Raw genomic sequence first — 55,209 nt, 5'->3', positions numbered from 1 at the left:
TCGGTGACCCGGCGGTCCGGGTGCGTTCTGCCGTCCGGGAGAAGGCGGCCCGCGTCCGGGCGCGCATGCCGCTCCCCCGCCTCCGTCCTCGCCCGCGTCCGGCGCCCTGCCCCGGCGCCGCCCCCGTCCGTGCGGCGTCGCACGGCATCCCGTCCGGCCGGGGTCCGCCGCTCACCCGCCGGGGGTGAGGCGGCCACCGGGGCGGTCGCGCACTGTGGTCGGGCGTGGCGATGTCGTACGACGACGGGAGATCGACCATGAACGGCTCGACGCTCGATCTGGCAGCGGACTACCCCCTGCTGAACGTCTTCTGGACCACGATGTGGTTCTTCCTGTGGATCCTGTGGTTCATGCTGCTCTTCCGCATCATCGGGGACATCTTCCGCGACGACGGCCTGAACGGCTGGGGCAAGTCCGGCTGGTGCGTGTTCGTCGTGATCCTGCCCTTCCTGGGCGTCTTCGTGTACCTCATCGCCCGGGGCCGCGGCATGGGCGAGCGCGAGGCGAAGCGCATCCAGAAGAACCAGGAGGACGTGCAGTCCTACATCCGCGAGACCGCCGGCACCACCGGCAAGGCCGACGAGCTGGCCAAACTCGCCGAACTCAAGAGCAGCGGCCACCTCTCCTCCGAGGAGTTCGAGCAGGCCAAGGCCAAGGTGCTCGCCGCCTGACCAGCGCGGCCCGGGACAGCGCCACGGGCGTCCGTCCCGCCCAAGGCCGGGTGCCCGGCCTTGGGCGGGACGGCGGAAGCCGTCGGCGGCGGGCTGCCGGGGACGCGCCGTGGGGGTGGATTCGCCCGAGGGCGGGGCGGGATGTCGGTGGTCCGTGCCACCCTGGACGGGTGGGACAGTCCAGACTCGACGACCTGGTGCGGCTACGGCAGGCCCGCGACCGGATGAACCGCGACTTCGCCGAGCCGCTGGACATCGCGACGCTCGCGGGTACGGCGCTGATGTCGCCCGGCCACTTCCAGCGGAGCTTCCGGGCCGCCTTCGGCGAAACGCCGTACACCTACCTGATGACCCGCCGGATCGAGCGGGCCAAGGCGCTGCTGCGGCGCGGCGACCTGACGGTGACCGAGGTCTGCCTGGCGGTGGGGTGCACCTCGCTCGGATCGTTCAGCTCCCGCTTCACGGAACTGGTCGGCGAGACGCCGAGCGCCTACCGGGCCCGGCCGCACGACCACGGCGACCCCATCCCCTCCTGTGTCGCGCGCCGTATGACCCGCCCGGCCCGCCACCGCGCGCCCGAGGCGGAACCGGGCACCCGGCTCTGACCGGGAGCACGGGCCCGGATGCGCCGCGTGCCCCCGACAACGGCGCGGCACCTCATTCTGCCGCGGCAGACACCGTTCGCCTGTCAGCGAGCCGCGTCACGGGGTCCCTGCCGAAGCGAAGCCATGAAGTCGGGAGCGTGCGCGCTCGGCAGGCCCGCCGGACGTCCTCGTACGGGACGTGCTCGGCCTTTCGGCCGGTGCGGCGAGAGGGCGTGCCGGGCGTCGCGACGCGGCGAACGGTGCCTGCCGCGGCATAGGTTGGACGCCATGGACCTGAAACTCTCCCAGTGCTTCATCTCCGTCGACGACCACGACAAGGCGCTCGCCTTCTACCGGGACGTGCTGGGCCTGGAGGTCCGGGGCGACGTCGGGTTCGAGGGGATGCGCTGGGTCACGGTCGGCTCGCCGCTCCAGCCCGACGTGGAGATCGTTCTGGAGCCCCCGGCCGCGGACCCCGACACCTCCCCCGCGGACAAGCAGGCCATGGCGGAACTGCTGGCCAAGGGGGTGCTGCGCGGGGTGATCTTCTCGACGACCGACTGCGACGCCCTCTTCGAACGGGTCCGCGCGTCCGGCGCCGAGGTCCTCCAGGAACCCGCCGACCAGCCGTACGGGCTGCGGGACTGCGCCTTCCGCGATCCCGCGGGCAATCTGCTGCGGTTCGCCGAGAACCGCCGCGCCGGCTGACCTCGGCGACGGACCCCCGCGCGGACCAGCGGCGGGACCCGCAGAGAGACCCGGGGCGCCGGTGCTCCTTTACGCGTGCACGGGGGCGGGCGCGTCCCGACGAGCGGGCGGGGGGACACTACGTGCGTGTGTCCGCGGCGGTCCGCGGACCGAGCCGCCCGCGTGTCCTTCGAGGAGCCCCCGTGCCGTCCGCGCGCCCCCGTGTCCTGTACGTCAGCGACCTCGCCTATCCGGCGCGGGGGCGGCGGTACGGCGACGAGGACGTCGCCCTCACCGCGCGACTGCGGGAGGACTTCGACATCGCCGTCTGCCATCCGCGGGACGCGGCGGCGCTGATGGCCGGTTTCGACGCGGTGGTCGTGCGCAACAGCGGGCCCGTCCTGCACCACCAGGCGGCGTACCAGGCGTTCCGGGAGCGCGCGCTCGCCGACGGCGTGCCGGTCTACAACGAGCTGTCCGGCAAGGGCGACATGGCCGGCAAGGGGTACCTGCTGGAGCTGACGGCCGCCGGGTATCCGGTCATCCCCACCGTGGACCGCGCCGCCGACCTGGACCGGCTGCCCGTGGCGGAGAGCTACGCGGTGAAGCCCCGGCAGGGGGCGGACTCCATCGGCCTGGAGTTCGTGGAGCGCTCCCGGCTCGCCGGGCTGCCGTTCGGCGGCATCCTCGTCCAGCCGCGCGTCGACTTCCGGTACGAGGTGTCCTTCTACTTCGTCGACGACACCCTCCAGTACGCCCTGTACGCGCCGGACCCGGAGCGGCGCTGGGCACTGGAGCCCTACGAACCCACCCCGGCGGACCGGGAGTTCGCGCAGCGGTTCATCGACTGGAACGGCATCGCGCACGGCATCCAGCGCGTCGACGCCTGCCGGGCCCCCGACGGGGGCCTGCTCCTCGTGGAGCTGGAGGACCTCAACCCGTATCTCTCGCTGGACGTCCTGACCCCCGAGGCGCGGGACGCCTTCGTCGCGCGGATGAGGGCGTCGCTGCGCGCGCTGATCGAGCGCGGGACGCCCGACCGGGGCGCGGACGCGGCACCGCGGGCGGAGCGGCCACGCTGACCGCGCGGCCGGCCGCCGGGGGCGGGGTGGGAGGCGTCAGCCGGCCGAGGCCGTTCCCGGCGCCCAGGGCTCCACGTCCACGACCGCGTCGACCGGGATCGGCCCGTACACGTGGGGGAACTCCTCGCCACCGGGCTCCATCGCCTCGAAGCGGACCGGCGCGGTGAGCCGGTCGGGGTCGACGACGAGGACCACCAGGTCGTGCGGGCCGGTGGCGGAGCCGTACAGCATCCTCGCCACCGGGGGGAGTTGGTGGCGCAGCGAGCAGTGGATGAAGCCCTCCTCCCGGAGGGTCCGGCCGCGGGTGGACATCGTGTAGGAACCGGAGTCCCGGGCGGCGTCCCACAGGGATCGTTCGGTCAGGTGCAGCAGCGGTTCGGGCATGGAAGGAACGCTACGGCCTCAGACGGGCCGCGCGCGCCTCCAGATAGCGCCGTTCCGGCAGGCTGAGCGTCCGGGCGGCGGCGGACGCGTAGGCGGCACGAGCCCCGGCGCCGTCACCGGCCCGCTCCAGCAGATGGCCGCGCACGGCGTCGAGCCGGTGCCCCGCCGCCGCGGCGTCCTGAAGCCGGTCGAGTTCGGCGAGCGCCGCGCGCGGGCCGTGCACCATGGCGACCGCCACCGCGCGGTTGAGGTGTTCCACCGGGCCGGGGAACTGGCGGACGAGGACGTCGTACAGGCCGAGGATCTCGGTCCAGTCCGTCTGCCGTGCGGTGGGCGCCTCGTCGTGGACCGCGGCGATCGCGGCGCGCAGCTGGTACGGACCCGCCCGTCGGCGTGCCAGCGCCCGCGTCACCAGCGTCACGCCCTCCTCGATCGCGGCCCTGTCCCAGCGGTCGCGGTCCTGCTCGTCGAGGGGGACGAGTTCTCCGTGCGGGCCGGTGCGCGCGGCGCGCCGGGCGTCCGTCAGCAGCATCAGTGCGAGCAGCCCGGCCACTTCGGCGTCCTCGGGGAGCAGGTGGTGGACGGTGCGCGTCAACCGGATCGCCTCGCCCGCGAGTTCGGCCCGCCGCAGGGACGTGCCGGAGGTGGCCGTGTAGCCCTCGTTGAAGATCAGGTAGAGGGTGTGCAGGACGGCGGGGAGGCGCTCCTCCCAGCGCTCGGGGCGGGCGAGTCCGACGCCGCGCACCCTGGCCTTGGCGCGGCTGATGCGCTGCGCCATCGTCGTCTCCGGCACCAGCCAGGCCCGCGCGATCTCCGCCGTGGTGAGACCGCCGACGGCGCGCAGGGTGAGGGCGATCTGCGCGGACGTGCTCAGCGTCGGGTGGCAGCAGAGGAAGAGCAGGGTGAGTGTGTCGTCCTCCGACGGGGCCCGGCCGAGACCGGGCGGCGGCGCCGTGAAGGCGTCCCGGGGGGTCAGGGCCGCCGCCTTCTCCTCCCGCAGCCGGCGCGCCCCTTCCGCCCGCAGGGTGTCCACGAGCCGCCGCGAGGCCACCTTGATCAGCCAGCCCCGGGGATTGGCCGGCACTCCCGCGGCGGGCCAGCGGCCGGCCGCCGCGAGCAGCGCCTCCTGGACCGCGTCCTCCGCCAGGTCGAAGTGGCCGTAGCGGCGGACGAGCGCGCCGAGGACCTGCGGCGCGTTCCGGCGCAGCAGGTCCTCGACCTCTCCGGCGCCGCCCATCCCTCAGATGTCCCCGGCGCCGTCCGCGATCGGCCGGATGACCACGGGGTACTCGGGCACGCCTTCCGGGGAGGGGCAGGCCGTGACGCCGCCCGCGATCTCGGACGTTCCGGCGGCCCGCCGGGCGGGCCCGGTGCCCACCGGCCGCATTTTCCCGGCGACCCGGCGGGCCGCGTCGGCCGTCACCGGCCGCGCCCTCCCGGGGCCGCGGTTTCGCGGCGGTGGTCCCGTGACGGTGGTCCGGGCGTCCGGCCGGCAGCGGCCCGTGTCGCCACCGGCGACGGCGGCGGAACCCATGCGCTCAGCGTAGGACGGCACCCGCGCGGACGCCCGCCGTCGCTCGGCGGCGCGCCTCACGCGATCCCTCCGTCCGACGGCGGTTCCCGGCGGACGGAGGGCCGGACGGCCCGTCCCTCCGGGACCCGCGGGCCCGCATCCCGTCCGGCGCCGGTGCCCCGCTCGGCGGGAAACCGGGCGGCGCGGTGGCCGGCCGGCGGTCGGGGGCGCCTCACCCGTTGCCGCGGCGCGTGGTGCGGGGCTCACGCCACATGGGCCACATGCGGGGGCCGTCGGGGAGGTCCAGCGGACCGCCGGTGAGGGCGAAGCCGAGCCGCTCGTACAGCGCGCGGCTGCGGGCGTTGCTCGCCTCCAGGTACGCGGCGAGGCCCTCGCGGTCGCAGCGGTCGAGCACGCTCGTGACGAGCGCGCTGCCCAGCCCCCCGCCCTGGCGCTCCGGCGCCACCGCGATCATCCAGAGATAGGCGTGCGCCCGGCCGGAGGGGTGGACGTCGGCCGTCAGCCGGCCGATCAGCTCGACGCGCTCGTTGTCCGGGTCCACGGCCGCACGCAAACGCGCCGGGCCGTCGCCGTCCCCCGCCTCCGTCTCCGTGTCCGTGTCCGGGCCGCCGTCGTCCCCGTCCCGCCGGCCGGCGGGCTCGCCGCCCCCGGTCGCGCGGGCCCCGGCTACGTCGTCCGTCCCCCCGTCGGTCGTGTCCTCGACGTCGCCGTTCGGGTCCGCGCCGCCCGCGGCGGGAACGTGCAGCCACAGGGCGCACGCCGACGCGTCCTCCGTCACGTCCACCCATCCCTCGGCGAACGAGATGTCGGCGAACGCGGCCATCAGCCGGTGGTGGGTGGCCCGGCGGTGCGCCGGATCGGGAAAGACCCAGCCGCTCACCGGGTCGTCCTGGAAGGCGGCGTCCAGCAACCGGACCACCACCTCGCGGTCCCCGGCTCCCGCCGTCCGTATCGCCACTCCCATGCCCCGCCCGCCCCTCGCCCCAACAACGCCCGACCGTAAGGGTGTTGAGACTAGTACGCGCCCGCCGCGGACAGGTGCGGGCCCCGCACGCCGCGGACACGGTGCGGGCCCCGCACGCCGTGGGGATGTGCGGGACCCGCTGCCCGGAGTCCGGCACCGCAGGGCCGTCAGGTTCCGTACGGCGTCCGGCGCTCCGGAGTCGTCGACCGGTCCGGGCCGGTCAGCTGCTGCGCCGGGTGACGAACTCGGCAAGGGCGAGGAGGCCGCCGGCCGCCTCCGGGTCGGGGACGGCCCGGGACAGCTCGTGCATCGCGCGGGCCATCCGGTCCGCGGCCTCGGCCTGCGCCCAGTCCCGGCCGCCGGCCCGTTCCACGGCGAGCACCGTGCGTTCCAGGTCCCCCTCCCGATAGGGCGATCCGTACAGCCGGGCCAGATCGCCGGCCGCCGGGCTGTCCGAGGTCAGCGCGGCGACCACGGGCAGCGACTTCTTGCGGGCCACGAGATCCGCGCCGGCCGGCTTGCCGGTGCGGCCGGGGTCCCCCCAGATCCCGATGACGTCGTCGATCAGCTGGAACGCCAGCCCGGCCTCCCGGCCGAAGGCGTCGAGCGCGTCGACATCCCGCGCGTCGGCCCCGGCGTACAGCCCGCCGAGGGCGCAGGCGCAGCCGATCAGCGCCCCCGTCTTCGCCTCCGCCATGGCGAGGCACTCGTCGAGCGTGACCTCACCCGGGCCGAGCTTCTCCATGGCGGTGTCCGTGTGCTGTCCGGCGCACAGTTCGACGACGCAGCCGGCGAGCCGTGCGGCCGCCGCCGCGGACGCGGGATGTGGGTCCTCGGCGAGGAGTTGCTGGGCCAGCGCCTGGAGCGCGTCCCCCGCGAGGATCGCGTCGGCTTCGCCGAACACCGTCCAGGCCGTGGGGCGGTGTCTTCGGGTGGTGTCCCGGTCCATCACGTCGTCGTGGAGCAGCGTGAAGTTGTGGACCAGTTCCACCGCCGCGGCCGCCCGGACGGCGTCCGTCCGCCGGCCGCCGAGCGCCCGGACCGCGGTCAGGACGAGGGCGGGCCGGATGGCCTTGCCCGCGTCGCCCGCGGCCGGGGTGCCGTCCGCCTGCTCCCAGCCGAAGTGGTGGCGGGCGACCCTGCGCATCGACCCCGGCAGCGAGTCGACGGCCCGGCGCAGCTCGGGGTCGACGAGCGCCCGGGTGCGCTCCAGGACGTCCGCGGCCTCCGGGTTCTCGGACCCGGCCGGCACCGGCCGGCGCTCCGCGTGTCCGTCCATGGACCTCCCGCCGGCGGTTCGTGGTGTGTCCGGGTCCCCGGCCGGGGGCCGGCTGCCGGGGATCGCGGCCTGGTCCCGCTCGGTCCGCGTCGTCATGCGGTCTCCCCCGCGGTCGTCCCGGAGAGCGGCGGGGCCGCGGCACCGTGCGGGCCGCGGGCCGCGCGCTCACCGGGTGCGCCCGCCCGGAAGGACGGGCGCACGGCGGTGCGCGTGGCGCCGGTCGTCACCGCCAGCGGCCGATCTCGACGTTCTCCAGGATGCCGAGGGCGTCCGGCACGAGGACGGCGGCCGAGTAGTACGCGGTCACCAGGTAGGAGATGACGGCCTGTTCGTTGATGCCCATGAAGCGCACCGACAGGCTCGGCTCGATCTCGTCCGGGATGCCCGCCTGCTGGAGACCCACCACGCCCTGCTCCGCCTCGCCCGTGCGCAGGGCGATGATCGAGGTCGTGCGGGCGTCGCTGACCGGGATCTTGTTGCACGGGAAGATCGGGATGCCGCGCCAGGTCGGGATGCGGTTGCCCGCCACCTCGACGCTCTCGGGGACGAGCCCCCGCTTGTTGAACTCGCGGCCGATCGCGGAGATGGCCCGCGGATGGGCGAGGAGCATCTTGGTGCCGCGGCGGCGGCTGAGCAGTTCGTCCAGGTCGTCCGGGCTGGGCACGCCGTCGTGCGGCTGGAGCCGCTGGTCGTACTCGCAGTTGTTGAGCAGGCCGAACTCACGGTTGTTGACCAGCTCGTGCTCCTGGCGCTCCTTCAACGCCTCCACGGTGAGCCGCAACTGCTGCTCCGTCTGGTTCATCGGCTGGTTGTAGAGGTCGGCCACGCGCGTGTGCAGGCGCAGGACGGTCTGCGCGATGCTCAGCTCGTACTCGCGGGGGCTTGCCTCGTAGTCCACGAAGGTGCCGGGGATGTCGGGCTCGCCGGTGTGGCCGGCCGCGAGGTCGATCTCCTTCTCGCCGTACTTGTTCGTGCGCTGGGCGGGGATCGCGCGCAGGGCCCCGAGGTGGTCACGCAGCGCCTCGGACCGCTCGGCGACCTGTTCCAGGTCCTGGCGCGGCAGGGTCAGGACCGTGACCGAGGTGACCGCGCGGGCCGTGTACTCCCAGATGGCCTCCGGGTCGATGAGGGACTGCTCCCCGAAGTAGGCGCCGTCGGCGAGGACGCCGAGCACCGCGTCGTCGCCGTAGGGGCCGGTGCCGATCTTCTCGACCCTGCCGTGCGCCAGCAGGAACACCTCGTCGGCCTGGCTGCCGAACGAGGTCAGCACGTCCCCGGGGGCGAACTCGCGCTGCTGGCAGCGGGACGCCAGCTCGGCCAGCACCTCGTGGTCCTCGAACGACCGCAGGACGGACAGCTCTCCCAGCTCGGCGGGGATGACCTGGACGCGGTCCCCGGTCTTCACGAACGTCACACGGCCGTCGCCCACGGAATAGCTGAGCCGCCGGTTCACGCGGTACGTGCCACCCTGCACGTTCACCCACGGAAGCATGCGCAGCAGCCACCGCGAGCTGATCTCCTGCATCTGCGGCGCGGACTTGGTGGTGGTGGCCAGGTTCCGCGCGGCTGATGTGCCGAGACTCTGCTGCGGGCGGTTCTGCTCCGCGCGGACCTCTTCGCCTACCGACATGAAAATTGCCCTCCCGGTCGTGCACTGATCTTCGGGAGCAACCCTTCCATCACGGAGCGTGCTGGTGCTATTACACGAAGGAGGGGGAATGGATCACTCGCGAGTTGGGCAGGGAGGGTGATTCCGCCGGGGGGCCACCGCGTGTCGGCCGGGGAACTCGTGTGCGCGACCGTCCGTTTGATCACTGAACGGACGACGACGGGAGACGGCAGTGGCAGGCTTTCTGGACCGCGCGAAGGAACAGGCGCAGCGTGGCCTCACGCAGGGCAAGCAGAAGCTGGACGACGTGCAGGCGCAGCGGGCGGGCGGCGACCTCCTGAAGCGGCTGGGTGCCGCGTACTACGCGGAGCGCCGGGGCACCGGCTCCCCCGAGGCGACCCAGGTGGCGCTCCAGGCCCTGGAGAGTCACATCGCGGCTCACGGGGACGGCTTCCTGCACGCCTGACCGGATCGCACGCCGCTGACCGGATCGGCTCGCTCGCCGTGCGAACGAGTGGGTCCGGCAGCCGCGCCGGCGATAGAAGCTGCCGTACGAGACGGCCGCGGCGGGCGGCCGGCGTGCAGCGCGAAGGAGGCGGCCATGGCATCGCCCATGTCCGCGGGCAGTTTCCTGGACCGGATCAGGGACGAGGGCGTCCACGTCGTCGAGGTGGGCGACTGGAGGCACCACAACCGCAACCACAAGGGTGCGTGGGGGCCGGTGCACGGCGTGATGATCCATCACACGGTGACCTCGGGCGCCGCACGGACGGTGGGGTTGTGCCGCGAGGGCCGCGAGGACCTGCCCGGTCCGCTCTGCCACGGCGTGATCACCAAGGACGGCGTGCTGCATCTGGTCGGGTACGGCCGGGCCAACCACGCGGGCCTCGGTGACGACGACGTGCTGCGCGCGGTGATCGCCGAGAAGGCCCTGCCGCACGACAACGAGGCGAACACCGACGGCAACCGCCACTTCTACGGCTTCGAGTGCGAGAACCTCGGCGACGGCAAGGACCCCTGGCCCGAGGTGCAGCTGGCGGCCGTCGCCAAGGTCGCCGCGGCGATCTGCCGGCACCACGGCTGGACCGAGCGCTCGGTGATCGGCCACCTGGAGTGGCAGCCCGGCAAGATCGATCCGCGGGGGGTCACGATGGGCTCGCTGCGGCGCCGGGTCCGGGACCTGCTGAAGTAACCACCCCCGCGGCGGGCCGCCCGCGCACAGGTGTCCGACAATGGGCGGGTGACCAGCCCCGACTCCCCGGACACCGCCCCCGCGGCGGCACCCCGCACGGGGATGCCCCGTGCCGGCGCGGCGGGCGCCCACGGCGGACGAGCCGACGGGGGGCGGGGGGCCGGCGACGGCGCGCCGCGGACGACGCCCGGAGCAGCGCCCTCGGGGCGCTCCGGAGAGGCACCCCGCGGGCCGGAGCCGTTCGGGACCGCTCCCCGGCTCCCCTCACCGCTGCGGGAGGCGGCGGACGAGCGGTTCGCCCGTCACGGCCTGCGGCTGCTGCTGAAGCGGGACGATCTCATCCACCCGGAGATCGTCGGCAACAAGTGGCGCAAGCTGACGCCGAACCTCGCGGCGGCGGCCGGACGGAGGGTGGTCACCTTCGGCGGCGCCTACTCCAACCACCTGCGCGCCACGGCGGCGGCCGGACGCCTCCTCGGCCTTCCCACCCTCGGCGTGGTCCGCGGCGACGAGCTGGCCGACCGTCCCCGCAACCCCTCGCTGGCCCGCTGCGCCGCCGACGGGATGCGCCTGCACTTCGTCGAGCGGTCGGCCTACCGCCGCAAGGCGGAGCCCGCGGCCCTCGCCGCGATCCTGCGCGCCGCGGGAGCCGAGGACGCCTACGTGGTGCCGGAGGGCGGCAGCAACGTCCTCGCCGTGCGCGGCTGCCGCGCGCTCGGCGAGGAACTGCGCGGCCACGGCGTCGGCGTGGCCGCGGTGGCCTGCGGCACCGGCGGAACCCTCGCGGGACTGGCCGCCGGCCTCGCCCCGGAGCAGCGCGCTCTCGGCTTCCCGGTCGTCGGGGGCGACTTCCTCGGCGCCGAGACGGAGGCGCTCCAGCGGGCGGCGTTCGGCGGCCGGCGCGGCGCCTGGTCCCTGGACGACCGCTTCACCTTCGGCGGCTACGGCCGCACCACCCCCGAACTCGACGCCTTCGCCGAGGACTTCGAGGTGCGGCACGGTCTGCCCGTCGAGCGCCTCTACGTCGCCAAGATGCTGTACGGGCTGGTCGCCCTCGCGGAGCAGGGGGCCTTCCCGCGCGGTACGACGGTCGCGGCCGTGATCACCGGGGCGCCGTTCCCCGCCGGGGCGCCCGCTCAGGCCGCCTCGCGATAGGCGGCGGCCTCCTCCAGGTCCAGCCGGCGCAGCAGCGTGCGGAGCATCTCGTCGTCGATGTAGCGCAGGTCGCGGAGTTTGACGAACACCTCGCGCTCGGCGCCGATCATCTCCCGGGAGAGCCGCCGGTAGGTGTCGTCGACCGTCTCCCCGGTGACCGGATTGACCGCGCCCAGCCGCTCCCAGACGGCGTTGCGGCGACGCTCCAGGACGGCGCGCAGCCGTTCGGCGAGGGGCGGCGGGAGGGCGTTGCGCTCGTCGGTGAGGAGATCGTCGAGCCGCTGTTCGGCGGCCTGCGACGCCTGCGCCTGCGCGTTGGCCTCGGCGAGCGTCTCCGCCTGCGCGTCCCGGCCGGGGAGCTTCAGCAGCCGGATCAGCGGGGGCAGCGTGAGCCCCTGGACGACGAGGGTGCCGATGACGGTGGTGAAGGTGAGGAAGAGGATCAGGTTGCGGCCCGGGAACTTCTCGCCGCCGTCCAGGGTGAGCGGGACGGAGAAGGCGATGGCGAGGGACACCACGCCGCGCATGCCGGCCCAGCCGATGACGAAGGGCGCCTTCCAGGTCGGGTTCTCCTCCCGCTCCCGGATGCGCGAGGAGAGGACGCGGGGCAGGAAGGTGGCCGGGAACACCCAGACGAACCGGGTCGCGACGACGACGAGGAAGAGGGCGATCGCGTACCAGGCCGCGCTCGTCCCCTCGTAGGTGCCGAGCCCCTTGAGCACGACGGGCAGTTGCAGGCCGATGAGGGCGAAGACCGCGGACTCCAGGACGAACGCGACCATCTTCCAGACGGCCTCCTCCTGGAGGCGGGTCGCGAAGTCGACCTCCCAGGCGCGGTGGCCGAGGTAGAGGGCGACGACGACCACGGCGAGCACGCCGGACGCCTCCACCCACTCGGCGATCCCGTAGGCGACGAAGGGGATGAGCAGGGAGAGGGTGTTCTGCAGGAGCGCCTCCGCGATGTGGGTGCGCAGCCAGTGCAGGGGGATCATCAGCGCGAGCCCGACGAGCACGCCGCCGACCGCGGCGATCAGGAACTCGCGGACGCCGCCCGCCCAGGTCGCGCCCTCGCCGACGGCCGCGGCGAGCGCCACCTTGTAGGCGGTGATCGCGGTCGCGTCGTTCACCAGGGACTCGCCCTGGAGGATCGTGGTGATCCGGGAGGGCAGCCCCACCCGGCGCGCCACCGCCGTCGCGGCCACGGCGTCCGGCGGCGCGACGACCGCGCCCAGCACCAGCGCGGCGGTCAGTGGAAGTCCCGGCACGAGCAGGTAGGCCGCCCAGCCGACCACGAGCGTCGCGAACAGGACGTAGCCCACCGACAGCAGGGCCACGGGCCGCAACTGGGCCTTCAGGTCGAGGTAGGAGCTGTCGGTGGCCGCCGTGTAGAGCAGGGGCGGCAGCAGCAGGGGAAGCACGATGTCGGGGTCGAGTTCGTAGGCCGGGACGCCGGGGACGTACGAGACGGCGAGGCCCGCCGCGACGAGCAGCAGGGGTGCCGGGACGGGCGTCCGGCGGGCCGCCCCGGCGACCGCCGCGCTCCCGGCAACCAGCAACAGCAGTGGCAATACGTGCATCGTCTTCCGCCCGCCCTCGTTTTCGCACGGCATCCCGCACACCCGACGTAACCTGGCAATCATGAAACAGTGCACGCACACCGACGCGCTGCCGGAGCGGGAACCCGAGCCCCAGAGCGAGACGTGCCTGGAGTGCGTGGCCGCGGGCACGCACCCGGTACAGCTTCGCCTGTGCCTGGAGTGCGGCCATCTCGCCTGCTGCGACTCCTCGCCGCTGCGGCACGCGACGGAGCACCACAAGGACACCGGCCATCCGATCATGCGCACGTTCGAGGCGGGGGAGAGCTGGCGCTGGTGCTTCGTCGACCACGTGCTCGTCTGAGCCGCGCCGCGGGCGGACCGGCGGTGGCCGGAAGTCGGGACGGTTCGACCGTCTGACGCCTGGGTACGTCAACCCGGCGCGCGCTCTTCCGATTTGGGCCCCGCAGACCCCTAGCCACTGTGTGTACGCATGGGCTTACTATGAGTGACAGCAAGGGGCGGGGTCCCCAGGACACGACAGACGGGAGCGCGGTAGCGTCACCGCTGAACGACGTAGCGCGTTACCCCGGGGGGCGACCCTCGGCCCCGAGAGAGCTCGCACGAGCTTGTACCACCATGGAGGTGAGGGTGTCCCAGATCGCAGGCGAGCCCGCGACGAAGGACTTCGTGGAAGTCCGGCTGCCGGCCGCGGGTGCCTACCTGTCGGTACTGCGCACGGCCACGGCCGGGCTGGCGGCCCGGTTGGACTTCACCCTCGACGAGATCGAGGATCTGCGCATCGCGGTGGACGAGGCCTGCGCGATCCTGCTGCAGCAGGCCGTCCCCGGCTCCGTCCTCAGCTGTGTCTTCCGGCTCATCGACGACTCACTGGAGGTCACGGTCTCCGCCCCGACCACGGATGGTCACGCTCCGTCACGGGACACGTTCGCGTGGACCGTGCTGTCGGCGCTGGCCGGCAAGGTCGACTCCACCGTCGCCGAGGACAAGACCGTGTCGATCAGCCTCTACAAACAGCGCGGCGCGGGACCCGGGCCGGCGTGAAGGACGGGGACGGTCCGGTGCGGGACGAGGGGCGCGGCACACGGAAGCCCTCCGCGGAGCGCGCCGACGGCCCCGACGGGTCGCGGCACACGGCGGACGGCGTCGACGGCATCCCCGAGCAGGCCCGGCAGCATCCGGAGGCGGGCGGCGCCCCGGCCGGCGCGGCGCGGGCCGGGGTCTCCCCCGTCCGGGGAGCCTCTCCCGGGCCGCGTGCGGCCGGGGCCGCCGGCGCCGAGGTCATGGGGGAAGAGCCTCGGGCTCGGGGAATGGTGACGGGCGGGACTATGAGCGAGCACGAGCGGGACGCGGAGCAGGGCACGCAGCACGGGCCGAGCGCGCAGCACATCCAGCACGACCCGCAGGACCGCAGCGGGGCCCGGGTGATGTTCGTCGCGCTGCGCAAGATGCAGGACGGCAGTGCCGAGTACGCGGAGCTGCGCAATCAGCTGGTCCGCATGCACCTGCCGCTCGTCGAGCACCTCGCCCGCCGGTTCCGCAACCGGGGCGAGCCGCTGGACGACCTGACCCAGGTCGCCACGATCGGGCTGATCAAGTCGGTGGACCGGTTCGATCCGGAGCGGGGCGTCGAGTTCTCGACGTACGCGACCCCGACGGTGGTCGGCGAGATCAAGCGGCACTTCCGCGACAAGGGCTGGGCGGTGCGGGTGCCGCGCCGCCTCCAGGAGCTGCGGCTGGCGCTGACCACGGCCACCGCGGAACTGTCGCAGCTGCACGGCCGCTCCCCCACGGTGCACGAGCTGGCGGAGAAGCTCGCCATCTCGGAGGAGGAGGTCCTGGAGGGCCTGGAGTCCGCGAACGCGTACTCCACGCTGTCCCTGGACGTCCCCGACACGGACGACGAGTCGCCGGCCGTCGCGGACACCCTGGGCGCGGAGGACGAGGCGCTGGAGGGCGTCGAGTACCGCGAGTCGCTGAAGCCGCTGCTGGAGGACCTTCCGCCGCGGGAGAAGCGCATCCTGCTGCTGCGGTTCTTCGGCAACATGACGCAGTCGCAGATCGCGCAGGAGGTCGGGATCTCGCAGATGCACGTCTCCCGGCTGCTGGCCCGCACCCTGGCCCAGCTGCGGGAGAAGCTGCTCGTCGAGGAGTGAGGCCGGTTACTTCCCGTCCGGCGTGTCGCCGCCGGGCCCTCGGATGCCGAGGGCCCGCGTCGTCGCAGGGTTGACGAGCAGCACCAGGGCGGCCACCGCCACCACCGCGAGGGCGATGCCGGCCGGGATGGCGAGGCTGTCGGCCCGCAGCAGGTTGTAGGCGACGGGCAACGCCATCACCTGGGTGATGACGGCCGGCCCCCGGCTCCAGGCGCGGCGCATCAGCAGGCCGCGCGCGGCCAGCAGGGGCAGCAGCGCCAGCACGATCAGCGTGACGCCGCCGGTGACGGCCTGCTGCCGGTCGTCGGGGTCGCCCGTGAGGCCGAGGACGAGGATGTAGACGCCGCCCGCGACGAGGGCGAGCCCTTCGAGCGCGGCGAGCGCCGCGGCGGCGGTCAGCCGCCCGGGGCGCGGTTCGGCGAGGGGCGCGTCGGGGGTGGGGGTCTGCTCTCGGCTCACCCCTGAAGAGTAGCCGTCGGCGCCGCGGCGCCGAGGGCCCCGGGGCGTGCGTCGGGGAGCGGTGCCGCGCGGCGCGGACCGTCCGCTGTGGCCCGGCTCACGCCCGCATCTCTTACCGGACCCCTACCTCGGCCTGGGCCGGGTACCACCCAGTAGGTACGCTGCATCGCATGCGTGCACTTCTCGTGGTCAATCCGGCGGCAACCACCACGAGTGCGCGGACGCGCGACGTCCTGATCCACGCGCTGGCGAGCGAGATGAAGCTGGAGGCCGTCACCACCGAGTACCGCGGGCACGCCCGGGACCTCGGCCGGCAGGCCGCGGACGGCGACGACATAGACCTGGTCGTGGCCCTCGGCGGGGACGGCACGGTCAACGAGGTCGTGAACGGTCTGCTGCACCGGGGGCCCGACCCGGAATCGCTGCCCCGCCTCGCGGTGGTGCCCGGCGGCTCCACCAACGTCTTCGCCCGCGCCCTCGGGCTGCCCAACGACGCCGTGGAGGCGACCGGCGCCCTGCTGGACGCGCTGCGCGAGGAGCGGGAGCGGACGGTCGGTCTCGGCCTCGCCGCGGGGACGCCGGGCACCGAGGACGAGGGCGTGCCCTCCCGCTGGTTCACCTTCTGCGCGGGACTGGGCTTCGACGCGGGGGTGGTGGGCCGGGTCGAGCAGCAGCGCGAGCGCGGCCGGCGGTCGACGCACGCGCTGTATCTGCGCCAGGTGATGCGGCAGTTCCTGGACGAACCGCATCGGCGGCACGGGACGATCACGCTGGAGCGCCCGGGCGCGGACCCGGTGACCGATCTGGTGCTGTCCATCATCTGCAACACCGCGCCGTGGACGTTTCTCGGCAATCGTCCGGTGTACGCCTCGCCTAAGGCCTCGTTCGATACGGGGCTCGACGTACTGGGCCTCAGCCGGATGTCGACGGCCTCCGTTGCCCGGTATGCCGCTCAGTTGCTCACTTCGTCCCCCGACCGGGGACCTCGCGGCAAGCACGCCCTGTCCCTGCACGATCTGACGGACTTCACCTTGCATTCGAAGGCGCCGCTGCCCCTCCAGATGGACGGCGACCACCTCGGACTCCGTACCAGCGTGACGTTCACAGGCGTACGCCGTGCACTGCGTGTGATTGTGTGAGCGGAAGGGCCCAAAGTCCTTTCACTCGAACGTTTAGGCCAGGGTCCACCCCATGGAAGTACGGCTGTGACCTAGTCGACACCGAGGAATCAAAAAAAACTTTCCAGAAGGGGTTGTATCCGCCGCCGAGGTTTGCGAGTCTCTTCTTGGCGCTCGGGACGGCCCGCACCATCGGCCCCACAGAGCACCGGAACCCCTCCTCACATCAAGGACCACACCAGTCCGTCTGGTTGTCGGCCCTTCACTTGTTGAGGGTTTCGTGAAAGCGTTCACATTCACAAGCACCAGCATGTAAGACCAAGGAGAGGTAGCAGCCATGGACTGGCGTCACAACGCCGTTTGCCGCGAGGAAGACCCCGAGCTCTTCTTCCCCATCGGCAACACCGGTCCTGCGCTGCTGCAGATCGAGGAAGCCAAGGCCGTCTGCCGCCGCTGCCCCGTTATGGAGCAGTGCCTGCAGTGGGCGCTCGAGTCCGGCCAGGACTCCGGCGTCTGGGGTGGCCTCAGCGAGGACGAGCGCCGCGCGATGAAGCGCCGTGCCGCCCGCAACCGGGCCCGTCAGGCCACCGCCTGACGCTCCACCCCGCACGAGCCTGGGCTTGGCGGCGCGTACAGCGTGTACGCATCTCCCGCCCCCGAGCCGCAGCGCGCAGTACCCCGATGCGCTTGATTGCAACGAGCTTTCAGCCCCGGACCACCTGGTGGTCCGGGGCTCATTGCTGTTCTCCCGGGGGCGCACGTCACGCTGTGTGACCGACCGAGCGGTCGCCGACGGCCGCCGGCCCGGGGCGAGTTGTGCGGATCGTGTGGGGAAGGCGCTACTTGGTCAGGCGCACCGGGATGTCCAGGATCACCTGGGTCCCGCGTTCGGGGGCGGGCACCATGTCGAACGTGCCGCCCAACTCGCCCTCCACCAGCGTCCGTACGATCTGCAGGCCGAGGTTGCCGGAGCGGTGCGGGTCGAAGCCCGCGGGCAGTCCGACCCCGTCGTCCTGGACCGTGACCAGCAGGCGGGCCTCCTTGGCGGTTCCGCCCCGCACCGCCGAGACCTCGACGGTGCCCCGCTCCCCCTCGCGGAAGCCGTGCTCCAGCGCGTTCTGGAGGACCTCGGTGAGCACCATGGACAGCGGGGTGGCCACCTCGGCGTCCAGGATGCCGAAGCGCCCGGTGCGCCGCCCGGTGACCTTGCCCGGGGAGATCTCCGCGACCATCGCGAGCACCCGGTCCGCGATCTCGTCGAACTCCACCCGCTCGTCCAGGTTCTGGGAGAGCGTCTCGTGCACGATCGCGATGGAGCCCACCCGGCGCACGGCCTCCTCCAGTGCCTCCCGGCCGCGCTCGGAGTCGATCCGCCGGGCCTGGAGCCGCAGCAGGGCGGCGACCGTCTGGAGGTTGTTCTTCACCCGGTGGTGGATCTCCCGGATGGTGGCGTCCTTGGTGATCAACTCACGCTCGCGGCGCCGCAGTTCGGTGACGTCCCGGAGCAGGACCAGGGAGCCGACGCGGGTCCCCTTGGGCTTGAGCGGGATCGCCCGCAGCTGGATCACCCCCTCGGCGCTCTCGATCTCGAACTCGCGGGGCGCCCAGCCGCTGGCCACCTTGGCCAGCGCCTCGTCCACCGGCCCCCGCGAGGGGGCGAGTTCGGCGGTCGTGGAGCCGAGGTTGTGGCCGACCAGATCGGCGGCGAGGCCCAGCCGGTGGTAGGCGGACAGCGCGTTCGGGGAGGCGTACTGGACGACGCCGTCGGCGTCGAGGCGGATCAGTCCGTCGCCGACCCGCGGCGAGGCGTCCATGTCGACCTGCTGGTCCGGGAAGGGGAAGGTGCCCGCCGCGATCATCTGGGCGAGGTCGGAGGCGCTCTGGAGGTAGGTCAGCTCCAGCCTGCTCGGGGTGCGCACGGTGAGCAGGTTGGTGTTGCGGGCGATGACCCCGAGGACCCGGCCCTCGCGCCGCACGGGGATGGACTCCACACGGACCGGGACCTCCTCGCGCCACTCGGGGTCGCCCTCCCGCACGATCCGGCCCTCGTCGAGGGCCGCGTCCAGCAGCGGCCGGCGCCCGCGGGGCACCAGGTGGCCGACCATGTCGTCCTGGTACGAGGTCGGGCCGGTGTTGGGCCGCATCTGGGCGACGGAGACGTAGCGGGTGCCGTCGCGCGTGGGGACCCACAGCACGAGGTCGGCGAAGGAGAGGTCGGAGAGCAGCTGCCACTCCGAGACCAGCAGATGCAGCCACTCGAGATCGGAGTCGTCGAGGGCCGTGTGCTGGCGTACGAGGTCGTTCATGGAGGGCACGGTGCGAGCGTACCCGGCGGGTCCGGCGGGACCCCGGTCGGCCGCTCGCACGGGGCCGCGGTGATGCCCGTACAGCCCCGTGAGACACCCGCGGGCCGCGGCGCCTGGGAGGGACCCTCAACCCTCCCGGCACCGCAGCCCGGAGCAACAACGGCCACGGGGTGTGCGGTCCCGATCGGCCGAAGGGAGGAGCCGGAGCAGTCAGGGCAGAGAGCCCCGGTTCCTCGGTCCGCCTTCCTGTGCGGGGAAGACGGAGGCTTGTTCAGTTTCTCAAAGCATTGTGGACTAGACCAGAGCCCCGCGTCCACGTGTTCGCCGTCCCCGTGTCCGCGGAGGTTCGCCGTCGTCCGAGTGTCAAACGCCCGCAGGCCCCCACCAGAGTAGCCCGGTTCGGTTCGTGAACGGGCGGGATCGGCGGATGCGGGGAGACGTGCCGGGGCCCCGGAACCCGTGCGTCGCCGACGCGAACCGGATGGGCGCGGAAGGGGACGCGTGAAGGGCACTCTGCTAGATTGGTCTATACCACACGTGTCCTCTTTCGTTTTTCGGTTCCAGTCGCGTCCCCTCTCCAGATCGGCAGGCCCAGCGTGGAAGTTGTCATCGTCCCGGACGCCAAGGCGGGCGGCGAGCTGATCGCCGAGGCCATGGCGGAGCTGCTCAGGCGCAAGCCCGGCGCCCTGCTCGGCGTGGCCACCGGCTCGACGCCGCTGCCCGTCTACGAAGCGCTGGCGGCGAAGGTGCGCTCCGGTGCCGTGGACGCCTCCGGCGCGCGGATCGCCCAGCTCGACGAGTACGTGGGGCTCCCCTCCGAGCACCCCGAGTCCTACCGTTCGGTGCTGCGCCGCGAGGTGCTGGAACCGCTGGGGCTGGGGATGGACGCCTTCACCGGGCCGGACGGCACCGCGGCGGACGTCCAGGCGGCCTGCGTGGCCTACGACGCGGCGCTGGCCGCCGCCGGCGGGGTCGACCTCCAGCTGCTGGGCATCGGCACCGACGGGCACATCGGGTTCAACGAGCCGTGCTCCTCGCTCGCCTCGCGCACCCGCATCAAGACGCTGACCGAGCAGACCCGGGTGGACAACGCGCGCTTCTTCGAGGACGACATCGAGCAGGTCCCGCACCACGTCATCACGCAGGGCATCGGCACGATCCTGGAGGCCCGGCACCTCGTGCTGCTGGCCACGGGCGAGGGCAAGGCGGACGCGGTGGCCGCGACGGTCGAGGGGCCGGTCGCGGCGATCTGCCCCGCCTCCGCGCTCCAGCTGCACCCGCACGCGACGGTCGTGGTCGACGAGGCCGCCGCCTCGAAGCTGAAGCTCGGGGACTACTTCCGGGCCACCTTCGCGGCGAAGCCGGACTGGCAGGGCATCTGAGGACCGCTCGTGGTGCCGGCGCCCCGCCTCCCGTCGGGAGGCAGGGCGCCGGCACCACCAGACCACGGGCCCGTGCGGCACCCGGCCGGCGGGGCTACTCCCCCGCGATGACCTCGGCCGCAGCCTGGCCGCAGACCCGCGCGGCGCCGTGGGTAGCGATGTGCAGCGCCCCGCGGGGTGCCGACTGCGGTACGCCCATCTCGACGACAACGGTGTCGGGACGCGCGGCGAGCAGCGTGTCGAGGGCCGCTCCCATCCAGGGGTGGCGGTGTTCGTCCCGGACCACGGCGACGAGGGGGCGCTTTCCGGCGGCGGCGAGGGCCTCGGCGCCCGCGTCCTCACCGGTGAAGCTCCCGGTCTCGGTGCCGGGGAGCAGCCGGGCGAGCTCGGCGGCCACGCCCCAGGGCGTCTCGTCGCCGACCGCGATGTTCGCGACCGGGGCGAGGGCGGCGACGTAGGGCGCCTCGGTGAACGGGGTGAACCTCCCGGAGCGGGTCACGCCGAGCGCGCGCCGTGCGGCCACCAGGCCGACGTCCACCGGCCGCTCCGGGTCGGCCGGGCGCTCCGGGTCGGCCGGGGCGGCCGGGGCGGATGAGCCGCTCGGGGCGGCCGAGGCGGTGAGAGGGGCGGCCGGCACGTTCGACCCGTTCGAACCGTTTGAGCCAATCGTGGGAGGCCGGGAGGCCGCGGCGGCGGCCGTCCACTCGGCGAGGGCCCGGACCCGGTTCGCCGCGTCCGCGAGGCGCTCCTCGGCGAGCTCACCGTTGCGGACGGCCAGGACCAGCGCGTCGCGCAGGCGGCGCACGGTGTCGTCGTCGGCGAGTCCGCCGCCGACGCAGATGGCGTCCGCGCCGGCGGCGATGGCCAGCACGCTGCCCCGCTCGATGCCGTACGTCGCGGCGATGGCCTGCATCTCCATGCCGTCGGTGACGATGAGGCCCTCGTAGCCGAGTTCCTCGCGCAGCAGACCGGTGAGGATGCGGCGGGAGAGGGTGGCGGGGCGGTCCGCGTCGAGGGCGGGGACGAGGATGTGGGCGCTCATCACGGCCCGGCTGCCCGCGGCGATCGCGGCGCGGAACGGGGCGAGTTCGCGCGACTGGAGGACCGAGAGGTCCGCGTCGATGCGGGGCAGGGCGTGGTGGGAGTCGACCGCGGTGTCGCCGTGGCCGGGGAAGTGCTTGGTGCAGGCGGCGACGCCGGCGGCCTGGAGACCGGTGACGTAGGCGGCCGTGTGCCGGGCGACCAGGTCGGTGTCGGCGCCGAAGGAGCGCACGCCGATGACCGGGTTGGAGGGGTTGGAGTTCACGTCGGCGGACGGCGCCCAGTTGAGGTTCACCCCGCACGCGGCCAGCCGGCGGCCGAGTTCGAGGGCGACGGCCTCGGTGAGCGCGACGTCGTCGACGGCGCCCAGTGCGTGGTTGCCGGGGAACGAGGAGCCGGTGCGCACCTCCAGGCGGGTGACGTCGCCGCCCTCCTCGTCGATGGCGACGAGGACGTCGTCGCGTTCGGCGCGCAGTCGGGCGGTCAGGGCGGCCAGTTGCTCGGGGGAGGCGATGTTGCGGCCGAACAGGCCGACGGAGGCGAGCCCCTCACCGAGGCGGCGGAGCAGCCAGTCCGGGGCCGTGGTGCCGGTGAAGCCGGGCTGGAGGACGGTGAGGGCGTCGCGCGTCAGGCCGTCCTTGGCGTGGGACGCGGTGGTACCACTGGCGAATGTCGTCATCGGGTGGCGTTATCCCTTCACGGCGCCCGCGGTCAGACCCGCGGCCATCTTGCGCTGGACGAGGAGGAACAGGACGACGATCGGCACGGCCATCATGGTGGCTCCGGCCATCATCGGGGCGTACTCGGTGCCGTGCTTGGTCGTGAAATTACCGAGCCAGACGGTGGCGGTCTGGTTCTTCTGGCTCATCAGCATCAGGGCGTAGAGGTATTCGTTCCACGCCTGGATGAACGCGTAGACGGACGTGGCCACCATGCCCGGGGCCAGCAGCGGGAAGACCACGCGGACGAAGGCGCCGGTGCGGCTGCATCCGTCGACCATCGCGGCCTCCTCCAGCTCCTTGGGGATGTTGACGATGAAGCCGCGCAGCGTCCACACCGTGAAGGGGAGGATGAAGGTCAGGTAGGTGATGATCAGGCCCGAGAGCCTGTCGTACTGGTCCAGGTCGTTCAGCAGCAGGAAGACCGGGATGATCATGGCCACCAGAGGGACCATCTGGACCGCGAGGATGCCGACGATCACGACCTTGCGGCCGCGGAAGGCGAAGCGGGAGATGGCCAGGGCGGCCAGCATGCCCACGATGATGCCGATGACGACCACCGAGACGGACACGACCAGGCTGCGGCCGACCGGGCCCCAGAAGTCGGCGATGTCCAGCGCGCGGCGGAAGTTGCCGAACGTGAGGCCGGTGGGGAAGACGCTCGGGTCGGGGTCGATGGCGTCCTTGGCCGGCTTGAAGGCCGTGTTGAACATCCAGTACACGGGGAAGCCGGCGGTGAGGAAGACCAGCAGGCCGAGCACGTTCCAGCCGAGCTTGGACGTGCCCGGCCGCGAGGACTTGCCTCCCGCGGCGGACGCCCGCCGGGGCGTGGCGACGACGCTCATTCGACCTCTCCGATCTTCAGCATCTGGCGCATGTACACGGCGACCACGCCCAGCAGGAGGAGCACGGTGAGCAGGGCGATGGCGGAGCCCTGCGCGTAGTCGTTGACGACGAAGGCCCGGTCGTACGAGTACGTGGTGAGCAGCTGGAACTCGTCCTCGGGGTGGCCGCCGCGCATCACGAAGACCTGCGGGAAGACGCCCATGTCCCAGATGACGGAGAGGGTCGTGAGCATCACGATGATCGGCTTGAGGATGGGCAGCGTGACGAACCGGAAGACGCCCCAGGAGCCGGCGCCGTCGAGTCGCGCGGCCTCCTCCAGTTCGGCGGGGACCTGGGTGAGGCCGGCGCTGAGGGTGATGACGACGAACGGCACCGCGCCCCAGACGACCAGGAGCATGATCACGGCCAGGCCCTGGGGGCCGCTGGCGAACCAGTTGTGGCCGATCATGTCCACGCCGGGGAGCCTGCTGAGCAGCGCGTTGAAGATGCCGTAGTCGGAGTCGAACAGCCACTTGAAGACGGTGGTGGCGACGATGATGGGCATGCCCCAGCTGGCCACCAGCACGATGTTGACGAGGGTCTTCACCCAGCCGGAGACGCGCTGGAGGAGCAGGGCGATCAGCATGCCGACGACCATCGTGAAGATCACGGAGCCGCCCGCGAAGATGATCGTGCGCAGGACGACCGCCCAGAACTGGCCGTCCGCGAGGACCGTGGCGAAGTTGTCGAAGCCGACGGACTCGGCCGGCTGGAAGCCCCAGAGCTGGGACTGGCCGAACTTCTGGAACGAGAGCGTGACCAGCCGGACCAGCGGGTAGCCGAGGACCAGCACGAGGATCAGCAGACAGGGGGCGAGCAAAGCCCAGGGGGTCGCCGCCGTTCCCGACGTCCGTCGCTTGCGCGGTGTTCCGGGCGCGGCGGCCGGTGGCGGTGGCGCCGGCCGCTGCGGCGGCGCCTTGGCGGGGGTGGTGGTGTCTGCGGCACTCATCGCGCGCTCCTCAGCGGTCCCTCAGGTCGTACGAAGGCGAAGGGCCCGCACGGCGGGCCCGCGGGGACGAACCCGCGGGCCGGGCCGTACGGCGGACGGGGCCCCGCCCCTCCGTGGCGGAGGACCGACGGGGCCCCGTTTCCGGGTCACTTGGTGTTGATGACCTTGTCGATCTTGGCGTCCGCTTCCTTCGCGGCGTCCTCGACCGACTTCTTGCCGGTGCCGATGCTCTGCAGCATGGTCTGCAGGACCTGGGCCTTCTCGACCTGGCCCCAGCCCGGCGCCATCGGGACGAACCAGTTGGACTCGGCGGCGGTGGCCGGGACGGCCGTCGCCGGGTCGTCCTTCAGGGTCGCGAGGTCCGTCTTGTTGTTCGGCAGGTTGCCCTTGGCCATCAGGCCCTTCTGGCCCTTGGCGCCGGTGAAGGCGTTGATCCACTCGGCGGCCACGCCCTGCGCCTTCGACTTCACCGGGACGGCGAGGTCGGAGCCGCCGAGGAAGACGGGGAGGTTGTTGCCGGACGGGCCGGGCATCACGAAGTTCTCGAGGTTGCCCTTGAGCTTGCCGGTCTTGTCGCTCTTGGGGTCCTCGGCGGTCGCGCCCTCCCAGGCGGCACCGAAGATCATGCCGGACTTGCCCTGGCCGTAGACGATGTAGCGGTCGGACTCGTCCTTGGTCTTGTCGCCGTGCATGTACGTGTCGACGACGTTCTTGAACTCGGTGAGGCCCTTGACCGACTCGGGCGAGGAGAGGTTGGCCTTCCACTGGCCGCCCTCCTCCTTCGCGATGGAGCCGCCGGCGTCGTAGACGAAGGACATGGCCGCGTACCAGTCGCGGGTGGGCTGGTACCAGGCGCTGAACTTGTCGCCCTCCTTCTTCTGGATCTTGTCCAGGGCGGAGGTGAGCTCGGCGTAGGTCTTCGGCGGGCTCTTCACGCCGACGGACGCCGCGACGTCCTTGCGCCAGTTGCCGACGCGGCCACCCGCGTAGTACGGCACGCCGTAGGTCTTGCCCTCGTAGGTGACGGAGGCCTTGAGGCCGTCCAGCCAGGCGTCCGAGTTCTCGAACTTCGACGTGTCCAGGGGAGCGAAGGCGCCCTTGACCATGTAGCCGAGCATCTCGGTGTTGCCCATCTCGACCACGTCGGGCGCCTTGTCGGTGGCGAGGACGGCGTCGAGTTTGGTGTTCTTGTCCGGCCAGCCGTAGTACTCGTGGTTGATCTTGATGCCCGGGTGCTTCGCCTTGACCGCCGCGTCGGCCGCCTTGACCAGCTCGGGCCAGTTGTTCTGCGCGTCGACCGTGAGCCAGACCGTCAGCGCCTTGGCGTCCGCGGCCTTGTCCGACCCCCCGGACTTGTCGTCACTGTCCCCGCACGCCGCGATGGAGAACATCATGCCCGCGATACCGATCGCGGCTATCAGCTTGCGCTTCACGCCACCCTCCTCAGGGATGCCACAAACCCCCCTGCTCCCCGCGGTGACATACGACGTGTGACCGCCCGTGGGGCCGGGACTGGACCAATGGTGTAGACCAGTACCGGGAGCTTGGCCTAGACCTAGGGGGGTGTCAAGGGTGTGTAAGCCCGTCCTCTCGTCCGTTATGCGACCTACATATGCAAGGACCTTTAAGTAGGCAAGCGGCATAAAGGGCAGGGCCGTTCGGGAACCCCGGCCGGACGGCGGGCGAACCCCCGGCACACCCCGGACGGCCCGCGCGTCCCCCTGCCCCGCCGCGCGGCACCGGCCTCCCGGGCACCGCCGCGCACCGAGCAAGCGGGCGTGATGGACTAGACCAACACGGAGGCCGACGGTATATAGAGAGGATCACGGAGCGTGCGGGGGGACACTCGCACGACAAGCCGTGCCACGATGTGAGCCGTGACCGACGGAACGTCGGTCGCTTCGGCATCCGGAGCCGGGAAGGCGGAGCATGAGCACCGACGTCAGCAGTGCGGAGAACGAGGGTGGGGCGCCCATCCGTACCGCACGCGTGCCCAAGTACTACCGGCTCAAGAAGCACCTGCTCGACATGACGGAGACGCTGCCGCCCGGTACGCCGGTCCCGCCCGAGCGGACGCTGGCCGCGGAGTTCGACACCTCGCGCACGACCGTGCGGCAGGCGCTTCAGGAACTGGTCGTCGAGGGCCGCCTCGAACGCATCCAGGGCAAGGGCACCTTCGTCGCCAAACCCAAGGTCTCCCAGGCACTGCAACTCACCTCCTACACCGAGGACATGCGCGCCCAGGGCCTGGAGCCCACCTCGCAGCTGCTCGACATCGGCTACATCACCGCGGACGAGACGCTCGCCGGCCTGCTGGACATCTCGGCCGGCGGCCGGGTGCTGCGCATCGAGCGGCTGCGGCTGGCGAGCGGCGAGCCGATGGCGATCGAGACGACCCACCTGTCCGCCAAGCGCTTCCCCGCGCTGCGCCGCTCGCTGGTGAAGTACACCTCGCTCTACACCGCGCTGGCCGAGGTGTACGACGTCCATCTGGCCGAGGCCGAGGAGACCATCGAGACCTCGCTGGCCACCCCGCGCGAGGCCGGGCTGCTCGGCACGGACGTGGGGCTGCCGATGCTGATGCTCTCCCGGCACTCGCTGGACAAGGTGGGCGAGCCGGTGGAGTGGGTGCGGTCGGTCTACCGCGGCGACCGGTACAAGTTCGTCGCCCGCCTCAAGCGCCCGACGGACTGAGCGGACGGACCGGGGGGCCGGCGGGCGCGGCGTGCCCGCGTTCGGGCCGGCGCCGAGCCCCCGGGCGCCGCCCGCCGGCACCCACACCAAGCCTCCACACCAGCCCTTCGAGCAGGGGTTCCCAAGAGCCGAACCGTCGCCTAGATTGCCTGCGCGTTACACAGGTGATCGCCAGGAGACGGGAGCCGCCGTATGCCAGACCTGCCCGAAGTGAGAAGACCGGTGGTGACACCGGTGCGCGTGGTGATCGCGCTCTGCCTGCTCGCGCCGTTCGTGGCGATGCTGTGGGTCGGCTCCTACGCCAGGACGGACCCCGCCTTCATCGGCATCCCCTTCTTCTACTGGTACCAGATGCTGTGGGTGGTCCTGTCGACGGCGCTGACCGTGACCGCCCACCAGCTGTGGCGGCGTGACCAGCGGGCCCGCGCGGCCGAAGGAGGTACCGGAGCATGAACGACGGCGTGAACGGCGTCGCTCTCGGCGTCTTCGTCTTCTTCTTCCTCGCCGTCACGGTCATGGGCTTCCTGGCCGCCCGCTGGCGCAAGGCCGACAACGAGCACAGCCTCGACGAATGGGGCCTGGGCGGACGGTCGTTCGGGACCTGGGTCACCTGGTTCCTGCTCGGCGGCGACCTCTACACGGCGTACACCTTCGTCGCCGTCCCGGCGGCCATCTACGCGGCGGGCGCGGCCGGTTTCTTCGCCGTGCCGTACACCATCCTGGTGTACCCGCTGATCTTCACCTTCCTGCCCCGCCTGTGGTCGGTCTCCCACCGGCACGGCTACGTGACCACCTCGGACTTCGTCCGCGGCCGGTTCGGCTCCAAGGGCCTGTCCCTGGCCGTCGCCGTCACCGGCATCCTGGCGACCATGCCCTACATCGCGCTCCAACTGGTCGGCATCCAGGCCGTCCTCGACGTGATGGGCGTGGGCGGCGGCGAGAGCACCAACTGGTTCGTCAAGGACCTGCCGCTGCTCATCGCCTTCGGCGTGCTGGCCGCCTACACCTACTCCTCGGGTCTGCGGGCCCCGGCGCTGATCGCCTTCGTGAAGGACACCCTGATCTACATCGTGATCGCGGTGGCCGTCATCTACATCCCGATCAAACTCGGCGGCTTCGACGAGATCTTCAAGGCCGCGGGCGACAAGTACACGGCGGCCGGAGCCGGCGGGCTCGTCCCGCCGGGAGCGGGCCAGTGGACCTACGCCACGCTCGCCCTCGGCTCGGCGCTCGCGCTGTTCATGTACCCGCACTCCATCACCGCGACGCTGTCCAGCCGCAGCCGCGAGGTGATCCGGCGCAACACGACCATCCTTCCGCTCTACTCGCTCATGCTGGGCCTGCTGGCACTGCTCGGGTTCATGGCCATCGCCGCCGGGGTGAAGGTGCAGAACGGCCAGCTCGCCATCCCGCAGCTCTTCGAGAACATGTTCCCGGCCTGGTTCGCGGGCGTGGCGTTCGCGGCCATCGGGATCGGCGCGCTCGTCCCGGCGGCCATCATGTCGATCGCGGCCGCCAACCTCTTCACCCGGAACATCTACAAGGACTTCATCAAGCCGGACGCGACCCCGAAGGAGGAGACCCGCGTCTCCAAGATCGTCTCGCTGCTGGTCAAGGTGGGCGCGCTCGTCTTCGTCCTGACGATGGACAAGACGGTCGCGATCAACTTCCAGCTGCTGGGCGGCATCTGGATTCTGCAGACCTTCCCGTCGCTGGTCGGCGGACTGTTCACCCGCTGGTTCCACCGCTGGGCGCTGCTGGCCGGCTGGGCGGTCGGCATGGCCTACGGCACGCTCGCCGCCTACGGGGTGGCCTCGCCGACCCAGAAGCACTTCGGCGGCAGTTCCAAGGAGATCCCCGGCATCGGGGAGATCGGCTACATCGGCCTGACGGCGTTCGTCCTGAACGTGGTCGTCTCCGTCGTCCTCACCTTCGCCCTCAGGGCGTTCAACGCGCCCGACGGCGTCGACGAGACCTCGCCGGAGGACTACACGGCCGACGCGGGCGACCCCGGCGTGCGGACGGACCTCCCGCCGGCCACCGCGGGCGCGAGCAACTGAGCGACACCCCGGGCCGTCGCGCGCGCCCGGGTCCGAGCGGGGCGGCGGGCCGCCGGAGAGAATCCGGCGGCCCGCCGCCCCGTCCGTCCGGCACACTCGGCTCCATGGACTTCGTGATCAGGCAGGCGCGGCCGGCGGAGTACCCGGCCTTGGGCGAGATCACCGCGCAGGCGTATCTCGGCGACGGGCTGCTCGACTTCGGGGCGGCCGATCCGTACCTGGCGAGGCTCCGCGACGTCGCCGGGCGGGCCGCGGACGCCGACGTCCTGGTCGCCGCCGCCGGGGACCGGGTGGCCGGCGGGGTGACCTTCGTGCCGGACGGCGGCCCCCTGGCGGACATCGCCCGTCCCGGCGAGGCCGAGATCCGGATGCTCGCCGTCGCGCGCGCGTTCCGCGGCCGGGGCGCCGGGGAGGCGCTCGTGCGGGCCTGCGCCGAACGCGCGGGGGCCGTCCCGGGGTGCGTGCGGGTCGTGCTGTCGACGCAGCCGTCCATGCTCGCCGCCCACCGGCTCTACGGGCGCCTGGGCTTCACCCGCGCCCCGGAGCGCGACTGGAACCCGGTCCCGGAGCTCGGCGACATCCGGCTGCTCACCTACGAGTTGACGCTCCGGCACGCTCCGTAGCCCTCATCGAGGACAACACGACACAACATGTGGGGGTGCTCTCGGGGCCCGGCACAAGATGTATGCTCGTGCTCGCTGTCGCCGCAGGGGAATCCGGTGCGAATCCGGAACTGTCCCGCAACGGTGTACTTGTGCGTTTTCGTCCCGCGGACGGGCCCGCACACGTCTCAGTCCGAGGACCTGCCGACAGCGCGCCCCGGCCGTCCGGCCCGGGTGCCGACGACGTCCGGGCCTCGCGGAGTGGGCCGGTGGACGCGGTGCGCTGGCTGCCCAGAAGCGCTTCCGTGTGCCCCCGTGCTCCCCGACAGGCCCCGTGCCGAGCGAGGGAGAGTCCCACGTGACCATCGCGCCAGCAGATCCGGCCTCAGCGACCGCGCACCAGGACCCGGTGGAGACCGACGGCCCCCAGGGCGCACTGCTGCGGACCCTGACGGACCTCACCGCCGACCTCGCCGACGCCGACCCCGGCCGGGTCGCCGCCGCGGCGCTGCGGGGCCGCTCCGCCAACGCCGACGAGGCCGAGCTGCGCGAACTGGCCACGGAGGCGGCCGCCGGCCTCATCTCCGAGGACCCGGTGTACTCGCGGCTCGCGGCCCGGCTGCTGACCCTGAGCATCGCGGCCGAGGCCGCGTCCCAGGGTGTCACCACGTTCTCCGAGTCGGTCGCGGTCGGCCACCGCGAGGGCCTGGTCGCCGACCGCACCGCCGCGTTCGTGCGGCTGCACGGCGCGCGGCTGGACGCGCTGATCGACGCCGAGGGCGACGACCGCTTCGGCTACTTCGGCCTGCGGACGCTGCACAGCCGCTACCTGCTCCGCCACCCCATCACCCGCCGGGTGGTGGAGACGCCGCAGCACTTCATGCTGCGGGTGGCCGCCGGTCTGGCCGAGGACGACACGACGGGCGCCGTCGAGGAGGTCGCCGCGCTGTACCGGCTGATGAGCCGGCTCGACTACCTCCCGTCCTCCCCCACCCTGTTCAACTCCGGCACGCGGCACCCCCAGATGTCGTCCTGCTACCTGCTCGACTCCCCGCTCGACGAGCTGGACTCCATCTACGACCGCTACCACCAGGTGGCCCGGCTCTCCAAGCACGCCGGCGGCATCGGGCTGTCCTACTCCCGCATCCGGTCACGCGGTTCGCTGATCCGCGGCACCAACGGGCACTCCAACGGCATCGTCCCGTTCCTCAAGACGCTGGACGCCTCGGTCGCCGCGGTCAACCAGGGCGGGCGGCGCAAGGGCGCGGCGGCGGTGTACCTGGAGACCTGGCACTCCGACATCGAGGAGTTCCTGGAGCTGCGCGACAACACCGGTGAGGACGCCCGGCGCACGCACAACCTGAACCTCGCGCACTGGATCCCGGACGAGTTCATGCGCCGGGTGAACGAGGACGGCGTCTGGTCGCTGTTCTCCCCCGCCGACGTGCCCGAGCTGGTCGACCTGTGGGGTGACGCGTTCGACGCCGCCTACCGCAAGGCCGAGGAGGCGGGCCTCGCCAGGAAGACCCTCCCGGCCCGCGACCTGTACGGCCGCATGATGCGCACCCTCGCGCAGACCGGCAACGGCTGGATGACCTTCAAGGACGCCGCCAACCGCACCGCCAACCAGACGGCGGAGCCCGGCCACACCGTGCACTCCTCGAACCTGTGCACCGAGATCCTGGAGGTCACCGACGACGGGGAGACCGCGGTCTGCAACCTGGGCTCGGTCAACCTGGGCGCGTTCGTCGTCGGTGACGACATCGACTGGGAGCGGCTCGACGCGACCGTGCGCACCGCGGTGACCTTCCTCGACCGGGTCGTGGACATCAACTTCTACCCGACCGAGCAGGCCGGCCGCTCCAACTCCCGCTGGCGTCCGGTCGGTCTGGGCGCCATGGGCCTTCAGGACGTCTTCTTCAAGCTGCGGCTGCCGTTCGACTCTGCGCAGGCGCGCGCCCTGTCGACCCGGATCGCCGAGCGCATCATGCTCGCCGCCTACGAGGCGTCCGCGGACCTCGCCGAGCGCAACGGCCCGCTGCCGGCCTGGGAGAAGACCCGCACCGCCCGCGGCGTGCTGCACCCCGACCACTTCGACGTCGAGCTGAACTGGCCCGAGCGCTGGGCGGCGCTGCGGCAGCGCATCGCCGAGGTCGGCATGCGCAACTCGCTGCTCCTCGCCATCGCGCCGACCGCCACCATCGCCTCGATCGCGGGCGTCTACGAGTGCATCGAGCCGCAGGTGTCGAACCTGTTCAAGCGCGAGACGCTCTCCGGCGAGTTCCTCCAGGTCAACTCGTACCTCGTGGCCGAGCTGAAGAAGCTCGGGGTGTGGGACGCGCAGACCCGTGAGGCGCTGCGCGAGTCCAGCGGTTCGGTCCAGGGCTTCACCTGGGTGCCGCAGGACGTGCGCGATCTGTACCGCACGGCCTGGGAGATCCCGCAGCGCGGCCTGATCGACATGGCCGCGGCGCGGACCCCGTTCCTGGACCAGGCGCAGTCGCTGAACCTGTTCCTGGAGACGCCGACGATCGGCAAGCTCTCCTCGATGTACTCGTACGCCTGGAAGTCGGGCCTGAAGACGACGTACTACCTGCGGTCCCGGCCGGCGACGCGCATCGCCCGCGCGGCCCGGGCCCAGGCGCGCCCTGAGAAGACCATCCCCGTCCAGCAGGCCGCCGACCCCGAGGCCGTCGCCTGCTCCCTGGAAAACCCCGAGTCCTGCGAGGCCTGCCAGTGATGACCGACACCGACCGCGAGAAGGCCGGGTCCGAGAAGAACCTGCTCGACCCGGGCTTCGAACTGACGCTCCGTCCCATGCGCTACCCGGACTTCTACGAGCGCTACCGGGACGCGATCAAGAACACCTGGACCGTCGAGGAGGTCGACCTCCACTCGGACGTCGCCGACCTGGCGAAGCTCACACCGGGCGAGCAGCACATGATCGGCCGGCTGGTCGCGTTCTTCGCGACGGGCGACTCGATCGTGGCGAACAACCTCGTGCTGACGCTGTACAAGCACATCAACTCCCCCGAGGCCCGGCTCTATTTGAGCCGCCAGCTGTTCGAGGAGGCCGTGCACGTCCAGTTCTATCTGACGCTGCTCGACACGTACCTGCCCGACCCCGAGGACCGCGCGGCGGCCTTCGCCGCGGTGGAGAACATCCCCTCCATCCGCGAGAAGGCGCAGTTCTGCTTCCGGTGGATGGACTCGGTGGAGAAGCTCGACCGGCTGGCGGACAAGGCGGACCGCCGTCGCTTCCTGCTGAACCTCATCTGCTTCGCCGCGTGCATCGAGGGCCTGTTCTTCTACGGCGCCTTCGCGTACGTCTACTGGTTCCGCAGCCGGGGGCTGCTGCACGGTCTGGCCACCGGCACCAACTGGGTGTTCCGCGACGAGACGATGCACATGAGCTTCGCCTTCGACGTCGTGGACACCGTCCGCAAGGAGGAGCCCGACCTCTTCGACGACGCGCTCCGGGAGCAGGTCACCGCCATGCTGCGGGAGGCGGTCGACGCGGAGCTGCAGTTCGGTCGGGACCTGTGCGGCGAGGGCCTGCCGGGCATGAACACCGACTCGATGCGGCAGTACCTGGAGTGCGTCGCCGACCAGCGCCTCCAGCGGCTGGGCTTCGAGCCGGTCTACGGCTCCGAGAACCCCTTCTCCTTCATGGAGCTCCAGGGCGTCCAGGAGCTGACGAACTTCTTCGAGCGCCGCCCCTCTGCGTACCAGGTGGCCGTGGAGGGTTCGGTCGACCTCGACGAGGACTTCTGACCGTCCCCCACCGCCCGTTCCGCGTCCGGTCCGCCGGCCCGCTCCATCCAGTGGGCGGCGGACCGGCCCGGCGGTCCGGGACCGGCCGGCGCGCGCGGCCGGTGCCCGACGGGCGCGTGCGACGGCGCAGTCCGGCGGCGTCCTCGCGACCCGGCGGGAGCCTGCCCTCGCGGCCGGCTCCCGCCGGGTCCGCCTTTTCACGAGCGGGCCCGCGGCGGATCGGCGGCCGGTTCTCCCCGGCCGTACGGCACCGCGGTGGCCCGGGGGTTCTGTTCGGCGGGCCCCGGCGACGCTCCCGGGCAGACGGGTCGCGGCGGGGAGGGATCCGGTTCCCCCGGTGGCACGTCCAACCCGCAAGGAGGCCACCCCATGCGTCGAACGACCCACACCAGGACCATCGCCCTCACGGCACTGACCCTGCTCGTCGCGGCGGGCTGCGGAACGCAGGGCGGGAGCGAGGCGGGAACGAGCGTGTCGCCGTCGTCCGCCCCGACCGCTCCGTCCGCGACCGCCCCGTCCCCCTCGTCCCCGCCCGCCTCGGCGCCCTCGACCGGCCCCGCGTCCCCGCCCCCGTCGTCCGCCGGGGACTGCACCACCGTGCGGGGCGAACTCGACGCGGCCGACACCGGCCACCGCTTCTGCCTCGGGCTCGGGGACACGCTCCGGGTGGTGCTGGACGGCACCACGCCCCGCCCGTGGAAGCCCGTGCGAACCGACGGCGAGGCGCTGGAGGCCGCCAACAGCGGCATCGTCCTCCAGCCCGGCGACGCGTCCGCGGCCTACCGGGCGGTCTCGGCGGGGACCGTCCGGCTGACCTCGTCGCGGCCGATGTGCCCGAGCGATCCGGGCCGCGTCTCGTGCAAGGGACTTCAGGAGTGGACGGTCACGGTGGTGGTGACCAGGCCCTGAGACCGCGGTGGCCGCCCGGTGTCACGCGGGACACCGGCGGCCGCCCGGAGCTGACGGTCCACGCGCCGCTCACGGGCCAGCCCGATCAGGGACGGGAGCGCCACGAGAGCGAAGACGACGAGAACGACGAGGATGCCGGCGAGGTGGTCCGAGAACGTGTTCATGGACACCAGTGTCCGCCGGATGACTCCTTACCGTGAGTGGCAGAACTGCCGCACACCCTCGATTTACTGCCATCGCCGGTGCACACTGGAGCCATGCTGACCAACGTGGCCGCCGTGCTGCTCGACGGCGTGCATCCCTTCGAACTCGGCGTGGTGTGCGAGGTGTTCGGCCTCGACCGCAGCGACGAGGGACTCCCCGTCTACGCGTTCGCGGTCGTCTCCGCCGAGGGCCCCACCCTCGGCACCCACGTCCCCGGCTTCACCGTCTCCACGCCGTACGGCCTCGACCGCCTGGAGGAGGCCGACCTGGTGGTCGTGCCCGCCGGGAACACCTACGCAGTGCGCGGCTACCCGCCCGACCTGCTCGCGGCGCTGCGCCGGACGGTCGACCGCGGGGCTCGTGTGCTGAGCGTCTGCTCGGGCGTCTTCGTGCTCGGCGCGGCCGGCCTGCTGGACGGCCGGCGCTGCGCGGTGCACTGGCAGCACGCCGGCGAGCTGGCCCGGCAGTACCCGAAGGCGATCGTCGAACCGGACGTGCTGTACGTGGACGCCGACCCGGTGATCACCTCGGCCGGCACCGCGGCCGGGATCGACGCCTGTCTGCACATCGTCCGCAAGGAGCAGGGCACCGAGGTCGCCAACACCATCGCCCGGCGGATGGTGGTCCCACCGCACCGGGACGGCGGCCAGGCCCAGTACATCGAGCGCCCGCTGCCGCGCTCGCGGTGCGACACGGTCGGCGACGTGCTGGTGTGGATGGAGCGCCACCTCGACCGCGAGACGACCGTCGAACAGCTCGCCGCCCGCGCCCACATGGCCCCGCGCACCTTCGCGCGCCGCTTCCAGCAGGAGACGGGGACCACGCCCTACCGCTGGCTGCTGGACCAGCGGGTGCTGCTGGCGCAGCGACTGCTGGAGGCGTCGGACGAAACGTTGGACGCGATCGCCGGCCGCACCGGCTTCGGCACCGCCGCCGCGCTGCGCCACCAGTTCGTGCGCAGTCTGGGCACGACCCCGCAGGCGTACCGGCGCACGTTCAGGGGCCCGGAGGCGGCCTGACCGTGCGGCGGGTGGACGGGCGAGCGGGGGCGCCCCGGACGCGCGGGCGGCGACCGGGGCGGGTTGCGAGCGTCCCCTCGTTCGCCCGGAGGCGCGAGGGGGCGTTCGCGACACGCCCCGGTGCCGTGACCGGAAGGGTGCGCCGGACGACTCGCGGCGTCCGGTGCGCTGCCGCGCCGGGCGGAGCGTCGCCCGGGTACGGGGGATGCACCCGGGTGATGCGACGACGCGGCGAGCTGCCGCACCGGACGCCGCGAGCCGGTGGACCTCCCCGGACGGCCCTCAGCGCGGGTCGGCCTTCAGCCGCAGGTTCTGCGGGCGCAGGGTGATGCCGACGCGGGTCGCGTCGTTGGAGCCGGCGACCTGCCGGAAGCGCCAGCGGGAGGCCACGGTCGCGGTGACGAGGGTGAGTTGCGCCATCGAGAAGTGGTCGCTGGGGCACTTGCGGTTGCCCACGCTGAACGGGCGCATCGCGTACTTCGGGATGTCCTTGGAGCGCTCCGGGAGCCAGCGGTCCGGGTCGAAATCCAGGTTCTCGTCGTACGACCGGGGATCGCGCTGGATGGCGTAGGGGCTGTAGACGATGTCGGCACCGGCCGGAATGCGATAGCCGCCCAGTTCGGTTTCGGTCACCGCGCGCCGCGTCAATATCCATACGGCGGGGCGCAAACGCATGGCCTCGACGACGACATTGTTGGTGTGCGACAGCTTCCGGACGTCGGCGAATCCGACGGGCCGGTCCCCGACGACGGATTGGACCTCGGCGGCCACCTTGTCCGCTTGTTCCGGTTGTTCGGTGAGGACCTGGAGCAGCCACATGATCGTGGACGCGATGGTTTCGCTTCCCGGGGTGAGTATCGCGACGACCTGGTCGTGGATCTCCTGTTCGTCGATGGGATCGCCGTCGTCGTTCTTTGCTTCCAGCAAGGCCGTCAGCAAATCGTCCGGCTTTTGACCAGATGCACGGCGCTCGGCGATGATCTCGTCCACCAGGGCATGCAGATCGGCCAATGCCCGGTCGAATTTGCGCATCGAGGGAAGCGGGAGGCGATAGAGCGGTCCGGCGGGTATGACCATGCGCTGGTACATGCCGCGGAACACGGTCGCGAGGGCGAGGCTGAGCCGCTCGGCGCGCTCGTCCATGAAGCGCCCGCGCAGCAGGCAGCGGGCGGCCATCCGGACGGCGACGCGGAAGGACTCGGAGGTGCAGTCCACGGTCGCCCCGTCCGCCCAGCGGTCGGCGAAGGCGCGGGACTCCTCCTCCATGATCGGCCCGTACTCGGGGATGATGTCGGCGCGGAACGCGGGCTGGATGGTGCGCCGCTGGCGGCGGTGCATCGGGCCGTTGGCCGTCGCCAAGCCCTTGTTGCCCAGCAGCCCTTCCAGCGACTCCCACAGGGGGCCGCCGATCTCGTAGTCCGGGTTGAGCGCCAGCGCTCCGGTGAGCGCGGGGGTGGTGACGGCGTAGACCGTCTTGGGGCCCATCTTCAGGCGGACGACGTCGCCGTGGTCGCGGAGCTGGGTGAGGAAGGCGAGCGGGTCGCGGGCCAGTTTCCAGCCGTGCCCGAGCAGGGGCAGCCCGCCTCCGGCGAGGGGCGGAACGGACAGCTCCCGCGCCTCGGGCACCTCGGGTCGTACGGACTCGACGGTCATTTCCCACCTGCCGCTTCATTGTTGACGTACGGGGGTGTCGAGCGGTCGTCCCAGCTGTCGACCATGTACCGGCCCGACTCGTGGTGGAACCAGTACACGGAGCTGAACCAGTTCCGCATGTTGGCGACGCACGCCCGCACCGCGGCACTCGTCGCCTTTCCGTGGCCGGTGCCGTCCACCAGATCCTCGGCGAGCCGTAAGACATTCTTCTCGGCGGTCAGGAATTCGCTGATGCATTCCTCGACGCGCTGCCGGATTTCGGTGACTGCTTCTTCGAGCGTCAGGCCCTGATGGTGAATGAGGCTGATGCCGAGATTGTGGACCTCGTCGCCCGCTATCTCTTTCGGCAACGAACAGAGGTCGTTGTACCAGGCGGCGAATTCCTGACTGAGCAGAGCCGCCCGCCGGAATTCCGGGTGCAGCCGTACGGCGTCGGGGAGTTCCCGTCCCGCGCTCGGTTCGAGGAGATCGGTCCAGATCCAGTGCGCGAAGGTGAGCCGGCGCAGTTCGAGGTATTCCTCGACGGTGGGGACCGTACCGGTGAGCCGGTTGCGGAATTCCCTGTCGTACGCCTCGATCACCGCGTGGAAATGGAGCGCGAACCGACGGTTCCAGCTCTGCCCGAGGAACGAGTAGAGCCGGCCCACGCTGTCGGCGAAGCCCGCGACCAGCGGGTCCGGATGGTGCAGGTGACCCCCGGGCTCGTCGAGGGCCGCGTGCAGCTGGAACCTGAGGCTCCGCCAGGCGTCGTGACGGCCGTGCACGATGTCCCGGTCGTGCCGGTCGTCCCAGACGAAGAACCACGCGCTGTAGTCCGCTATCGCCTGCATGACCTCGTCGGGGGCGCCTATGTAGTAGCCCGCCATCAAGTCCGTGTAGCACAGGCCGTCGGCATATTCCTCGACCTTGTCCGCGGGCATCAGCCGCTTTTCGAGGAGCCAGGTCCTGGTCTTCTCCTGGAGCCGCGGCCAATACGGGTGCAGTTGACGGGGAAACCCGGACTCGATCACCGGGAGGGAGAGCGCCGGTGGGACCGCGATCGCTGTCGGTGTCGATGAAGAGCCGTGTGAGAAAGCATGCACGAACTAACCCCTCTCAGCCGCCTGTCGGCATCACGCCCGTCCGCTGTGCGGGCGCGCACCGTTGCGTATCCCCGCACTTCCCATTCAGCACCACAACTGACCGTTCTGGGAACGGATTTGCTCCCTTCACTACCTCAAGGTGCCGAGAATCTCCCCTTGTGTGACTGAATCCGGATCACCGGGAGAGCGCAAGGGAGCGAACGTGCGACGTACATGCGAACGGCGCCCGGTCGGGAGGTTCACCCGACCGGGCGCCGTGCGAGCCGACCCACCGGACGCCGTGGGTCACACGTGTGACCGTCCGCCACCATCGTGCGGAGCGGCGGGACGCGTACCGGGGAGGGCGGTCAGTCGTTCGCGACGACCGGGTAGCGCGGTTCGTTCTCGGCCATCTGCCGCAGCGCGTCCTTGCGGTCCCGCTTCGAGAGCCGGTCGATGTAGAGAGAGCCGAACAGGTGGTCCGTCTCGTGCTGGAGGCAGCGCGCGAAGTAGCCCGTGCCGCGCACCCGGATCGGGTGGCCCAACTCGTCCTGCCCGGTGACCTCGGCGTAGTCGGGGCGGGCCAGCGGAGCGTAGGCGGTGGGCACCGACAGGCAGCCCTCGTTGCTCTCGTCGAGCTGGCGCCGCTCGGCCGGCAGGTCGACGAGGCGGGGGTTGCAGATCACGCCCACGTGCCGGGTGCCCTGGTCGTCCTGGCAGTCGTAGACGAAGACCTTGAGGTCGACACCGATCTGGTTGGCGGCCAGGCCCACGCCCTCGGCGGTGCGCTGGCTCGCGAACATGTCGGCGACCAGCCGGTCCAGGTCGGCGCCGAAGTCGGTGACGTCCTTGCACTCCCTGTGCAGCACCGGGTTGCCCACCACCGTGATGGGACGCGAGGTACCCCGCTCGCGGTAGGCCGACTCGCGCTCCTCGGCGTCCTCGGTGTCGATGACGAAGCCGTCGTCGTCCACGGGGAGCACGCCCGCGTGCTGCTGATCGGTTTCCTGCTGGGCCATGACGACGTACGCCTTCCTCACACCTGCGGAAAATTCTGCGGTACAGCCTACGGGGACCTCAGCAGACCTCTTCCAGGTCCCGCCAGTCCCGGGAGTCCGGGCTGTCCGCCACCCAGCCGTCCAGCAGACCGCGCACCAGCGACGCGGGTGCCGCCAGGCCGCACTCGCGCTCGGGCACCCACAGCTGCCCGTCGGTCCGGTGCCCCAGCGGGCCCGGGTGCCCCGGCTCGCTGTGGTCGTGCGGGTCCAGGTGCTCCCCGTCGCCCTCGTCGGACGGCATCCGGGACTCCGAGCACATCCGGCACAGCAGCCGCACGGACGAGGACCAGTCCTCGGCCGCGAACCCGGCGTCGGCGGCGAGCTGCTCCAGCGCGTCCCGGTCGTCCTCGCTCGCCGCCTCCAGCAGCACGACCCAGGTCGGCACCGGGGAGGGGGCCCACAGCTCGATCTCGTCGAAGACCGGGTAGGAGTGCCCGGCCGCGATGGTCCGCTCGCCGTGCGGCACGCCGTCGTGCAGCACGACCTCGCCCCAGCGGCGCCCCGAGGACGGCAGCGGGATCGACAGCACCTCGATGCGGGCGGGGTCCAGCCGGCGCCCCCACACCACCTCGGCCTCGCCTTCCGGCGACAGCCGCACGGCCGCGCTGCCGAGGTCCATGCCCGCCGGCTCGCCCGACACGGCGGCACCGCCGGGGACCCGGAGCCCGTACGCCTGCCAGGCGCGGCGGGCCAGCGGCCAGTCCTGGAGGGCGGTGGCCGCGATCCCCACGTTCCACCAGTCGGGGGCGCCGGCCTCCCGGTCGAGCAGCGCGACGGCCCGCAGGCCGGCCGCTCTCGCCTGCTCCCAGTCGTGCCGGAACTTGTGCAGCAGCGCCAGGTTGAACCAGGACTCCGACAGCCAGGGCTCCAGGTCGGCGGCCCGCGTCAGCAGCGCTCCCGCGTCCTCGTACCGGCCGTCGCCGATGAGCGTGAAAGCCCGGTCGGTGGCCTGCCGCCATGAGGCGGAGGGCCGGTGTCGTCCCTTGCCGAAGATCCTCACGATTCCCGCCTGCCAGTTCCTTGCGTTTCCCGCCTGCCGGTCCTTTGAAGAGTCCCTTGGAGACAGTGCGGGCCCGGGCAGGCCCGTACCCCCGAACACCCTCTTCCTCGCATCCAACCACGTACCGTCGGACGGCCGCTCATTACCCATGGGTTACCCCGCCCGGGGCAGGGTCAGACCGGGACGCGACAGGACCCGGGCCAGCGACTCCACGACCTCGGGCTGGTAGTCGCGGGCCGTCGCCAGCCGCAGCTTCTCCAGGGCCGCGAGCGGCCCCGAGGGCCCTGCTTCCCGGGCGAACTCCTCGTATGCGTTCACGGCGCGGACGATGCGCGCCGGGACGGGCTGCTCCCGGTACGGGTCGGCCTGCCGCTCCACCACCACGGCGACCGCGGCCGCCACCCCGGTCTGGCGGACGACGGCGCCCCCGAGCAGCGCGATCCGCCGCTGCTCCTCCGGAGGCAGCGCGGCGGTCGCGCCGGACGGCACGGGGTCGACCAGGCTGAGCTGTCCGATGTCGTGCATCAGCGCCGCGTACTCCAGGACGGTGAGGTCGGACTCGGACAGGCCCAGCTCGCGGCCGACCGCCCGGCTGAGCGCGGCCACCCGGCGGGCGTGCCCGGCCGGTGTGTACCCGGCGATCTCCGTGGCCCGCGCGAGCGAGGCGATCGTCTGCCGGTAGGTGGCCCGCACCGCCGCGTACCGCCGGAAGGAGAGCTGGGTGAGCAGCAGCGGCAGCGAGAACACGGGCAGCGCCCACAGCCCGGCCACGGCGACCGCGAGCGACATGACGACGCCCGTGGCGCACACCGCGGACCCGATGCCGAGGGTCGCGCGCAGTTCGTCGCGCAGCAGCGGGCCGAAGGGCCACCGGGTCCGCGCGTGCGCGCTCGCCGCGGCGAGCACCGCGTCCCACAGGGTGGTGAGCACGAGCAGCGCGACCAGCAGCAGCGCCAGCGCGGGTCCGCCCCACTCCAGCAGCCTGCCCCGGTTGTGGAGGGGCTGGAAGCACACGGCGGCGAAGGCGACGGTGAGGACACGGCGCGCGAGGTGGTCCAGGGTGGGCTCGCGGCCCCGGGCCACGTGCGGGACGCAGCCGATCAGCGCCGCCGCGACGACGACGGCGACGACCTGGAGGGCGCCGTGCCCGGTGGGGTGTCCCGCGTTCTCGCCGAGCAGGGCGTAGGCCAGGGCGCCGGCGGCCCCGAGCGGCGCGGACTCCCGCTCCCGGGCCCCGCTCCAGCGGGCCAGTTCTCCGACGGCGACGAGTGCGCCGAAGGCCAGCGCGGTCCCGCGGTCGTCGAGCCCGTCCCAGAGGGTGGCGCCGAGGGCCAGGACGGCGAGGACGAGGGCGGGCCAGCGGACCGCGAGGACCAGGGCCGCGGGCCCGGCGTCCGGCGCCGGGCGGGCGGGCGGCGCGGACAGCCCGCGCCGGGGTGCGGCGGTGCTCACGGCGCCCCCCGGCCCAGGGCGTCGGAGCCGTACGGGGCCGGCCGGCCGGGGCCGGGGACGACGGGCGGGCCGACGTCCGCGGTCACGGCGGGATGCCAGCCGTGCCGGTCGAGCGCCCGGGCCAGCGCGGTGACCATCCCCGGGTCGAACTGGGCTCCCGCGCACCGCCGGAGCTCCGCGAGGGCGGCGGGCACCGGGCGGGCCCGGCGGTAGGACCGGGTGGAGGTCATCGCGTCGAAGGCGTCGGCGACGGCCACCGCCCGGGCGAACTCGGGGATCTGCGCGCCGGTCAGCCCGTAGGGGTATCCGCTGCCGTCCAGTCGCTCGTGGTGGTGCAGGATCGCCGACCGGGCCTCGCCGAGGAACGCGATCCCGCGGGTCATCTCGTGCCCGTACTCGGGATGCAGCTCGATGATCCGGCGTTCCTCGGGGGTCAGCGGTCCGTCCTTGCGGAGCAGCCGGGTGGGGACGCCGAGCTTGCCGACGTCGTGCAGGATGCCGGCGAACCGCAGTCCCTCCACGCGCTCGTCGTCCATGCCGAGCTCGCGGGCGATCATCATGGACGCCCGGCCGACCCGCTCGCTGTGACCGCGGGTGTAGCCGTCCTTGATGTCGACGGCCTGGACGAGGGCGCGGATGGTGGCCTGGTGGGCCGCGCGTTCCCGGTGGTACTGGGCGAAGACCCAGCAGGACACGTACATGGGGAGCAGCACGAGGAGGGCGGCCGCGGGGCCGTAGGGACTGCGCCAGAGGACGGCCATCATCAGTCCGGCCAGCCCGTGCGCGGCGACGGGGACCAGCGAGCGGGCGAAGAGGCCGCGCCAGGCGACGCGCAGCGGGGCCCGTTCGGCGAGCGCGAGGATGCCGCCGTCGAGGGCGGCGAGCACGGCGCAGAAGGTGAGGACCGCGGCGCCGGCCGGGACCAGCGCATGGGGAAAGTGCGCGGCGGCGACCGCCTGCGGGCCGCCGAGCGCGCCGTGCGCCTCGGAGGCCGCCCGGACGGCGACGGCGAGCTGCGCGGCGCGCCAGACGCGGCGGGCGGTGCGGGGCCGCTGGTCGACCGGGGCGAGCAGGGCTCCGGGGAGGGCGACGAGGGCGGCGGCGGCCGGAGGCAGCAGGAAGGCGCCGGCCAGCAGGACGGGCAGGGAGGTGCCCATGCCGCGCGGGGTGTCGGCGCCGGGTGATCCCGCCGCGCGCGGCCCGCGGGGCGCCGGGGCGTGGTCGCAGCCCGCGGAGAGCGCGGCCAGGAGGGCGACGGCCCCCCAGCCGGTGTGCGCGTCCGGCACGGTGGCGAGGCAGCCGAGTGCCGCGAGGACGACACAGGCCATGTACACCCGGGCTCCCGCCGGAACCGCACCCATCCGCCCCGCCCCTCCCCCGGTCCTCCGCTCCGGAGCCTAGGACGGGGAAAGCCGCACGTGGACGGGTATGCGCGAATCCGCGGGCCGGGAGCCCGGGGATTAGCACGTTCGGGTGACGGGCGGACGGCCCTTCGCTCTCCGACGACGCGGGCCGGTGCGCGGTGCGGGCCGGAGCGGATCGGACGACGCCGGCTCCGGGGCCAGGGGTGCGCCCGGGCCGTCGTGGCGCAGCGGCCGGGGAACCACCGCTCGGCCGTCCGGCCTACGGCGTCAGGACTCCCGCGCCGTGGCCGTCACGTCGTGGTCGGGAACGGCCTGGCCCGAGCGGATCAGGTCGATCCGTCCCATGACCTTGGCCCGCAGGTCCGTGGGGACGTCGTCGTGGCCGCAGCAGCGCTTCACGAGCTTCTTGACGGCTTGTTCGAGGCCGTACTTCTCCAGGCACGGGGAGCACTCCTCGAAGTGGACCTCGAACTTGGTGCAGTCCGCGTCCGGCATCTCGTGGTCGAGGAACTCGTAGAGGTGGTCGAGTACCTCACTGCAATCCGTCTCGTGCGGCTCTCCGCAGCTCATGAGCCCGAGCCTTTCGCGTCGTTCGACTCTCCGGCGCCCGCGGGGACCAGCCCGCGGTCACGGGCGTAGTCCTCCAGCATCCCGCGCAGTTGGCGACGGCCCCGGTGCAGCCGGGACATCACCGTTCCGATGGGTGTCCCCATGATGTCCGCGATCTCCTTGTACGCAAAGCCCTCTACGTCCGCGAGATACACGGCGATGCGGAACTCCTCGGGAATCGCCTGAAGCGCTTCCTTGACATCCGAGTCGGGCAGGTGGTCGAGCGCCTGCGACTCGGCGGAGCGCAGACCCGTCGACATGTGCGACTCGGCGCGCGCGAGCTGCCAGTCCTCGATCTCCTCGGCCGCGCTGCGCTGGGGTTCGCGCTGCTTCTTGCGGTACGAGTTGATGAAGGTGTTGGTGAGAATGCGGTACAGCCACGCCTTGAGGTTGGTGCCCTCGCGGAACTGGTGGAAGGACGCGTACGCCTTGGCGTACGTCTCCTGGACCAGGTCCTCGGCGTCGGCCGGATTGCGCGTCATGCGCAGGGCGGCCGAGTACATCTGGTCGAGGAATTCGAGCGCGTCCCGCTCGAAGCGCGCGGTGCGCTCGGCGGACGTCTCCGCCGCGGCGTCGCTCGTGCCCCGGCCCTCGGGCTGCTCCGCCTGGCCGTGTTCGGTCCCTGCGTCGGTCCCAGTGACCGGACCCACCTCCTCCAGCGATGGAGCGGGACCGAGACCGGTCCCACTGGAATCGGAGAATAGACGACCTTCGGCCGGGGCGGCTTGCCCGGCGGCCGCCGAGGGACGTGCGTCCTGGCCGCCCGGTGCCCGAACCGGCGTGTTCTTGCCCGCGCGCAGCACCGTCCAGTCCAGGTCTGCGCGGCTGCTGCGGCGCGGGCAGAAGGTCGAACCCATGCGGCGGACTTCCTCTCGTACGAACGGTGCGGCACGCGGTCGTGCCGTCTGATCCGCACAACAGTGGCCCGCCGCGCTACATTCCCGGGCGTCAGTCGAGTGACGCGGACCACCGGACGACGGCGTCCGTGACGATCCCGGTGGCCTCCTCCTGGCTCAGGGGCGCCCGCTTCGGCACGGCGAGGCCGTGGTCCGCGTGCGCCACCTCGACCAGCTCGTAGGGGCCGTCGGGGAACTCCGCGGGCCTGCCGAACGGGTCGTTGCCGCCCTGGACGACGAGGGTGGGCACCAGGGCGCCGAGCAGTTCCGCCGCCCGGGACCGCTCCGGCCTGCCGGGCGGGTGCAGGGGGAAGCTCAGCGCGAGGACGGCGGCGGCCCCGAGTTCGGCCGCGGTGCGGCAGGCGACGCGGGCACCGGCGCTGCGGCCCCCGGAGATCACCGGCAGCCCTTGTTCGGCCAGGACCGGCCACACCCCGCGCCAGCCGGTGTCGAGCGTCTTCGGGGCGGGGGCGACCTTCCTGCCGGCCACCCGCCAGGGCTGTTCGACGAGGGCGACGCTCACGCCGTGGCCGGGAAGCACCCCGGCGAGCGCCCGGAGGTCGCGGGCCTCGATGCCGCCGCCCGCGCCGTGGCTCACGGCGAGCAGGAGCCGGGGCTCGGGCGCGCGGTGCCAGGTGACGCGGGCGGTGCCGGCGTCGGTCTCGATCGTCTCGCTGTCGGTCTCGGTCACGTCAGAAGAGTGTGCCCTCCTCGGGGCCCTCCAGCTCCTTCAGCAGCTCCGGTCCGTTGTTGCGGACGTTGCTGACGGCCGTGGAGACGGGGAACGCGCGCATCAGTCCGGCGGGCGGCGGCGCGAGCAGGCCGCGCAGCGCGTCCGGGTCCGTGCCGGCCGGGTCGAGCCAGCCGTCCCACCGGTCGGGGGTGAGCATGAGCGGCATCCGGGGGTGGATGTCGGCGAGCGCCCGCGGGCCGTCGGCGGGGGCGACCGCGAGCGGTGCCGTCTCCGCCTCGGTGGTGATCACCGAGCAGGTCGCCCACCAGGCCAGCGGGTGCTCGTCCGGCAGGGTCCGGTCCCGCCAGAACTCGTACAGCCCGGCCATCGCGAACACCGAACCGTCCGCCGGGGTGACGAAGTAGGGCTGCTTGCGCGGCCGCTTCCTCCTGCCCTCGACCTCCAGATCGCGCTCGGCGGCGCCGGTGACCCACTCGTAGTAGCCGTCGGCGGGGATGATGCAGCGGCGGGAGGTGAAGGCCCGGCGGTACGAGGGCTTCTCGTGGACGGTCTCGGCGCGGGCGTTGATCATCCGGGCGCCGCCCTCGGGCGTCTTGGCCCAGGACGGCACGAGCCCCCACTTGAGCCGGCGCAGCTGGCGAACCGGCCGCGGGCTCTGCGCGTCTTTGACGGGGCGGTCGAGGACGGCATAGACCTCCTTGGTCGGGGCCACGTTGTAGTCGGGAGCCAGAGTCTCCTCGGCGTCCCACTTCTCGATCTCGAAGATTCCTGCGAGATCCTCGGGTCGACGACTCGCCGCATACCGTCCGCACATACGTGCCAGACTGCCAGACTCCGCGTCACGAGAGGGAGCCCCCGCCGACCATGGACAGCACCGCATCCACCTCGCTGGCCTCCCTGAGTTCCCTGTGGGACGAGGTCTTCGGCAGCCAGCCGGACCCCGACCTGTGGGTGGTGATCGCCACGCTCGTGGCGGCCCTCGTGGCGGTCGTCCCGCACGGCGTGTGGCGGGTGGCCCGCAACGCCATCACCATCGCGCACGAGGGCGGCCACGGACTGGTCGCCCTGCTCACCGGCCGCAGCCTCAGCGGCATCCGGCTGCACTCCGACACCAGCGGCCTCACCGTGAGCCGCGGCAAGCCGACCGGCCTCGGGATGATCCTGACCGCCGCGGCGGGCTACACCGCTCCCCCGCTGCTCGGGCTCGGCGGGGCGGCCCTGCTGGCCGCGGGCCACATCACGCTGCTGCTGTGGCTGGCCACGGCCCTGCTGATAGCCATGCTGGTGATGATCCGCAACGCCTACGGCGCCCTCACCGTGATCATCACCGGCGGCACGTTCGTGCTGGTCTCCTGGCTCACCGGACCGCAGGTGCAGGCGGCGTTCGCGTACGCGGTGGTGTGGTTCCTGCTCCTCGGCGGGGTCCGGCCCGCCTTCGAACTCCAGGCGAAGCGGATGCGCGGCAACGCCGGCGACTCGGACGCGGACCAGCTCTCGCGGCTGACGCGCGTCCCGGCGGGGCTGTGGCTGTTCCTGTTCCACGCGGTGTCGCTGTGCTCGCTGATGGGCGGCGCGCGGTGGCTGCTGGAGGTCTGAGCGCCCACGGCGCGGCCGGGCCGCCCGGCGGACGACCGGAGGCGGGCGGGTCCCGGCGCTCCGGCCGGCCCGCGGACACCCGGCGCGCGTATCGCGCCGCCCGCCGCCGTCTCGGACCGCGACGGACCAACGGCGGCCCCGGCTCCAGCCGATAAAGTGGAGCGCATGACCGCGAACCCCGTGCACACCGCCCTCTGGCCCGCCCCGTACGCGAGCGGAGCCGTCGACGCGACGGTCCTCGTGCCGGGGTCGAAGTCGGTCACCAACCGGGCACTCGTGCTCGCCGCCCTGGCCTCCGAGCCGGGCTGGCTGCGCCGCCCGCTGCGATCCCGCGACACGCTGCTGATGGCGGGCGCGCTGCGCGCGATGGGGGTGGGCATCGAGGAGACCGTCGCCTCCAGTTCCACGGTCGCCGCGGGTCCGGACGCCTCGGGCGAGGCCTGGCGCATCATCCCGTCCGGCCTGCGCGGCCCGGCCACCGTCGACGTCGGCAACGCCGGCACCGTGATGCGCTTCCTGCCGCCGGTCGCCGCACTCGCGGACGGCCCCGTGCGGTTCGACGGCGACCCGCGCAGCTACGAGCGTCCGCTGCACGGTGTGATCGACGCGCTGCGGGTGCTCGGCGCGCGGATCGACGACGACGCGCGCGGCGCGCTGCCGCTGACCGTGCACGGCCAGGGCTCCCTGGACGGCGGCACGGTGGAGATCGACGCGTCCTCGTCCTCCCAGTTCGTGTCCGCCCTGCTGCTCTCGGCGCCGCGCTTCAACCAGGGCGTCGAGGTCCGGCACACCGGTTCGAAGCTTCCCTCGATGCCGCACATCCGGATGACGGTGGACATGCTGCGCGCGGTCGGCGCCCAGGTGGACACCCCCGAGTCGGGCGGCGAGCCGAACGTGTGGCGGGTGACGCCGGGGGCGCTGCTCGGCCGCGACCTCATCGTCGAGCCCGACCTGTCGAACGCCCAGCCGTTCCTCGCGGCGGCCCTCGTCACCGGCGGCACGGTCGTCGTGCCCGACTGGCCGGCCCACACCACCCAGCCCGGTGACAAGCTGCGCGAGATCTTCACCGAGATGGGTGGTTCCTGCGAACTGACCGATGCCGGACTGGAGTTCACCGGTTCGGGTGCGATCCACGGGATCGACGTGGACCTCGGTGACGTCGGTGAGCTGACCCCGGGCATCGCGGCGGTCGCGGCGCTCGCCGACTCGCCCTCCACCCTGCGGGGCGTGGCCCACCTGCGGCTGCACGAGACGGACCGGCTGGCCGCACTCACCAAGGAGATCAACGAACTCGGCGGCGACGTCACCGAGACCGCCGACGGCCTGCACATCCGGCCGCGCCCGCTGCACGGCGGTGTCTTCCACACCTACGACGACCACCGCATGGCCACGGCCGGCGCGGTCATCGGGCTGGCCGTGGAGGGCGTCGGCATCGAGAACGTGGCGACGACCGCGAAGACCCTGCCCGACTTCCCCGACCTGTGGACCGGAATGCTCGGGAACTGACGGGCGGACCTGGATCATGCGCCGTTACGGCAAGAACACCGACGAGGACGACATCCGCCAGCGGCCCAACCGCAAGGGCAACCGTCCGCGCACGAACATCCGCCCCAAGCACGAGGAAGCCGTCGAGGGCATGGTCCTCACGGTCGACCGCGGCCGGCTCACCTGCCTCGTCGAGGACCGGGTCGTGATGGCGATGAAGGCACGCGAACTCGGCCGCAAGGCCGCCGTGGTGGGCGACCGGGTCGCCATCGTCGGCGACCTGTCGGGCGAGAAGGACACCCTCGCGCGCATCGTGCGGATCGGGCCGCGCACCTCGGTGCTGCGCCGTACCGCCGACGACGACGACCCTTACGAGCGCGTGGTCGTCGCCAACGCGGACCAGCTCGCCATCGTCACCGCCCTCGCCGACCCCGAGCCGCGGCCGCGGCTGATCGACCGCTGCCTGGTGGCGGCCTTCGACGGCGGGCTCTCCCCGCTGCTGGTGCTGACGAAGTCGGACCTCGCGCCGCCGGACAAGTTCCTCGAACTGTACGGCGCGCTGGACATCCCCTATGTGGTCACCAGCCGCGAGGAGCTGCGCAGCGAGGCGGCCGCGGACCGGGTGCGCGAGCAACTGGACGGCAGGATCACCGCGTTCGTCGGCCATTCGGGGGTCGGCAAGACCACCCTGGTCAACTCGCTGGTGCCGCCCGAGCAGCGCCGGACGACCGGTCACGTCAACGCCGTCACCGGCCGCGGCCGGCACACCACGACCTCGGCGCTGGCCCTGCCGCTGGCGGGCGACGCGGGCGGCTGGCTCGTCGACACCCCGGGGGTCCGCTCCTTCGGCCTGAACCACGTGGACCCCTCCCGGGTCATCCACGCGTTCCCCGACCTCGAACCCGGCACCGAGGGCTGTCCGCGCGCGTGCAGCCACGACGAGCCGGACTGCGCGCTGGACCAGTGGGTGGCGGACGGGCACGCCGATCCGCAGCGCCTGTACTCGCTGCGCCGGCTGCTGGCCACCCGGGAGCGCCACGAGGGCGACTGACGCCGGCGTGTTTGCGCGGGTCCGCCGTCGGTAAGGGCTTCTCCCGTCCGGCGAATGCATAATCACACCGAGCCGGAACCGGTCCAGCCGAAGCAGTCGACGTGCGGGCGACAAGAAGGGACACGACATGGCGTGGCTGCTGGTCGTTGTGGCGGGACTGCTCGAAACCGGTTTCGCCGTCTGCCTGAAGCTCTCGCACGGGTTCAGCAGACTCTGGCCCACCGTGGCCTTCAGCATCTTCGCCCTCGGCAGCTTCGGCCTGCTGACGCTGTCCCTGAAGAAGCTGGACGTGGGTCCGGCGTACGCGGTGTGGACGGGGATCGGCGCGGCGGGCACCGCGATCTACGGCATGATCTTCCTCGACGACCTGGTCTCGGTCCTCAAGATCGTCTCGATCAGTCTCGTCATCCTGGGCGTCATCGGACTGCAGCTGTCCGGGTCCGCGCACTGAGGCACAACGCCGGACCGCCCCGGTGCCGCCGTCAGAGCCCGTGCCGGCGCGCGGGCCCGAGTGCCGCCCGGACCAGTTCGGCGGCCCCGCCCTCGGTGGGCGAAGCGACGACGCACGACAGTCCGAGCCGGACGACGAGTTCACACGAGCGGGTGACCTCGGCGGTCTCCGCGCCCGGGACGGCGAGAGCCGCGACGGCCCGGTCCCGGACGAGCGCCACGAAGTCCGCCGGCGACGGCAGCGGCCCGTCGGCCCGCCGCTGCGCCGGCACCGCCGAGGTGGACGGCACCGCGGCCAGGCCCGGCGCGGGCAGCCGCTCCGCCCAGCAGCCGGTCAGCATCGCCCGTACCAGCGCGTTGCCGCGCGCCGCCGCGGCCGTCCACTCCACGGCCGCCACCAGCCGGTCACGGGCGTCCGTGTGGGCGGCGAGCGCCCGGTCGACGCCGGCGAGATAGGCGTCCGCCTCCCGCCGCACGAGAGCGCGCGCCAGGCCGTGCTTGCTGCCGAACTCGTTGTAGAGCGTCTGCCGCGACACCCCCGCCGCGGCGGCGACGTCGACCATCCGCACCGCCGACCAGGCTCGCCGCGCCAGCGCCGTGTAGGCGGCGTCCAGGAGGGACTCTCGGGCTGCGGGCATCGTCGCCTCCCCGGGGTGAGCGGCTCTCCCGCCAGGTTTGACGCGCGGGGAGGCACTGTCAAGGGTCCGCGGCGCCCCCGGGGACGCCGCGGGGCACCGGGCGGGCGCCCGCGTCCGGCCCCGCGCGCCGCAACCCCGCCGCGCGCCCCCCTCCGGGCCCCGGCCGCCGGTTCGGCCCTCCGGCGTCGACGCCGCCGGCCCGCGCAGGCGACCGGGCGCGGCGGCCGGCGCGAGCGCGCACCCCGGTACGGGCACGGCGGGGAGGGGTGCGCACGGGGCGCCCGGTCGTGTCCTGTCCCCTGTAGCCCCGCCGCGACGCGGGCAGATACGGTTCGGTCATGCCCGACTATCTCGATGACCTGCGGCTCGCCCATGTCCTCGCGGACGCCGCCGACGCCGCGACGATGGACCGGTTCAAGGCGCTCGACCTGAAGGTGGAGACCAAGCCGGACATGACGCCGGTGAGCGAGGCGGACAAGGCGGCCGAGGAGATCATCCGCGGTCACCTCCAGCGGGCCAGACCGCGCGACGCGGTCCTCGGGGAGGAGTACGGCGTCGAGGGCACCGGCCCGCGCCGCTGGGTCGTCGACCCGATCGACGGCACCAAGAACTACGTCCGCGGCGTGCCCGTCTGGGCCACGCTGATCTCCCTGATGGAGGCGGGCGAGGGCGGCTACCAGCCGGTCGTCGGCGTCGTCTCCGCGCCCGCGCTGGGCCGCCGCTGGTGGGCCGCGAAGGGTCACGGGGCGTTCAGCGGCCGCAGCCTGTCCTCCGCGAGCCGGCTCCGGGTCTCCAGCGTCTCCCGGATGGCCGACGCCTCGTTCGCCTACTCCTCGCTGACCGGCTGGGAGGACCAGGGCCGTCTCGACGGGTTCCTCGATCTCACGAAGGCCGTCTGGCGCACCCGCGGCTACGGCGACTTCTGGCCGTACATGATGGTGGCCGAGGGCGCGGTGGACATCTGCGCCGAGCCCGAACTGTCGCTCTGGGACATGGCCGCGAACGCGATCGTGGTGACCGAGGCGGGCGGCTCCTTCACCGGCCTCGACGGCCGTCCGGGCCCGCACAGCGGCAACGCGGCGGCGTCCAACGGGCTGCTGCACGACGAGATGCTCGGTTACCTCAACCAGCGCTACTGACCGCGCCGGGCGCCGGCCGGCGCCTGCGTACGACACCCCCGGGCGTACGGCAGCGGCGGCCGGCACCCCAGCCCGGCCCCGCGCCACCGGCGGCCGGCCGCGCCCGGGCCGCGCCCGCTCCGGGTGCCGTGGCACGCCCCGCCCGCGGCCCCGGCCGCCCGCCCTCCGCCGGGCGCGGCACGCGCGACGCCCGGGCGGCACGGGGCGTTCCGGGGCCGCCGCGCACGTCCCGGGCGCCCCCGAACTCACCGCACGCGCCCTCTTGTTGACCCTCCCTTTAACTGCGACTCTGAGAGCTCCCCCACTTGTGAACTTGTGAACCGTTTCTCCATCGCACACCGGGAGCGGACGGTTCCCCAAGGAGGTGGCTCAAGCCCATGCTCGTTCGCGACGCCATGAGCACGGTGGTCCTGACCATCGGCCCGGCACACACCCTCCGTCAGGCGGCCCGGCTGATGTCGGCACGCCACGTCGGGGCGGCGGTGGTCCTCGACGAGGACTCCTCCGGTCTCGGCATCCTCACCGAGCGCGACATCCTCAACTCCCTCGCCCTGGGCCAGGACCCGGACACCGAGACGGCCGGCGCCCACACCACCACCGACGTCGTCTTCGCCGCCTCCGGCTGGACCCTGGAGGAGGCCGCGTCCGCGATGGCCCACGGCGGATTCCGGCACCTGATCGTGCTCGACGGCGCCGGTCCCGTCGGGATCGTCTCGGTGCGGGACATCATCAGCCGCTGGGCACCGGTACGGCAGCACATCCCCGCCTGACACCACGCGATCGCCGGGGCCGGACGACCCGAGCCACCCCGAACCCGGGGTGCCCGGCGACCGGCCCCGGCGACCGGGCCGGAGCGCGGGCGGGCCGGTTGCGCCACGACACGACCCGCCCGGCGCACGGGAAAGCGGACGATGCGCCCGGAGTGCGACGGGCCGGGTTCCCTGGGCCACCCCGGGAACCCGGCCCCGTCACCTCACCGCCACCGCCACCGCCACCGCCACCGCCACCGCCACCGCCACCGCCACCGGCGAACGACGACCGGCGACCGGCGACCGGCGACCGACCTCGGACTCGACTCCACCATGGACTCTGTCCATATCGAGACCTCTTACAAATTCACACCCAATCAGGATCTGGTTCACCTGCTGTTAGGCTGATCTGTATGAGTGACCTGTTGGAACGACTGCGCGGACGCGGCTGGCGGATGACATCGCAGCGACGTGTCGTGGCCGAGGTGCTCGACGGCGATCACGTCCATCTGACGGCCGACGAGGTGCACGCCCGCGCCGTCGCCAAGCTGCCCGAGATCTCCCGGGCGACCGTCTACAACACGCTGGGCGAGCTGGTCTCCCTCGGCGAGGTGCTGGAGGTCGCCACCGACAAGCGCGCCAAGCGGTACGACCCGAACGCGCACCGGCCCCACCACCACCTGGTCTGCGCCCGCTGCGGCGCGATCCGCGACGTCCACCCGGTCGGCGACCCGCTGGGCGACCTGCCCGACTCCGAGCGCTTCGGGTTCACGGTGTCGGGCGTCGAGATGACCTACCGCGGCCTCTGCCCCGCCTGCGCGGCGGCCTAGCGGAGTTCCACCCGAGCGAAGCGAAAGCCCCGGCGGGCCGACAGCCCGCCGGGGCTTTCGCGCATCCCGGCCGTCCGGGCTCCGCGGACGGGCCGCCGTCCGGGAAAGCACCGAGGGCCGGAACCCTTTCGGATTCCGGCCCTCGGCCTTCAGTAGCGGGGACAGGATTTGAACCTGCGACCTCTGGGTTATGAGCCCAGCGAGCTACCGAGCTGCTCCACCCCGCGTCGATGAACTGAACACTACGTCACGGTTGCGGACCAGCGCAAATCGATGGCCGGAAGGCCGCCGGAGCCGCCGCGCCGCGGGGGACGGGGACCCGGCGACGCGGCCGGGGACCCCGTCGCGGCCCCGTCCGGCCCGCGGCGTCAGGCGGACAGCTCCTCCCGCAGCGCGTCCCGCAGGCGCGCGGCCCGCTCGGCCACCTCCGCGGGACCGAGGGTGACCGCCCGGTCGGCCCACCGCTGGCCCTCCGCCAGCTCCCCGCGGCGTGCGTACACCAGGGCCAGCCGCAGCGCGGCCCGCCCGTGCCCCGCGTCGGCCGCCCTGGTCCACCAGAGCGCCGCCTCGGGCTCGCTGCCCTCACGAGCCAGCAGCAGCCCGAGGTTGAACGCGCCGTTGCGCGAGCCGGCCTCGGCGGCCTTCCGGTACCACCGGGCCGCCTCCACCACGTCGCCCCGCGCCGCGGCCAGCATCCCCACCCGCACCTGGGCCCGCCGGTGCCCCTGGGACGCCGCCCGCTCGTACCACTCCTCGCACTCGCTCTTCTCCAGCGCCGGCTCGCCCAGTTCGTGCTCGGGCGCCGGGGGCCGGCGGGCGTCGAGGACCGCGGCGAGCCGGTAGGCGGCCTCGGCGCTGCCGCCGCCCGCGGCGCACCGCAGGTGCCGCTCGGCCGCGGGCTCGTCCCCCTCGCGCAGCCGCGCGATCGCGACCTGGAGCGCCGCCTCCGTGTGGCCGGCCGCAGCCGCCCGCTCGTACCAGGTCAGGGCCGCCGCGTCGTCCGCGTCGCCGGCGCGGCCGGCGTACAGGATGCCGAGGTTGAACGCGGCGTCCACGCTGCCGGCCTCCGCGGCCTTGGAGAACCAGGGCTCGGCCCCGGCCGCGTCGCCGACCTGGAGCAGCAGGATCGCCAGCGCGTTCGCCGCCTCGCGGTGGCCGGCGTAGGCGGCCCGGCGGTACCACTGCTCGGCCTGCGCGGTCCGCCCCTGCTCCGCGCAGAGCAGCCCGAGGTTGTACGCGCCGTTCTCGTCACCCGCGTCCATCGCCGCGCGGTACCACCGCTCGGCCGTCTGCGTCTCACCGCGCTCGGCGTGCAGCGCGCCCAGCGCGTTGGCGGCGTTCCCGTCGCCGTCCTGGGCGGCCCGCAGCCACCAGACGGCGGCGCTCTCGGGGTCCCCGGCGTCGCGCAGCAGGAACCCGAGGGCGCAGGCGGCCCGCGCCTCGCCGTCCTTGGCGGACGTCAGGTACCAGCGCCCGGCCTCCTTGAGGTCGCCGCGCTTCTCCAGGATGGCGCCGAGATGCAGCGCGGCCCGCCGGTGCCCGCGCGCCGCGGCCTGCCGGTACCACTGCTCGGCCTCCTCCCCCGCGGCGCCGATGACACCGTTGTCCCCCACGGCCCGGCCCGAGTCCAGGGCCTGGCGGTCGAGCGAGCGCGCCAGCCGGTAGGCGGCTTCGCGGTGCCCGCGCTCCGCGGCGGAGCGCATCCAGCGCTCGGCACCCAGGTCTCCCCGGTGCTCCAGCAAATCGGCGAGCGCGTACGCGCCGAGGGCGTGGCCCTGCTCGGCGGACTGGCGCAGCCAGTACTCGGCGGCCGGCTCGTCACCGCGCTCACGGTGGTGCCGCCCGAGGGCGTGCGCCGCTGCCGCGCTGCCCGCGACGGCGGCGATCCGCCACCATCCGGCCGCCTCGTCCGCGTAGCCGCGCTGGTGCAGGAGGACACCGAGGTTGTTGGCCGCCGCGCGGTCACCCGCGGCGGTGGCAGCGCGCAACCGCGGTTCGGCCGCGTCGAGTTCGCCCCGGCGCAGCAGCATGGCCCCGAGGACGCTCATCGCCTCGACGTCGCCGGCCTCGGCGGCCGACCACTGGCGCGCCTCCTCGGCAGCCTCGCCGGCTTCGTCCCGGTCGGAAGGCTGCGTGAGATCCGCAAGCTGCCCAAAGTCGGCAGGCTGCGCAAACCGCCCTGTATCCAACAGAGTTGCCTTGTCCCCCATAACGTCCATCGTCGCACCACCTGCAACCTGGGTACACCTGGTATGCCGCAGCCAGTGAGGTCACTTCAGCGTTTTGTCGACATGCCCACAGAGAGACAAGTGAAACACAGATCCCCCCAACTCCCCCCGCAGGACGCGGGACTTCCCGGGAGTCGCCAGGTCACCGGGGGCGCCCCGGCGTGGCGTCACGCACGTCGAAGGCCCGGATCCATGAACTGGATCCGGGCCTTCGACTTCAGTAGCGGGGACAGGATTTGAACCTGCGACCTCTGGGTTTTTTTCCCCCCGAGCTAACGAGCA

55 protein-coding genes, 1 tRNA gene and 1 riboswitch are annotated in these 55,209 nt (G+C 72.8%); of the genes, 28 read left to right on the top strand and 28 right to left on the bottom strand.

The genetic code is table 11. The annotated features are described in order from the left end of the window. The first annotated feature begins 230 nt into the window (after positions 1–230). From ACGFS9_RS15585 to ACGFS9_RS15570, 4 genes are all read left to right on the top strand, one after another. On the top strand, positions 231–671 hold the full coding sequence (locus ACGFS9_RS15585; protein ID WP_393253786.1) for an SHOCT domain-containing protein: 441 nt from the start codon (positions 231–233) through the stop codon (positions 669–671). A 224-nt stretch (positions 672–895) separates the two neighbouring features. After that, complete coding sequence (locus tag ACGFS9_RS15580; protein WP_393253784.1) at positions 896–1,276, top strand: helix-turn-helix transcriptional regulator; 381 nt, start codon at positions 896–898, stop codon at positions 1,274–1,276. 267 nt (positions 1,277–1,543) lie between these two features. Beyond that, entirely contained in the window at positions 1,544–1,963 is a 420-nt protein-coding gene (locus ACGFS9_RS15575) for a VOC family protein (RefSeq protein WP_393253573.1), read from the top strand. A 182-nt stretch (positions 1,964–2,145) separates the two neighbouring features. Next, a complete protein-coding gene (locus ACGFS9_RS15570; protein ID WP_393253571.1) occupies positions 2,146–3,024 on the top strand; it encodes a hypothetical protein in 879 nt (292 codons plus the stop codon). Between the two features lie 36 nt (positions 3,025–3,060). On the opposite strand, the gene ACGFS9_RS15565 is transcribed toward ACGFS9_RS15570, so the two are convergent. The 6 genes from ACGFS9_RS15565 to ACGFS9_RS15540 form a co-directional block, all read right to left on the bottom strand. Then, positions 3,061–3,408, bottom strand: coding sequence for a DUF952 domain-containing protein (locus tag ACGFS9_RS15565; RefSeq protein ID WP_393253569.1), 348 nt, complete (start codon positions 3,406–3,408; stop codon positions 3,061–3,063). A gap of 10 nt (positions 3,409–3,418) precedes the next feature. After that, positions 3,419–4,645: an RNA polymerase sigma factor gene (locus ACGFS9_RS15560; RefSeq protein ID WP_393253568.1), complete on the bottom strand. Its 1,227-nt coding sequence runs from the start codon at positions 4,643–4,645 to the stop codon at positions 3,419–3,421. Positions 4,646–4,648: 3 nt separating this feature from the next. Continuing rightward, on the bottom strand, positions 4,649–4,786 hold the full coding sequence (locus ACGFS9_RS15555; RefSeq protein WP_393253567.1) for a hypothetical protein: 138 nt from the start codon (positions 4,784–4,786) through the stop codon (positions 4,649–4,651). Between the two features lie 367 nt (positions 4,787–5,153). After that, entirely contained in the window at positions 5,154–5,906 is a 753-nt protein-coding gene (locus tag ACGFS9_RS15550) for a GNAT family N-acetyltransferase (RefSeq protein ID WP_393253565.1), read from the bottom strand. 220 nt (positions 5,907–6,126) lie between these two features. Next, on the bottom strand, positions 6,127–7,281 hold the full coding sequence (locus ACGFS9_RS15545) for a family 2 encapsulin nanocompartment cargo protein polyprenyl transferase (protein WP_393253563.1): 1,155 nt from the start codon (positions 7,279–7,281) through the stop codon (positions 6,127–6,129). 127 nt (positions 7,282–7,408) lie between these two features. Further along, positions 7,409–8,815, bottom strand: coding sequence for a family 2B encapsulin nanocompartment shell protein (locus ACGFS9_RS15540; protein WP_393253561.1), 1,407 nt, complete (start codon positions 8,813–8,815; stop codon positions 7,409–7,411). 211 nt (positions 8,816–9,026) lie between these two features. On the opposite strand from ACGFS9_RS15540, the gene ACGFS9_RS15535 reads away from it, so the two are divergent. The 3 genes from ACGFS9_RS15535 to ACGFS9_RS15525 all read left to right on the top strand — a co-directional run bounded on the left by ACGFS9_RS15535 (position 9,027) and on the right by ACGFS9_RS15525 (position 11,141). Then, positions 9,027–9,260 carry a hypothetical protein gene (locus tag ACGFS9_RS15535; protein ID WP_393253559.1) on the top strand — a complete coding sequence of 78 codons (234 nt, stop codon included), beginning with the start codon at positions 9,027–9,029 and terminating at the stop codon, positions 9,258–9,260. A gap of 135 nt (positions 9,261–9,395) precedes the next feature. Continuing rightward, positions 9,396–9,986: an N-acetylmuramoyl-L-alanine amidase gene (locus ACGFS9_RS15530; protein ID WP_393253557.1), complete on the top strand. Its 591-nt coding sequence runs from the start codon at positions 9,396–9,398 to the stop codon at positions 9,984–9,986. A gap of 48 nt (positions 9,987–10,034) precedes the next feature. Further along, a complete protein-coding gene (locus ACGFS9_RS15525; protein WP_393253556.1) occupies positions 10,035–11,141 on the top strand; it encodes a 1-aminocyclopropane-1-carboxylate deaminase/D-cysteine desulfhydrase in 1,107 nt (368 codons plus the stop codon). Here the strand turns inward: ACGFS9_RS15525 and ACGFS9_RS15520 are convergent. Beyond that, complete coding sequence (locus ACGFS9_RS15520; RefSeq protein ID WP_393253554.1) at positions 11,123–12,718, bottom strand: Na+/H+ antiporter; 1,596 nt, start codon at positions 12,716–12,718, stop codon at positions 11,123–11,125. The genes ACGFS9_RS15525 and ACGFS9_RS15520 overlap by 19 nt on opposite strands. A 61-nt stretch (positions 12,719–12,779) precedes the next feature. Between ACGFS9_RS15520 and ACGFS9_RS15515 the strand changes: the two genes are divergently transcribed. The 3 genes from ACGFS9_RS15515 to ACGFS9_RS15505 all read left to right on the top strand — a co-directional run bounded on the left by ACGFS9_RS15515 (position 12,780) and on the right by ACGFS9_RS15505 (position 14,853). Further along, positions 12,780–13,040 (top strand): UBP-type zinc finger domain-containing protein, encoded by a 261-nt coding sequence (locus ACGFS9_RS15515; RefSeq protein ID WP_393253553.1) that lies wholly within the window; start codon positions 12,780–12,782, stop codon positions 13,038–13,040. Between the two features lie 287 nt (positions 13,041–13,327). Continuing rightward, positions 13,328–13,741, top strand: coding sequence for an anti-sigma regulatory factor (locus ACGFS9_RS15510; protein ID WP_054228129.1), 414 nt, complete (start codon positions 13,328–13,330; stop codon positions 13,739–13,741). After that, positions 13,738–14,853, top strand: a complete 1,116-nt coding sequence (locus ACGFS9_RS15505; protein WP_393253551.1) for an RNA polymerase sigma factor SigF — start codon at positions 13,738–13,740, stop codon at positions 14,851–14,853. Before ACGFS9_RS15510 ends, ACGFS9_RS15505 begins: the two co-directional genes overlap by 4 nt. A gap of 6 nt (positions 14,854–14,859) precedes the next feature. Here ACGFS9_RS15505 and ACGFS9_RS15500 read toward each other — a convergent pair whose 3' ends face one another. Next, on the bottom strand, positions 14,860–15,312 hold the full coding sequence (locus ACGFS9_RS15500; RefSeq protein WP_393253549.1) for a hypothetical protein: 453 nt from the start codon (positions 15,310–15,312) through the stop codon (positions 14,860–14,862). Between the two features lie 170 nt (positions 15,313–15,482). Between ACGFS9_RS15500 and ACGFS9_RS15495 the strand changes: the two genes are divergently transcribed. Together ACGFS9_RS15495 and ACGFS9_RS15490 are read left to right on the top strand one after the other, a co-directional pair. Beyond that, positions 15,483–16,451 (top strand): diacylglycerol/lipid kinase family protein, encoded by a 969-nt coding sequence (locus ACGFS9_RS15495; protein ID WP_393253548.1) that lies wholly within the window; start codon positions 15,483–15,485, stop codon positions 16,449–16,451. Between the two features lie 316 nt (positions 16,452–16,767). Continuing rightward, entirely contained in the window at positions 16,768–17,025 is a 258-nt protein-coding gene (locus tag ACGFS9_RS15490) for a WhiB family transcriptional regulator (RefSeq protein ID WP_006380970.1), read from the top strand. 244 nt (positions 17,026–17,269) lie between these two features. Here the strand turns inward: ACGFS9_RS15490 and ACGFS9_RS15485 are convergent, their stop codons facing one another. Next, entirely contained in the window at positions 17,270–18,736 is a 1,467-nt protein-coding gene (locus ACGFS9_RS15485) for a sensor histidine kinase (protein ID WP_393253782.1), read from the bottom strand. Between the two features lie 596 nt (positions 18,737–19,332). Here ACGFS9_RS15485 and nagB point away from each other — a divergent pair. Then, a complete protein-coding gene (nagB, locus tag ACGFS9_RS15480) occupies positions 19,333–20,118 on the top strand; it encodes a glucosamine-6-phosphate deaminase (protein ID WP_393253546.1) in 786 nt (261 codons plus the stop codon). Positions 20,119–20,212: 94 nt separating this feature from the next. On the opposite strand, the gene ACGFS9_RS15475 is transcribed toward nagB, so the two are convergent. The 4 genes from ACGFS9_RS15475 to ACGFS9_RS15460 all read right to left on the bottom strand — a co-directional run bounded on the left by ACGFS9_RS15475 (position 20,213) and on the right by ACGFS9_RS15460 (position 25,145). Then, complete coding sequence (locus tag ACGFS9_RS15475) at positions 20,213–21,838, bottom strand: glycoside hydrolase family 3 protein (protein WP_393253544.1); 1,626 nt, start codon at positions 21,836–21,838, stop codon at positions 20,213–20,215. A gap of 9 nt (positions 21,839–21,847) precedes the next feature. Further along, complete coding sequence (locus ACGFS9_RS15470; RefSeq protein WP_393253542.1) at positions 21,848–22,723, bottom strand: carbohydrate ABC transporter permease; 876 nt, start codon at positions 22,721–22,723, stop codon at positions 21,848–21,850. Continuing rightward, positions 22,720–23,712 (bottom strand): carbohydrate ABC transporter permease, encoded by a 993-nt coding sequence (locus ACGFS9_RS15465; RefSeq protein ID WP_393253540.1) that lies wholly within the window; start codon positions 23,710–23,712, stop codon positions 22,720–22,722. Before ACGFS9_RS15465 ends, ACGFS9_RS15470 begins: the two co-directional genes overlap by 4 nt. A 146-nt stretch (positions 23,713–23,858) precedes the next feature. Then, positions 23,859–25,145 (bottom strand): extracellular solute-binding protein, encoded by a 1,287-nt coding sequence (locus tag ACGFS9_RS15460; protein WP_393253539.1) that lies wholly within the window; start codon positions 25,143–25,145, stop codon positions 23,859–23,861. A gap of 496 nt (positions 25,146–25,641) precedes the next feature. Between ACGFS9_RS15460 and ACGFS9_RS15455 the strand changes: the two genes are divergently transcribed. The 7 genes from ACGFS9_RS15455 to ACGFS9_RS15425 all read left to right on the top strand — a co-directional run bounded on the left by ACGFS9_RS15455 (position 25,642) and on the right by ACGFS9_RS15425 (position 33,751). After that, on the top strand, positions 25,642–26,406 hold the full coding sequence (locus ACGFS9_RS15455) for a GntR family transcriptional regulator (protein ID WP_355864709.1): 765 nt from the start codon (positions 25,642–25,644) through the stop codon (positions 26,404–26,406). 192 nt (positions 26,407–26,598) lie between these two features. Beyond that, positions 26,599–26,859 (top strand): DUF3311 domain-containing protein, encoded by a 261-nt coding sequence (locus ACGFS9_RS15450; RefSeq protein WP_393253538.1) that lies wholly within the window; start codon positions 26,599–26,601, stop codon positions 26,857–26,859. Beyond that, positions 26,856–28,466, top strand: coding sequence for a monocarboxylate uptake permease MctP (mctP, locus tag ACGFS9_RS15445; RefSeq protein WP_393253536.1), 1,611 nt, complete (start codon positions 26,856–26,858; stop codon positions 28,464–28,466). Before ACGFS9_RS15450 ends, mctP begins: the two co-directional genes overlap by 4 nt. 104 nt (positions 28,467–28,570) lie before the next feature. Then, positions 28,571–29,089 carry a GNAT family N-acetyltransferase gene (locus tag ACGFS9_RS15440; RefSeq protein ID WP_393253534.1) on the top strand — a complete coding sequence of 173 codons (519 nt, stop codon included), beginning with the start codon at positions 28,571–28,573 and terminating at the stop codon, positions 29,087–29,089. Positions 29,090–29,134: 45 nt separating this feature from the next. Then, a riboswitch (cobalamin riboswitch) is annotated at positions 29,135–29,292 on the top strand. 134 nt (positions 29,293–29,426) lie between these two features. Continuing rightward, positions 29,427–31,808, top strand: a complete 2,382-nt coding sequence (locus ACGFS9_RS15435; protein ID WP_393253532.1) for a ribonucleoside-diphosphate reductase subunit alpha — start codon at positions 29,427–29,429, stop codon at positions 31,806–31,808. Next, a complete protein-coding gene (locus ACGFS9_RS15430; protein ID WP_393253530.1) occupies positions 31,808–32,842 on the top strand; it encodes a ribonucleotide-diphosphate reductase subunit beta in 1,035 nt (344 codons plus the stop codon). Before ACGFS9_RS15435 ends, ACGFS9_RS15430 begins: the two co-directional genes overlap by 1 nt. Positions 32,843–33,211: 369 nt before the next feature. After that, a complete protein-coding gene (locus ACGFS9_RS15425) occupies positions 33,212–33,751 on the top strand; it encodes a hypothetical protein (protein WP_393253528.1) in 540 nt (179 codons plus the stop codon). Here the strand turns inward: ACGFS9_RS15425 and ACGFS9_RS15420 are convergent. Next, complete coding sequence (locus ACGFS9_RS15420) at positions 33,712–33,915, bottom strand: hypothetical protein (RefSeq protein ID WP_393253527.1); 204 nt, start codon at positions 33,913–33,915, stop codon at positions 33,712–33,714. The two genes, ACGFS9_RS15425 and ACGFS9_RS15420, sit on opposite strands and share 40 nt — an antisense overlap. A gap of 93 nt (positions 33,916–34,008) precedes the next feature. Between ACGFS9_RS15420 and ACGFS9_RS15415 the strand changes: the two genes are divergently transcribed. Then, positions 34,009–34,974, top strand: a complete 966-nt coding sequence (locus ACGFS9_RS15415) for a helix-turn-helix domain-containing protein (RefSeq protein WP_393253525.1) — start codon at positions 34,009–34,011, stop codon at positions 34,972–34,974. 282 nt (positions 34,975–35,256) lie between these two features. On the opposite strand, the gene ACGFS9_RS15410 is transcribed toward ACGFS9_RS15415, so the two are convergent. The 10 genes from ACGFS9_RS15410 to ACGFS9_RS15365 all read right to left on the bottom strand — a co-directional run bounded on the left by ACGFS9_RS15410 (position 35,257) and on the right by ACGFS9_RS15365 (position 45,575). Continuing rightward, on the bottom strand, positions 35,257–36,627 hold the full coding sequence (locus ACGFS9_RS15410) for a cytochrome P450 (protein ID WP_393253524.1): 1,371 nt from the start codon (positions 36,625–36,627) through the stop codon (positions 35,257–35,259). Next, complete coding sequence (cyc1, locus tag ACGFS9_RS15405; RefSeq protein ID WP_393253522.1) at positions 36,624–37,709, bottom strand: epi-isozizaene synthase; 1,086 nt, start codon at positions 37,707–37,709, stop codon at positions 36,624–36,626. The genes ACGFS9_RS15410 and cyc1 overlap by 4 nt, the downstream gene beginning before the upstream one ends. A gap of 347 nt (positions 37,710–38,056) precedes the next feature. Further along, complete coding sequence (gene def, locus ACGFS9_RS15400; RefSeq protein ID WP_393253520.1) at positions 38,057–38,707, bottom strand: peptide deformylase; 651 nt, start codon at positions 38,705–38,707, stop codon at positions 38,057–38,059. A 58-nt stretch (positions 38,708–38,765) separates the two neighbouring features. Continuing rightward, a complete protein-coding gene (locus ACGFS9_RS15395) occupies positions 38,766–39,746 on the bottom strand; it encodes a tetratricopeptide repeat protein (protein WP_393253518.1) in 981 nt (326 codons plus the stop codon). Between the two features lie 153 nt (positions 39,747–39,899). Next, positions 39,900–41,123 (bottom strand): HD-GYP domain-containing protein, encoded by a 1,224-nt coding sequence (locus ACGFS9_RS15390; protein WP_393253780.1) that lies wholly within the window; start codon positions 41,121–41,123, stop codon positions 39,900–39,902. A gap of 71 nt (positions 41,124–41,194) precedes the next feature. Beyond that, positions 41,195–42,559 (bottom strand): HD-GYP domain-containing protein, encoded by a 1,365-nt coding sequence (locus ACGFS9_RS15385; protein ID WP_393253516.1) that lies wholly within the window; start codon positions 42,557–42,559, stop codon positions 41,195–41,197. 270 nt (positions 42,560–42,829) lie between these two features. Continuing rightward, positions 42,830–43,132, bottom strand: coding sequence for a mycothiol system anti-sigma-R factor (gene rsrA, locus ACGFS9_RS15380; RefSeq protein ID WP_081219328.1), 303 nt, complete (start codon positions 43,130–43,132; stop codon positions 42,830–42,832). Continuing rightward, on the bottom strand, positions 43,129–43,821 hold the full coding sequence (gene sigR, locus ACGFS9_RS15375) for an RNA polymerase sigma factor SigR (RefSeq protein WP_393253778.1): 693 nt from the start codon (positions 43,819–43,821) through the stop codon (positions 43,129–43,131). Before sigR ends, rsrA begins: the two co-directional genes overlap by 4 nt. Positions 43,822–44,119: 298 nt before the next feature. Beyond that, on the bottom strand, positions 44,120–44,758 hold the full coding sequence (locus ACGFS9_RS15370; protein WP_393253515.1) for an alpha/beta family hydrolase: 639 nt from the start codon (positions 44,756–44,758) through the stop codon (positions 44,120–44,122). A 1-nt stretch (position 44,759) separates the two neighbouring features. Continuing rightward, the gene (locus ACGFS9_RS15365) at positions 44,760–45,575 is read right to left on the bottom strand and encodes an SOS response-associated peptidase (protein ID WP_393253514.1); all 816 of its coding nucleotides are present in this window, start codon (positions 45,573–45,575) and stop codon (positions 44,760–44,762) included. A 50-nt stretch (positions 45,576–45,625) separates the two neighbouring features. Here ACGFS9_RS15365 and ACGFS9_RS15360 point away from each other — a divergent pair, with 50 nt between their 5' ends. From ACGFS9_RS15360 to ACGFS9_RS15345, 4 genes are all read left to right on the top strand, one after another. Then, entirely contained in the window at positions 45,626–46,357 is a 732-nt protein-coding gene (locus ACGFS9_RS15360; RefSeq protein ID WP_393253512.1) for a M50 family metallopeptidase, read from the top strand. Between the two features lie 165 nt (positions 46,358–46,522). After that, positions 46,523–47,863, top strand: a complete 1,341-nt coding sequence (gene aroA / locus ACGFS9_RS15355; protein ID WP_393253510.1) for a 3-phosphoshikimate 1-carboxyvinyltransferase — start codon at positions 46,523–46,525, stop codon at positions 47,861–47,863. A 16-nt stretch (positions 47,864–47,879) separates the two neighbouring features. Then, positions 47,880–48,893, top strand: coding sequence for a ribosome small subunit-dependent GTPase A (rsgA, locus tag ACGFS9_RS15350; protein ID WP_393253508.1), 1,014 nt, complete (start codon positions 47,880–47,882; stop codon positions 48,891–48,893). Between the two features lie 127 nt (positions 48,894–49,020). After that, positions 49,021–49,344: a DMT family transporter gene (locus ACGFS9_RS15345; RefSeq protein WP_393253506.1), complete on the top strand. Its 324-nt coding sequence runs from the start codon at positions 49,021–49,023 to the stop codon at positions 49,342–49,344. A gap of 31 nt (positions 49,345–49,375) precedes the next feature. Here ACGFS9_RS15345 and ACGFS9_RS15340 read toward each other — a convergent pair whose 3' ends face one another. Further along, positions 49,376–49,981, bottom strand: coding sequence for a TetR/AcrR family transcriptional regulator (locus tag ACGFS9_RS15340; RefSeq protein ID WP_393253504.1), 606 nt, complete (start codon positions 49,979–49,981; stop codon positions 49,376–49,378). Between the two features lie 338 nt (positions 49,982–50,319). On the opposite strand from ACGFS9_RS15340, the gene hisN reads away from it, so the two are divergent. Both hisN and ACGFS9_RS15330 read left to right on the top strand, forming a co-directional pair. Next, positions 50,320–51,120 carry a histidinol-phosphatase gene (gene hisN / locus ACGFS9_RS15335; protein WP_393253503.1) on the top strand — a complete coding sequence of 267 codons (801 nt, stop codon included), beginning with the start codon at positions 50,320–50,322 and terminating at the stop codon, positions 51,118–51,120. 377 nt (positions 51,121–51,497) lie between these two features. Continuing rightward, the gene (locus ACGFS9_RS15330; protein ID WP_393253501.1) at positions 51,498–51,890 is read left to right on the top strand and encodes a cyclic nucleotide-binding/CBS domain-containing protein; all 393 of its coding nucleotides are present in this window, start codon (positions 51,498–51,500) and stop codon (positions 51,888–51,890) included. Positions 51,891–52,088: 198 nt separating this feature from the next. On the opposite strand, the gene ACGFS9_RS15325 is transcribed toward ACGFS9_RS15330, so the two are convergent. Beyond that, positions 52,089–52,262 (bottom strand): hypothetical protein, encoded by a 174-nt coding sequence (locus ACGFS9_RS15325; RefSeq protein ID WP_393253500.1) that lies wholly within the window; start codon positions 52,260–52,262, stop codon positions 52,089–52,091. 20 nt (positions 52,263–52,282) lie between these two features. Between ACGFS9_RS15325 and ACGFS9_RS15320 the strand changes: the two genes are divergently transcribed. After that, positions 52,283–52,699 carry a Fur family transcriptional regulator gene (locus tag ACGFS9_RS15320; protein ID WP_393253498.1) on the top strand — a complete coding sequence of 139 codons (417 nt, stop codon included), beginning with the start codon at positions 52,283–52,285 and terminating at the stop codon, positions 52,697–52,699. A gap of 153 nt (positions 52,700–52,852) precedes the next feature. On the opposite strand, the gene ACGFS9_RS15315 is transcribed toward ACGFS9_RS15320, so the two are convergent. Together ACGFS9_RS15315 and ACGFS9_RS15310 are read right to left on the bottom strand one after the other, a co-directional pair. Continuing rightward, positions 52,853–52,926 (bottom strand) — tRNA-Met (locus tag ACGFS9_RS15315). A gap of 141 nt (positions 52,927–53,067) precedes the next feature. Continuing rightward, positions 53,068–54,918, bottom strand: coding sequence for a sel1 repeat family protein (locus tag ACGFS9_RS15310; protein WP_393253497.1), 1,851 nt, complete (start codon positions 54,916–54,918; stop codon positions 53,068–53,070). Between the last annotated feature and the right edge of the window lie 291 nt (positions 54,919–55,209).

This window comes from Streptomyces sp. NPDC048566 (genome assembly GCF_043199735.1).
Lineage (GTDB): Bacteria > Actinomycetota > Actinomycetes > Streptomycetales > Streptomycetaceae > Streptomyces.
The sequence above is the reverse complement of the archived record's forward strand: the minus strand, read 5'-3'. Positions and strand labels throughout refer to the sequence as shown.

Bases quoted from the DNA above. Each gene is read 5' to 3' on its own strand.
- ACGFS9_RS15465 (WP_393253540.1), bottom strand. From the start codon at position 23,712: ATGAGTGCCGCAGACACCACCACCCCCGCCAAGGCGCCGCCGCAGCGG.
- ACGFS9_RS15580 (WP_393253784.1), top strand. From the start codon at position 896: ATGAACCGCGACTTCGCCGAGCCGCTGGACATCGCGACGCTCGCGGGT.
- ACGFS9_RS15520 (WP_393253554.1), bottom strand. From the start codon at position 12,718: ATGCACGTATTGCCACTGCTGTTGCTGGTTGCCGGGAGCGCGGCGGTC.
- ACGFS9_RS15475 (WP_393253544.1), bottom strand. From the start codon at position 21,838: ATGACGACATTCGCCAGTGGTACCACCGCGTCCCACGCCAAGGACGGC.
- hisN (WP_393253503.1), top strand. From the start codon at position 50,320: ATGCCCGACTATCTCGATGACCTGCGGCTCGCCCATGTCCTCGCGGAC.
- ACGFS9_RS15430 (WP_393253530.1), top strand. From the start codon at position 31,808: ATGACCGACACCGACCGCGAGAAGGCCGGGTCCGAGAAGAACCTGCTC.
- ACGFS9_RS15540 (WP_393253561.1), bottom strand. From the start codon at position 8,815: ATGTCGGTAGGCGAAGAGGTCCGCGCGGAGCAGAACCGCCCGCAGCAG.
- ACGFS9_RS15495 (WP_393253548.1), top strand. From the start codon at position 15,483: ATGCGTGCACTTCTCGTGGTCAATCCGGCGGCAACCACCACGAGTGCG.
- ACGFS9_RS15470 (WP_393253542.1), bottom strand. From the start codon at position 22,723: ATGAGCGTCGTCGCCACGCCCCGGCGGGCGTCCGCCGCGGGAGGCAAG.
- ACGFS9_RS15450 (WP_393253538.1), top strand. From the start codon at position 26,599: ATGCCAGACCTGCCCGAAGTGAGAAGACCGGTGGTGACACCGGTGCGC.
- ACGFS9_RS15410 (WP_393253524.1), bottom strand. From the start codon at position 36,627: ATGACCGTCGAGTCCGTACGACCCGAGGTGCCCGAGGCGCGGGAGCTG.
- ACGFS9_RS15575 (WP_393253573.1), top strand. From the start codon at position 1,544: ATGGACCTGAAACTCTCCCAGTGCTTCATCTCCGTCGACGACCACGAC.
- ACGFS9_RS15565 (WP_393253569.1), bottom strand. From the start codon at position 3,408: ATGCCCGAACCGCTGCTGCACCTGACCGAACGATCCCTGTGGGACGCC.
- ACGFS9_RS15310 (WP_393253497.1), bottom strand. From the start codon at position 54,918: ATGGACGTTATGGGGGACAAGGCAACTCTGTTGGATACAGGGCGGTTT.
- ACGFS9_RS15320 (WP_393253498.1), top strand. From the start codon at position 52,283: ATGAGTGACCTGTTGGAACGACTGCGCGGACGCGGCTGGCGGATGACA.
- rsgA (WP_393253508.1), top strand. From the start codon at position 47,880: ATGCGCCGTTACGGCAAGAACACCGACGAGGACGACATCCGCCAGCGG.
- ACGFS9_RS15530 (WP_393253557.1), top strand. From the start codon at position 9,396: ATGGCATCGCCCATGTCCGCGGGCAGTTTCCTGGACCGGATCAGGGAC.
- ACGFS9_RS15455 (WP_355864709.1), top strand. From the start codon at position 25,642: ATGAGCACCGACGTCAGCAGTGCGGAGAACGAGGGTGGGGCGCCCATC.
- ACGFS9_RS15330 (WP_393253501.1), top strand. From the start codon at position 51,498: ATGCTCGTTCGCGACGCCATGAGCACGGTGGTCCTGACCATCGGCCCG.
- mctP (WP_393253536.1), top strand. From the start codon at position 26,856: ATGAACGACGGCGTGAACGGCGTCGCTCTCGGCGTCTTCGTCTTCTTC.
- rsrA (WP_081219328.1), bottom strand. From the start codon at position 43,132: ATGAGCTGCGGAGAGCCGCACGAGACGGATTGCAGTGAGGTACTCGAC.
- ACGFS9_RS15420 (WP_393253527.1), bottom strand. From the start codon at position 33,915: ATGAACACGTTCTCGGACCACCTCGCCGGCATCCTCGTCGTTCTCGTC.
- ACGFS9_RS15515 (WP_393253553.1), top strand. From the start codon at position 12,780: ATGAAACAGTGCACGCACACCGACGCGCTGCCGGAGCGGGAACCCGAG.
- ACGFS9_RS15560 (WP_393253568.1), bottom strand. From the start codon at position 4,645: ATGGGCGGCGCCGGAGAGGTCGAGGACCTGCTGCGCCGGAACGCGCCG.
- ACGFS9_RS15440 (WP_393253534.1), top strand. From the start codon at position 28,571: ATGGACTTCGTGATCAGGCAGGCGCGGCCGGCGGAGTACCCGGCCTTG.
- ACGFS9_RS15490 (WP_006380970.1), top strand. From the start codon at position 16,768: ATGGACTGGCGTCACAACGCCGTTTGCCGCGAGGAAGACCCCGAGCTC.
- ACGFS9_RS15365 (WP_393253514.1), bottom strand. From the start codon at position 45,575: ATGTGCGGACGGTATGCGGCGAGTCGTCGACCCGAGGATCTCGCAGGA.
- ACGFS9_RS15545 (WP_393253563.1), bottom strand. From the start codon at position 7,281: ATGACGACGCGGACCGAGCGGGACCAGGCCGCGATCCCCGGCAGCCGG.
- ACGFS9_RS15340 (WP_393253504.1), bottom strand. From the start codon at position 49,981: ATGCCCGCAGCCCGAGAGTCCCTCCTGGACGCCGCCTACACGGCGCTG.
- aroA (WP_393253510.1), top strand. From the start codon at position 46,523: ATGACCGCGAACCCCGTGCACACCGCCCTCTGGCCCGCCCCGTACGCG.
- ACGFS9_RS15425 (WP_393253528.1), top strand. From the start codon at position 33,212: ATGCGTCGAACGACCCACACCAGGACCATCGCCCTCACGGCACTGACC.
- ACGFS9_RS15485 (WP_393253782.1), bottom strand. From the start codon at position 18,736: ATGAACGACCTCGTACGCCAGCACACGGCCCTCGACGACTCCGATCTC.
- ACGFS9_RS15360 (WP_393253512.1), top strand. From the start codon at position 45,626: ATGGACAGCACCGCATCCACCTCGCTGGCCTCCCTGAGTTCCCTGTGG.
- ACGFS9_RS15385 (WP_393253516.1), bottom strand. From the start codon at position 42,559: ATGGGTGCGGTTCCGGCGGGAGCCCGGGTGTACATGGCCTGTGTCGTC.
- ACGFS9_RS15345 (WP_393253506.1), top strand. From the start codon at position 49,021: ATGGCGTGGCTGCTGGTCGTTGTGGCGGGACTGCTCGAAACCGGTTTC.
- ACGFS9_RS15550 (WP_393253565.1), bottom strand. From the start codon at position 5,906: ATGGGAGTGGCGATACGGACGGCGGGAGCCGGGGACCGCGAGGTGGTG.
- ACGFS9_RS15415 (WP_393253525.1), top strand. From the start codon at position 34,009: ATGCTGACCAACGTGGCCGCCGTGCTGCTCGACGGCGTGCATCCCTTC.
- def (WP_393253520.1), bottom strand. From the start codon at position 38,707: ATGGCCCAGCAGGAAACCGATCAGCAGCACGCGGGCGTGCTCCCCGTG.
- ACGFS9_RS15585 (WP_393253786.1), top strand. From the start codon at position 231: ATGTCGTACGACGACGGGAGATCGACCATGAACGGCTCGACGCTCGAT.